This is a genomic window from Tahibacter harae, assembly GCF_024437735.1.
Classification (GTDB): Bacteria; Pseudomonadota; Gammaproteobacteria; order Xanthomonadales; family Rhodanobacteraceae; genus Tahibacter; species Tahibacter harae.
Genome location: NZ_JANFQO010000019.1, coordinates 56,153 through 104,432 on the forward strand (window position 1 = coordinate 56,153; position 48,280 = coordinate 104,432).

The 48,280-nt window shown below is 66.1% G+C and carries 39 protein-coding genes and 1 pseudogene (1 of these 40 only partly in view); 14 read left to right on the plus strand and 26 right to left on the minus strand.

The window, feature by feature from the left end:
• From NM961_RS18175 to NM961_RS18210, 8 genes are all read right to left on the minus strand, one after another.
• A protein-coding gene (locus tag NM961_RS18175) for a 4Fe-4S dicluster domain-containing protein (protein ID WP_255915832.1) crosses the window boundary here: on the minus strand, positions 1-26 show its start. Its footprint begins 1,537 nt before the window's first position; only the first 26 of its 1,563 coding nucleotides appear in the window; it begins with the start codon at positions 24-26; its stop codon lies off the left edge, out of view.
• Entirely contained in the window at positions 23-322 is a 300-nt protein-coding gene (locus NM961_RS18180; RefSeq protein ID WP_255915833.1) for a hypothetical protein, read from the minus strand. Before NM961_RS18180 ends, NM961_RS18175 begins: the two co-directional genes overlap by 4 nt.
• On the minus strand, positions 319-1,224 hold the full coding sequence (ccoP, locus tag NM961_RS18185; protein ID WP_255915834.1) for a cytochrome-c oxidase, cbb3-type subunit III: 906 nt from the start codon (positions 1,222-1,224) through the stop codon (positions 319-321). The genes NM961_RS18180 and ccoP overlap by 4 nt, the downstream gene beginning before the upstream one ends.
• A complete protein-coding gene (locus tag NM961_RS18190) occupies positions 1,221-1,376 on the minus strand; it encodes a cbb3-type cytochrome oxidase subunit 3 (protein WP_255915835.1) in 156 nt (51 codons plus the stop codon). The genes ccoP and NM961_RS18190 overlap by 4 nt, the downstream gene beginning before the upstream one ends.
• Positions 1,373-2,047: a cytochrome-c oxidase, cbb3-type subunit II gene (gene ccoO / locus NM961_RS18195; protein WP_255915836.1), complete on the minus strand. Its 675-nt coding sequence runs from the start codon at positions 2,045-2,047 to the stop codon at positions 1,373-1,375. Before ccoO ends, NM961_RS18190 begins: the two co-directional genes overlap by 4 nt.
• A gap of 10 nt (positions 2,048-2,057) precedes the next feature.
• Positions 2,058-3,497: a cytochrome-c oxidase, cbb3-type subunit I gene (gene ccoN, locus NM961_RS18200; RefSeq protein ID WP_255915837.1), complete on the minus strand. Its 1,440-nt coding sequence runs from the start codon at positions 3,495-3,497 to the stop codon at positions 2,058-2,060.
• Between the two features lie 73 nt (positions 3,498-3,570).
• The gene (gene azu, locus NM961_RS18205; protein WP_255915838.1) at positions 3,571-4,011 is read right to left on the minus strand and encodes an azurin; all 441 of its coding nucleotides are present in this window, start codon (positions 4,009-4,011) and stop codon (positions 3,571-3,573) included.
• 453 nt (positions 4,012-4,464) lie between these two features.
• Positions 4,465-4,857: a response regulator gene (locus NM961_RS18210; RefSeq protein WP_255915839.1), complete on the minus strand. Its 393-nt coding sequence runs from the start codon at positions 4,855-4,857 to the stop codon at positions 4,465-4,467.
• Between the two features lie 439 nt (positions 4,858-5,296).
• On the opposite strand from NM961_RS18210, the gene NM961_RS18215 reads away from it, so the two are divergent.
• Positions 5,297-5,572 carry a hypothetical protein gene (locus tag NM961_RS18215; protein WP_255915840.1) on the plus strand — a complete coding sequence of 92 codons (276 nt, stop codon included), beginning with the start codon at positions 5,297-5,299 and terminating at the stop codon, positions 5,570-5,572.
• Between the two features lie 696 nt (positions 5,573-6,268).
• Here the strand turns inward: NM961_RS18215 and NM961_RS18220 are convergent.
• The 4 genes and pseudogenes from NM961_RS18220 to NM961_RS18235 form a co-directional block, all read right to left on the minus strand.
• Positions 6,269-7,270 (minus strand): ribonuclease H-like domain-containing protein, encoded by a 1,002-nt coding sequence (locus NM961_RS18220; RefSeq protein ID WP_255915841.1) that lies wholly within the window; start codon positions 7,268-7,270, stop codon positions 6,269-6,271.
• Positions 7,267-9,606, minus strand: a pseudogene (locus tag NM961_RS18225) (DEAD/DEAH box helicase); the annotation flags it as partial. The gene NM961_RS18220 and the pseudogene NM961_RS18225, both read right to left, overlap by 4 nt.
• Before the next feature lie 123 nt (positions 9,607-9,729).
• Entirely contained in the window at positions 9,730-11,307 is a 1,578-nt protein-coding gene (locus NM961_RS18230) for a delta-60 repeat domain-containing protein (RefSeq protein WP_255915843.1), read from the minus strand.
• A gap of 142 nt (positions 11,308-11,449) precedes the next feature.
• Positions 11,450-13,882: a S8 family serine peptidase gene (locus NM961_RS18235; protein ID WP_305119243.1), complete on the minus strand. Its 2,433-nt coding sequence runs from the start codon at positions 13,880-13,882 to the stop codon at positions 11,450-11,452.
• A gap of 548 nt (positions 13,883-14,430) precedes the next feature.
• Between NM961_RS18235 and NM961_RS18245 the strand changes: the two genes are divergently transcribed.
• Genes NM961_RS18245 through NM961_RS18255 form a run of 3 tightly spaced genes read left to right on the plus strand, consistent with a single transcriptional unit; the run spans position 14,431 to position 18,015 of the window.
• Positions 14,431-16,053: a serine hydrolase domain-containing protein gene (locus tag NM961_RS18245; protein WP_255915844.1), complete on the plus strand. Its 1,623-nt coding sequence runs from the start codon at positions 14,431-14,433 to the stop codon at positions 16,051-16,053.
• Complete coding sequence (locus NM961_RS24205) at positions 16,037-17,257, plus strand: sensor histidine kinase (protein WP_255915845.1); 1,221 nt, start codon at positions 16,037-16,039, stop codon at positions 17,255-17,257. The genes NM961_RS18245 and NM961_RS24205 overlap by 17 nt, the downstream gene beginning before the upstream one ends.
• Entirely contained in the window at positions 17,254-18,015 is a 762-nt protein-coding gene (locus NM961_RS18255) for a LytR/AlgR family response regulator transcription factor (RefSeq protein ID WP_255915846.1), read from the plus strand. Before NM961_RS24205 ends, NM961_RS18255 begins: the two co-directional genes overlap by 4 nt.
• Positions 18,016-18,144: 129 nt before the next feature.
• Here the strand turns inward: NM961_RS18255 and NM961_RS18260 are convergent, their stop codons facing one another.
• The 5 genes from NM961_RS18260 to NM961_RS18280 all read right to left on the minus strand — a co-directional run bounded on the left by NM961_RS18260 (position 18,145) and on the right by NM961_RS18280 (position 26,595).
• Entirely contained in the window at positions 18,145-19,365 is a 1,221-nt protein-coding gene (locus NM961_RS18260) for an ankyrin repeat domain-containing protein (protein WP_255915847.1), read from the minus strand.
• A gap of 280 nt (positions 19,366-19,645) precedes the next feature.
• Positions 19,646-20,035, minus strand: a complete 390-nt coding sequence (locus tag NM961_RS18265) for a hypothetical protein (protein WP_255915848.1) — start codon at positions 20,033-20,035, stop codon at positions 19,646-19,648.
• On the minus strand, positions 20,032-20,253 hold the full coding sequence (locus tag NM961_RS18270; protein ID WP_255915849.1) for a hypothetical protein: 222 nt from the start codon (positions 20,251-20,253) through the stop codon (positions 20,032-20,034). The genes NM961_RS18265 and NM961_RS18270 overlap by 4 nt, the downstream gene beginning before the upstream one ends.
• A gap of 101 nt (positions 20,254-20,354) precedes the next feature.
• On the minus strand, positions 20,355-24,995 hold the full coding sequence (locus tag NM961_RS18275; protein ID WP_255915850.1) for an RHS repeat-associated core domain-containing protein: 4,641 nt from the start codon (positions 24,993-24,995) through the stop codon (positions 20,355-20,357).
• Positions 24,996-25,671: 676 nt separating this feature from the next.
• A complete protein-coding gene (locus NM961_RS18280; protein WP_255915851.1) occupies positions 25,672-26,595 on the minus strand; it encodes a LysR family transcriptional regulator in 924 nt (307 codons plus the stop codon).
• 254 nt (positions 26,596-26,849) lie between these two features.
• Here NM961_RS18280 and NM961_RS18285 point away from each other — a divergent pair, with 254 nt between their 5' ends.
• The 3 genes from NM961_RS18285 (at position 26,850) to NM961_RS18295 (ending at position 30,308) form a co-directional block, all read left to right on the plus strand.
• Positions 26,850-27,689 carry a type 1 glutamine amidotransferase domain-containing protein gene (locus NM961_RS18285; protein ID WP_255915852.1) on the plus strand — a complete coding sequence of 280 codons (840 nt, stop codon included), beginning with the start codon at positions 26,850-26,852 and terminating at the stop codon, positions 27,687-27,689.
• 449 nt (positions 27,690-28,138) lie between these two features.
• Complete coding sequence (locus NM961_RS18290; protein ID WP_255915853.1) at positions 28,139-29,557, plus strand: cation:proton antiporter domain-containing protein; 1,419 nt, start codon at positions 28,139-28,141, stop codon at positions 29,555-29,557.
• A gap of 106 nt (positions 29,558-29,663) precedes the next feature.
• Complete coding sequence (locus NM961_RS18295) at positions 29,664-30,308, plus strand: transposase (protein ID WP_255915854.1); 645 nt, start codon at positions 29,664-29,666, stop codon at positions 30,306-30,308.
• Between the two features lie 124 nt (positions 30,309-30,432).
• On the opposite strand, the gene NM961_RS18300 is transcribed toward NM961_RS18295, so the two are convergent.
• The 3 genes from NM961_RS18300 to NM961_RS18310 form a co-directional block, all read right to left on the minus strand.
• A complete protein-coding gene (locus NM961_RS18300) occupies positions 30,433-31,191 on the minus strand; it encodes a choice-of-anchor D domain-containing protein (RefSeq protein ID WP_255915855.1) in 759 nt (252 codons plus the stop codon).
• A 429-nt stretch (positions 31,192-31,620) separates the two neighbouring features.
• Positions 31,621-33,195: a sulfotransferase family protein gene (locus NM961_RS18305; RefSeq protein ID WP_255915856.1), complete on the minus strand. Its 1,575-nt coding sequence runs from the start codon at positions 33,193-33,195 to the stop codon at positions 31,621-31,623.
• A gap of 20 nt (positions 33,196-33,215) precedes the next feature.
• Positions 33,216-34,889, minus strand: coding sequence for a choice-of-anchor J domain-containing protein (locus NM961_RS18310; RefSeq protein WP_255915857.1), 1,674 nt, complete (start codon positions 34,887-34,889; stop codon positions 33,216-33,218).
• Positions 34,890-35,516: 627 nt separating this feature from the next.
• On the opposite strand from NM961_RS18310, the gene NM961_RS18315 reads away from it, so the two are divergent.
• Together NM961_RS18315 and NM961_RS18320 are read left to right on the plus strand one after the other, a co-directional pair.
• Positions 35,517-36,266 carry an SDR family oxidoreductase gene (locus NM961_RS18315; RefSeq protein ID WP_255915858.1) on the plus strand — a complete coding sequence of 250 codons (750 nt, stop codon included), beginning with the start codon at positions 35,517-35,519 and terminating at the stop codon, positions 36,264-36,266.
• A 341-nt stretch (positions 36,267-36,607) separates the two neighbouring features.
• Positions 36,608-39,751, plus strand: coding sequence for a hypothetical protein (locus NM961_RS18320; RefSeq protein ID WP_255915859.1), 3,144 nt, complete (start codon positions 36,608-36,610; stop codon positions 39,749-39,751).
• A 196-nt stretch (positions 39,752-39,947) separates the two neighbouring features.
• Here the strand turns inward: NM961_RS18320 and NM961_RS18325 are convergent, their stop codons facing one another.
• Positions 39,948-40,853, minus strand: a complete 906-nt coding sequence (locus tag NM961_RS18325) for a LysR family transcriptional regulator (RefSeq protein WP_255915860.1) — start codon at positions 40,851-40,853, stop codon at positions 39,948-39,950.
• Between the two features lie 98 nt (positions 40,854-40,951).
• Between NM961_RS18325 and NM961_RS18330 the strand changes: the two genes are divergently transcribed.
• On the plus strand, positions 40,952-41,281 hold the full coding sequence (locus NM961_RS18330) for a nuclear transport factor 2 family protein (RefSeq protein ID WP_255915861.1): 330 nt from the start codon (positions 40,952-40,954) through the stop codon (positions 41,279-41,281).
• The gene (locus NM961_RS18335; protein WP_255915862.1) at positions 41,278-42,060 is read left to right on the plus strand and encodes an SDR family oxidoreductase; all 783 of its coding nucleotides are present in this window, start codon (positions 41,278-41,280) and stop codon (positions 42,058-42,060) included. The genes NM961_RS18330 and NM961_RS18335 overlap by 4 nt, the downstream gene beginning before the upstream one ends.
• An 84-nt stretch (positions 42,061-42,144) precedes the next feature.
• Here the strand turns inward: NM961_RS18335 and NM961_RS18340 are convergent, their stop codons facing one another.
• The 3 genes from NM961_RS18340 to NM961_RS18350 all read right to left on the minus strand — a co-directional run bounded on the left by NM961_RS18340 (position 42,145) and on the right by NM961_RS18350 (position 43,912).
• Positions 42,145-42,489 (minus strand): hypothetical protein, encoded by a 345-nt coding sequence (locus NM961_RS18340; RefSeq protein ID WP_255915863.1) that lies wholly within the window; start codon positions 42,487-42,489, stop codon positions 42,145-42,147.
• A 158-nt stretch (positions 42,490-42,647) separates the two neighbouring features.
• The gene (locus NM961_RS18345; protein WP_255915864.1) at positions 42,648-42,917 is read right to left on the minus strand and encodes a hypothetical protein; all 270 of its coding nucleotides are present in this window, start codon (positions 42,915-42,917) and stop codon (positions 42,648-42,650) included.
• 143 nt (positions 42,918-43,060) lie between these two features.
• A complete protein-coding gene (locus NM961_RS18350) occupies positions 43,061-43,912 on the minus strand; it encodes a LysR family transcriptional regulator (protein ID WP_255915865.1) in 852 nt (283 codons plus the stop codon).
• A gap of 176 nt (positions 43,913-44,088) precedes the next feature.
• On the opposite strand from NM961_RS18350, the gene NM961_RS18355 reads away from it, so the two are divergent.
• Positions 44,089-45,000 carry a CPBP family intramembrane glutamic endopeptidase gene (locus NM961_RS18355; RefSeq protein ID WP_255915866.1) on the plus strand — a complete coding sequence of 304 codons (912 nt, stop codon included), beginning with the start codon at positions 44,089-44,091 and terminating at the stop codon, positions 44,998-45,000.
• A 666-nt stretch (positions 45,001-45,666) separates the two neighbouring features.
• Here the strand turns inward: NM961_RS18355 and NM961_RS18360 are convergent.
• A complete protein-coding gene (locus tag NM961_RS18360; RefSeq protein ID WP_255915867.1) occupies positions 45,667-47,127 on the minus strand; it encodes a delta-60 repeat domain-containing protein in 1,461 nt (486 codons plus the stop codon).
• On the opposite strand from NM961_RS18360, the gene NM961_RS18365 reads away from it, so the two are divergent.
• Together NM961_RS18365 and NM961_RS18370 are read left to right on the plus strand one after the other, a co-directional pair.
• Positions 47,126-47,356 carry a hypothetical protein gene (locus tag NM961_RS18365; RefSeq protein ID WP_255915868.1) on the plus strand — a complete coding sequence of 77 codons (231 nt, stop codon included), beginning with the start codon at positions 47,126-47,128 and terminating at the stop codon, positions 47,354-47,356. The two genes, NM961_RS18360 and NM961_RS18365, sit on opposite strands and share 2 nt — an antisense overlap.
• Positions 47,353-48,162, plus strand: a complete 810-nt coding sequence (locus NM961_RS18370; RefSeq protein WP_255915869.1) for a hypothetical protein — start codon at positions 47,353-47,355, stop codon at positions 48,160-48,162. Before NM961_RS18365 ends, NM961_RS18370 begins: the two co-directional genes overlap by 4 nt.
• Before the next feature lie 23 nt (positions 48,163-48,185).
• On the opposite strand, the gene NM961_RS18375 is transcribed toward NM961_RS18370, so the two are convergent.
• A complete protein-coding gene (locus NM961_RS18375) occupies positions 48,186-48,278 on the minus strand; it encodes an integrase core domain-containing protein (RefSeq protein WP_255910650.1) in 93 nt (30 codons plus the stop codon).
• Positions 48,279-48,280 lie beyond the last annotated feature (2 nt).

A 48,280-nucleotide genomic window follows, 5' to 3' on the forward strand; every position in this document is an offset into this window, starting at 1 on the left:
AGCACCACGGGAATGCGGCGGCTCATGGCGAGTTCCGGTTGATCGCCAGCGGCGGCCGCAGCAGCAGCCAGGTGAACCAGCTGGAGCTGGCGGTCGCCGCCCAGAATGCAAAGAAGCCCACGGTATACGTCCACTCCCGGCCGAGACTTGCGCCGAACCAGACCAGGCCGTCCCAGTCCAGCGGATCGACCAGGGCGAATAGCACCGTGGTGCAGACGCCGGCGGCGAAGAAGCTGGGCCATAGCACGGCGCCCCAGCGCTGCAGCCGGGAATACTCCGGCGGCGGCGCGGGATGTCCGGGCGGGAAGCCGCGCACGGTCATTGCGGCTTGGCCTCGCCGTGCGAACGGCTGTACACCCACGCTGCGACCACGCGCGCGCGCGCCGGGCCAAGCAGGGCGGCATGCGCCGGCATGTTGCCGTTGCGGCCCAGCACCAGGGTTTCGCGGATGGAATCCGGATCGCTGCCGTAGAGCCAATACTTGTCGGTCAGATCCGGCGCGCCCATCAGCGCATTGCCCTTGCCTTCGGGGCCATGGCAGGCCGTGCACAGGCCGGCGAAATGCGCCGCGCCCGCCGCCGCCTGCTGCGAATCCACCGGCAGGCCGGAGAGCGAACGCACATAGGCGATGGTCTGGTCGATCTTGGCCGCGCTGCCCAGTGCGCCGGCCAGCGGCGGCATGGCGGCCTGGCGGCCGTCCATCACCGAGGTCAGCACGTCCTGCGGCTGTCCGCCCCAGTGCCAGATATCGTCGCTGAGATCGGGGAAGCCGCGCGCGCCGCGCGCATCCGCACCGTGGCAGGCCGCGCAGTGATTGGCGAAGATGGCCTGGCCGTGGCGCAGCGCCACCGGATCCCTGGCCAGTTCCTCGACCGGTTTGTCCGCATACGGCGCGAAGGCGGCGGCGATGCGCTGGTCGGCCTCGGCCTTGTCCGCATCATGTTCGCGCGCGGAGGTCCAGGCCGACGTGCCGGCCCAGGCGCCCATGCCGGGGTAATAAATCAGATAACCGACCGCGAACACCACGGTGATGTAGAACAGGCCCAGCCACCAGCGCGGCATGGGCTTGTTGTATTCGGTGATGTCGCCGTCCCACCAGTGGCTGGTGTCTTCCGGCTTGGGATCGCCGGGCCGGCGCTTGCCGGTCCAGCGCAGCAGCCAGACGCAACCGGCCAGGTTGAGCACGACGAGGACAATCACATACCACGACCAGGCGCTGCTCATGCTCGACGCTCCTGTCCCTCATCGGCCAGCGGCAGTCGCGCCGCGGCCTCGAAATCACTGCGCCGCCGGTCGCTCCAGGCCCAGGCCCAGCCGAACAGGAACAGCACCAGCAACACGCCGGTGACGGCACCGGACACCACGCCTGCGCTCATGGCCGGCCTCCCGCATCATTGGTTTCATTTTTCACATTGGCCGCATTCGCCACCGCCGGCGCCTTGGGCGCGTGCCGGCCCAGGCCCTGCAGATAGGCGATCACGGCGTCCAGCTCGGTCTTGCCGGTGACCGCGGCCGCGGCGCCGGCGATTTCCTCGTCGCTGTAGGGATCGCCCAGCGCGCGCAGCGCCTGCATCTTCTGCGTGGTCAGCGCGCCGTCGACCAGCTTGTCGCCAAGCCAGGAATACGACGGCATGTTGGATTCCGGCACCACGCTGCGCGGGTCCAGCAGATGGGCGCGGTGCCAGTCGTCGGAATAGCGTCCGCCGACGCGGGCCAGGTCCGGCCCGGTGCGCTTGCTGCCCCACTGGAACGGCCGGTCATAGACCGATTCGCCGGCGACGGAATAGTGGCCGTAGCGTTCGGTCTCGAAACGCAGGGTGCGGATCATCTGCGAATGGCAGTTGTAGCAGCCTTCGCGTATGTACACATCGCGGCCGGCCAGCTGCAGCGGCGGATACGGCTTCACCCCGGGCAGCGGCTGTATGGTCTCGGCCTGGTACATCAGCGGCACGATCTCGGCCAGTCCGCCGAAGCTGATCGCCACCGCGATCAGCACGGCCATGACGGCGACGTTCTTCTCTACCTTGGCATGGGCATGTTCGTTCATGGCGCAGTCCTCATGCGTGGGCGGTGGCGGCCGGCGGCAGTACCGCCGTCTCGGGCACGGGTTCGGCCAGGCGCCAGGTGCGCCAGACGTTCAAGGCCATCAGGCCCATGCCGGCCAGCACCAGCAGGCCGCCGATCAGACGGATCAGGTAATAGGGATAGGTGGCCGCCAGCGACTCGACGAAGCTGTAGGTCAAGGTGCCGTCGGCATTCGCCGCGCGCCACATCAGGCCCTGCATCACGCCGGCAATCCACATCGAGGCGATGTAGAGCACCACGCCCAGCGTATGCACCCAGAAATGCGTGTCGATCAGCCGCACCGACCACATCTGCTGCAGGCCCAGCAGGCGCGGCAGCATGGCGTAGACCGAACCGAGCGTGATCATCGCCACCCAGCCCAGCGCGCCGGCGTGGACATGGCCCACGGTCCAGTCGGTGTAGTGGCTCAGCGAGTTCACCGTCTTTATCGACATCATCGGCCCCTCGAAGGTGGCGATCATGTAGAACGACAGCGCGACGATGAGGAATTTGATGATGGGATCGGTGCGCAGCTTGTGCCAGGCGCCGGACAGCGTCATCACGCCGTTGATCGCGCCGCCCCAGGACGGCGCCAGCAGCACCAGCGAGAACACCATGCCCAGCGACTGCGCCCAGTCCGGCAGCGCGGTGTACTGCAGGTGATGCGGGCCGGCCCACATGTAGATCGCGATCAGCGCCCAGAAGTGGACGATGGAAAGCCGGTAGGAATATACCGGCCGCCCGGCCTGCTTGGGCACGAAGTAATACATCATGCCGAGGAAGCCCGCGGTGAGAAAAAAGCCGACCGCGTTATGGCCGTACCACCACTGCGCCATCGCATCGACCGCGCCGGTATAGAGCGAATACGACTTCAGCCAGCCCACCGGAATGGCCAGGTTGTTGACGATGTGCAGCAACGCGACGGCAACGATGAAGCTGGCGTAGAACCAGTTCGCCACGTAGATATGCGGCACGCGGCGGCGCGCGATGGTGCCGAAGAAGACCACGCCGTAGGCCACCCAGACCAGGGTAATCAGGATGTCGATGGGCCATTCCAGCTCGGCGTATTCCTTGCCCTGGCTCAGGCCCAGCGGCAGGGTGACCGCGGCGGCCACGATCACCGCCTGCCAGCCCCAGAACACGAAGGCGGCGAGGCGGTCGGAGAACAACCGCGCATGGCAGGTGCGCTGCACCACGTAGAAACTGGTACCCATCAGCGCACAGCCGCCGAAGGCGAAGATCACGGCATTGGTATGCAGCGGGCGCAGCCGGCCGTAGGACAGCCAGGGTATGCCCTCGGCCAGGGTGGGCCAGTACAGCTGGGCGGCGATCAGCACGCCGACGGCCATGCCGACCACGCCCCAGACCACGGTCATCAAGGTGAATTGGCGCACTACTTTGTCGTTGTAGCGTGCCGTCGTCGAAGCGCTCATGGAATTCCTCGCGGCGCGTTGCGAATGAAAGACGCCGCCGTCGCCGGCGGCGCCATCGGTGGCTGCGGCCGGCTCACTTCACGCTGAGCTTGCCCTTCATGATGGCCCAGTGGCCCGGGAACGAGCAGAAGAAGCTGTAGTCGCCGCCGGCCTTGAGCGCGCTGCCCGGGAAGCTGGCCGTGGTCGATTCGCCGCCGCCGACCAGCGGCGTGTGCGCGATCACGCGCTTGTCGTCGGCCGCGACATAGGCCGCCGCGGCGCCGGCCTTCTGGCCGTCCATGCCCACGGCCTGGATATCGCCGGTGGCCGCGATCACCACGTTATGGCCCATGGCCGCCACCGGCAGCTTGCCGGTGTGGGCGAGCTTGATCTGTACCGTCTTGCAGGTGGGCGAGACCGTCACTTCGGCCTGGTCGAACTTCATCTGGTCATCGGCCTTCAGGTCGATCACACAGTTTTCGGCCTGGGCGCTGAAGGCAACGCCGAGCAGGGCAAGACAGAGCAAGGTGCGCATCGCGGGAATCTCATGCTGGGAACGTATGCGCGAACCTTAGGAGCGGCTGTGGCGGCCTATCTTGATCGAGATCAATAGCGCGGCGGACGCCGCGCCGCGGCGCGGCTTTGCGCAGGCGATGCGGCAATACGCCACAGGCACCGGAGCGGCGCTGGCGGCCAGCGGGAAGGCGGCGGGATTGCGGTCGCGCCCACCGGCGGGAAGCGGCGCGGCCCGCACCGGACGGCGGGCGAGCGGGCACTGCCGGTTCGGCCCGGCGAGGCAGAGGGCGATGACTACGCCGGGCTTGCCGGCCTGCAGGATGGCCGCGAGCGCGGCCGGCGCGCCGACGATGCGACGATGGCGACGATCAGGCGCGGCCTGTAGCGATCCGACGCGAGCGTACGCATGCTTTCAACGCAGCCGGCATGGCGCACCGGCACGGCTGGCCGGCTCGGCGCCGCCGCCGCCGCACTAGGCCCGCCGCGGCGGCGCGGCCATGAACCGCTCGATCCGCTCCACATCCAGCGGCTTGGTCCAGTGCTCGTCGAAACCGGCCCGGCGCGAACGCTCGAAATCATCCGGGTCGCCGAAACCGGTAATCGCGATCAGGTGCGAAGTACAGCCCCGCGCGCGCAGCAGCCCGGCGATCTCGCAGCCGTCCAGCCCGGCCAGGCTGATGTCCAGAAAGGCGACGTCCGGCGCGCGCCGCAGGATGTTCGCGGCGATGTCCTGCACGCTGGTCACCGGAAGAACCTCGGAATCATGGCCGATCAGACGCAGAAAATCGGCCAGCATGGTCGCCGCCGTCATGTTGTCGTCGACAATGACAGTACGACCGCCCTGCCAGGGAACGGAGCCGCCCATAACCCTTCCTCGCTGAACGTCGGAAGCGAACCCGACAACTTCCCCTGAAACGTGAACCATGCGCAAAACCCTACGCATCCGTCAATCGGGGATGGCGCCTGGCGCCGGGGAGCGGCGATATGGTTGCCGGTGCGGAGGGCTTGAATCCGCCTGTGGACGGAGGGAGTGAAGGCTCCCGGCGTGGGCAGTGGTCGGGGACATTCCATGGCCTGGGGCATCCACATTCCGCGCGCAGCGCGCCCTTCCGCCCCGCCCCGCTCCGGCGAATACCGCGCGCAATTCCCGCGCGACACCCGCGCCCCGCACCCCGCGCCTTCCCGCCCATCCCCGCAATTTCTAGGCTTATTCCCTCGCCGCCGCTGGTGGAAACCCCGTACGGACAAGAACGTGCAAATTGATACATTGCAGTCAACCAAGGGCTCTGCACGAGGGAAGAGCCATGAGTCTCAGCTGGACCAATACGCACTCGGTCGCGATCAACCAGGAACCGGAAGTCGCCCGCGAAACCCTGCTCAACATCCTTTTTGAAGCGATGCCGCAGGGCCACTACCGGGTCCGTCAGGTTCCCACCCCGCGCGACGGCTGGCCCACGTTCGCGATTGAACTGGATACGGACCTGTACCGCGGCGACCTGAACCCGATGCGGACCTGGCAGCACATCGCCGATGCGCTGCACGAGGACCAGCTGTGCGGATTGCAGTGCCGCATTCTCTGAATTCCCGGCGGCCGCGCCGGATCACGTTGCGGATTCGCGGCCAGCAGGAGCAGCGGGCAGGGACGCCCCACCGTTGACCAGCCTGGATGAGGTTTCGGCGCAGCCGCACGGACGCTCCGCCACCTCCCGCAATCTCATCCGGGCTATTTATGCAGCAGGTTCCGCCAGTTCGACGGGGCCTGGATGGCACCGACCGGCAGAGCCAGGAAGCCTGCCGACCTGCCTCGGCGCCATCCAGGCAATTTCACCGGATGCCAGGCACGGCAGCGGCGGAGCCCCGGGAACTGAAAATGCAACCGGGATTTCAATTGAGGACATGCAGCCGCCGCCGGCACTGAACACAGCGGCACAGGAACAGATCCGGCCCGCGGCCCCCGATGCCGCAGCCGCCACAGTACACAGGACAGCGGTCGTTTCGAGCAGAGCTTGAGTGTGGAGGAGCGATAGCAAAGCCAATGCCCGGGCCAGCTATTTCCCCAACCTCCTCCGCACTCACTCTTTTTTGCCGCATCCCTCCAGCCGCATCACGGGCAGCAGCGCCGCACGCATGGGCCCGCTTCCCCGCCGGCAGCCACGGCGTTGGATCCATCGCCCGCGGACACCCGCGCCACAGCGCCCCGCACCCGCCCGTCCGCACCGTCCCATCCGGCTCCCTGCGCGATGTTCGGCACCGGTCCCGCGAATACCGCCAAGCGCTCACCCCTGCATCCACCCATCCGGGCTCGCCGCCTGATCCATATGCCGCAGCAGCCGCGCCAGGGTAATCACGTCCTGGCGGTTGTGCTCCAGCACGCGCAGCAAATTGGTGCTGAAGCCCTGGCGCAGCCAGCTGCGCCAGGCGGCAGGGGCTTCCGAGCCGGGCAGGTCGTCCTCGCGCACGATCTGCAGCAGGCGCCGTTCTATCGTGGCCAGACGGCAGTTCTCCCAGCGCCCGCGGTAGGCGCGGCGCACCGGGTGCAGCAAGTCCACATGCGCGCAGGGCTTGATTGGATCGGGCAGGCGCTGCAGGCGGTAGCGCGCGGCCAACAGCGGTGCGTCGTAGCTGCGGCCGTTGTAGCTGACCAGCACGCTGTCGGGCTGTATCCAGCGCGCGAACTCGGCCAGCATCGCGGCTTCGCCGGACAGGGCGCTGAGATACAGCTGACGCACCCGCAGTCCGCCCTCGCGCCAGTCCGCAGCCCCCAGCATGAAAGCGCGCGTGCCGGAGCCGCCGGCCAGCCCGGTGGTCTCGCTGTCGAAGCAGAGGAAGCGCTCGCAGGGGACCGGCTCGGCCTGGGGCCAGCGCGGCGGCAGCAGCGCGGCCGGCCCCGGATCGGGAAAATGCTGCTCGACGAAGTAGAGGCCGGGCGCGATCTCCTCGCCGCGCAGCGGCGCGGCCGACGGCGCACGGCGCGGCGGCGGCAGTTCGGACGCCGGACGCAGATCGAGCAGACGGCGCAGCCGCTGCAGCTCCGCCGCGACCGGTGCCCCTGATCGCGCCGGCAGGCCCGGCGCCGGCTTCGCTGGAGATAGCGGCGAAGCCGCAGATGACGATTCCGCCGCAACGCGCGGCACCGCTTCCGCACCTTCGCCCGCGAGCGATTCAACGGCCGCGTTTGCCGGCGTTTGCGCCGCTGTCGCCGCGCTCCTGGAACCCGCCGCGGAAACCGCCCCCGCCTGCCGCCGCAGCCGCTGCAATTTCTCCAGCAGCGCGCTCATGCCGCATCCAGCATTGCCAGCACGCGCGCCGCCTGCTGCCTGGGCGTGGCCGCGCCGGTCTCGGCCGCGGCCAGCACCGGGCCTACGCAGGCGGGGCAGCCGGCGCGGCAGGCGCAGGACTGGATCAGCTCGCGTGCCGCGCGCACCAGCTCGGCCTGCACGCGGAACAGCGGATCGCTCAGGCCCACGCCGCCGGGATAGTTGTCATACAAATACACCGTCGGCGTGAAGCGCTCGCCGTCCGCCGCAGCGTCGATGCCGGCCTGCCAGCGCCCGCGGCCCTGGCGGTCATGCTCGACGAAGGCGTTGCCGTCGCCGCTGCCCACCGATTTCATCAGGTCGCGCGCCTCGGCCATCACGCGCACGCTGGCGACGGTATGCAGCACCGCGGCGGCACCGAGGAAACCGTCCAGCGCGTCCTGGCGCGAGGCAAATTCGGTCTCCAGCGCCTCCTGCGGCAGCTGCCACCACAGCGCGGTGGTATGCAGTTCCTGGTCGGGCAGGCTGACCGGGCCGTAGCCGATGTTCTCGTGGGTGTAGTAGCGGATCTTCTTGTAGCCGGCGACGCGGCGCACCACATGCACCTCGCCCAGGTACGCCCCGCCCTGCCCCGCGCGCACGCCGTCGAAGCGCTCCAGCACCTTGAGCCGGGTGTAGTCGATGGCGTCGGTGTAGTAGTCCGCATGGGTGCGCGTGACATAGGCCTTGCGCCCTTCCCAGTCCAGCCGTTCCACCTGATACGGCACGGACTGCACCATGTGGATGGCGCCTTCGTACAAGGTCAGCGCGGCGCTGGAATAATCCACTTCGGCAATGATGGACTGGCGCCCTTCGCTGCGGTCGATCACGACGAAATTGCCGTCGGCGACCGAGCGCAGGTTCACCGCGATGGCCGGATATGCGTCGGCGATCCATTCCCAGCGCGTTCCCTCATGGTGGATGACCTCGGATTCGGCCAGCACCTGCAGATAAGCCTCCGGCTGCACCGGACCGAAGCTGTCGCCGTCGACGAAGGGCAGCTCGAACGCGGCGCAGCGGATATGGTCGAGCAGGATCAGCGGCTGGTCCGGTGCGATGCGCGCCTGCTCCGGCGGCGCGCTGCGGAAGAATTCGGGATGGCGCACGATGTACTGGTCCAGCGCCTGGCTGGAGGCGACCAGCACGCCTATCGCCGCCTGCTGGCGCCGGCCGGCGCGGCCGAAACGCTGCCAGGTCGCCGCGACCGAACCGGGATAGCCCTGCAGCAGCACCACGTCCAGCGCGCCGATGTCCACGCCCAGTTCCAGCGCCGAGGTGCTGACCAGGCCGGCGATATCGCCGCTGCGCATCAGCTGCTCGGTGCGGCGGCGTTCGGTCGGCAGGTAGCCGCCGCGGTAGGCGTGGATGCGCGCCGGCTTGCGCGGGTCGTTGTCGAACACATCCTTGAGGTATTTGGTCAGCACTTCCACCATCAGCCGCGACGGCGCGAACACCAGGGTCTTGAGCTTGGCGCGTATCGCCGCGCGCGCGATGCGCGTGACCTGCGAGCGCGCCGAGGCGCGCAGGCCCAGGTCCGGGTTCACCACCGGCGGGTTCCACAGCAGCACATGCTTCTCGCCGGCCGGCGCGCCGCTTTCCTCGATCGCATGGACCGGGCGCCCGATCAGGTTCTCCGCGTGCTCGCGCGGATTGCCTATCGTCGCCGAGCACAGGATGAACACCGGCTCGGCGCCATAGAACGCGCAGATTCGCGCCAGCCGGCGCAGCACATTGGCCAGGTGCGAGCCGAACACGCCGCGGTAGCTGTGGATCTCGTCGATGACGACGTAGCGCAGGTTCTCGAAGAACTGCGCCCACTTGGTGTGATGGGGCAGCATGCCCTGGTGCAGCATGTCCGGGTTGCTGACCACGATATCGCCGTGCAGCCGCACTGCCTGGCGCGCATCGCCCGGCGTATCGCCGTCGAAGGTGCAGGCGCGCAGGCCGAGATTCCCGGCGCGGTTGAGTTCCAGCAGCTCGGCGACCTGGTCCTGGGCCAGGGCCTTGGTCGGAAACAGGTACAGCGCCTTGGCCCGCTGCTGCATGGCCGCGTGCACCACGGGCAAGGTATAGCACAGCGTCTTGCCCGAAGCCGTCGGCGTGACGACGACGGTATGCCGCCCCTGCTGCACGCTGGCCCAGGCCTCGGCCTGATGGCTGTACAGCCGCTCCACGCCGCGCGCGAGCAGGGCGCGGCGCAGATCCGGATGCAGCTCCGCCGGCAGCTCGGCGTAGCGCCCTTCCCGCGCCGGCACCGTGAACTGGCCGGTGATGCGGTCGGCATAGCGCTCGGCCAGGCGCGCCAGCAGGCGGCCGGGGTTCGGCGGCGCGGGCAAGTTGTCGGCGATCAGGCGGGCGAGGTTGGTGGACATGGGCTGGTTCCGGCCGGGACAAGGGCGCGGCTATAGCCTGCTGAGGTCTCATCGCCTGAGACGCCGCGCTCAAGGCAGTCCGTCGACCCCGTTCGCGAAAATCCTGTCGCCCTCCACCCGCACCCGCATCACCGACCCATAACGCGAATTGCCGTCATTGCTCGCATAGGCATAACCGGCAAACAGCAGCTTGCCGTCCGGCGTCAGCGCCATGGCGTTGGCGCGGTTGTCGCGGTCGCTGCCGGCGATGGAGTAGCCGTAGATCTGCCGCCCCGGCAGGCTGGCGCTGAGGTTGCCGAAGGAAGCATCGGGCGTGAGATCGGCGTTCAGCCGCATCAGCAGCGCGTCGCCGAAGGTCCAGCTGGACAAGGCCATGCCGCCGCCGAGGATCAGCTTGCCGTCCGGCTGGCGCAGCAGCGTATCGGCGTAGGCGCCGGGACTGAGCCAGGAATCGCCCGGCGGATCGGCGTCGTAGGTGACCGCGGTGAAGGAACTGCGGCTCAGCCGCGCGGCCAGCATCAGCGGCTGACTGCGGTCGGGCTGGGCGCGGAAACCGGCGATCACCAGGGATTCATTGCCCAGCGGCACATCGGGCAGCGGCGCATGCACAAGGGCGTTGCCGTCCACCATGAAACCCGGGCCGAAGCTCACCAGCGAGCGGCCGTTGTTGGCATAGGCGCTATTGGTCATCCAGCGCCAGGTGCCGGCGCCGCTGTTGCCGATCACCGTGTGCTTGACCACGGCGGTATCGCCGCAGCCGCGGATCAGCACCGGAATCGCATCGCCGACGCCGGCGTCGAACTTGGTCACGTCGGCCACATCCATGTCCGCGCCGTTGGGGCATAGCTGGGTACCGATGCGCAGCAGGGACCATTCCGTGGACTGGCCCACGTCGCCGCCGATCTCGTTGCCGCAGGCCGGCACGGACGAGGAACAGATTGCGCCGTTCAAGCCCAGGATGGCCAGCCCCAGGCCATGCGGCCCGCTCAGCCCGTCGCGCACGTTACCCGCAACGATCAGCAGGTTCGGGACAGGCAGGCCGTTGCCGATGAGGTCGAGATCGGCCAGCTGCAGCGCTTTGCCCGCGTCCGAAGGCAGTCCGCCGCGGCGCAGACGGCGCAGGCCGCCCGTGCCGAAACTGCTGTCCGCCTGCCCGTTGGCCTTGAACTTCCACACCGCCATGTCGCTGCTGCCGTCGGGGTTGTCGATGGTGCCGACCACCGCCGAGCCGCCGTCCGGCGTGGCCACCGCATCGTTGCCGCGCCAGGCGTAGTCCTCGCCGACGTAGATCACGGTGCGGCCGCCACCGCTGGCGCCCCAGGCCGGATCCCAGGTGCCGTCGGCGAGTATGCGTACCGCCACCGGCACCGAGGGCGCGCTGATCGGCAGATCGTACGGCGTCGCCGCATTCGACCAGACGATGGCCGAGCCGTCGCCGCGCGGCAGTACCTTGAACGGCGTGACCTGAGCCCAGCCCAGCGCGCCCGGCGTCTCCGCCGGATCGCGCGAGAGGATGGCGAAGGCCATGCGGCCGCCGCCGCTTGGATTGAACGTGGTGTCGAGGCTGCCGTCGATCTGCGCAGCCGCGGGCAACGGCAGCAGCGAAACAAGGCTGAAGGCGGCGGCAAGCCGGGCGGAATGGGTCATGGCACGAAGCGGCATCAGCGCGGAAGGGCGCGTGTTCGTTCCGGCTTACGACATTGCGCGGGAAAGCTGACAGGGGCACGGCCGCACAACGAAAAAGCCCGGGCTCGCGCCCGGGCTTTTCGTCGGCGTCACATCGGCAGCGTCAGTTCGCGACCTTGATCGCCACCGTCATCGTCAGCGGCGGCGAGAGGTTGTTGGCTTCGGTGAAGGTCACCTTGCCGTACCACCAGGTCGTGGTCGAGACCGGCGCGCCGGCACCGGGCTGGGCGGTGATGGTCAGCGACTGGGTCGAAGCGCCGGTGTTGGTCGACGGCGAGGACTGGAAGCCGTTGGCGAAGATGCTTTCGTTGCTCAGCGCGAAGGTCGACGGCGCCACCGACAGGGTGATGTCGGGGGAAGGATTGGTCACCGTCGCCGTCCAGTTGCCGGCCGGCAGCACGCCGCGGACGATGCGCGTCCAGTTGCAGCCGGTCGCCTTGGAGCAGACCGTGTTGCGCATGCTGGGGAAATTCATCGCGCGCTGGTCGGCGACGCTGGGGCGCGTGGTGTTGGACGGGAAGTAGTTCGCCACGTCCATCACGAAGCCCGCGCGCGCGGCCTTGGACAGATCGATGCGGCCGCTGCCGACGTCATCCGGCGTCCACGGCGTGGTGCCGTTTTCGCGGAAGCCCGACACCGCGGTCAGCATCATCGCCGACTTGATCTCCGCCGGCGACCAGCTCGGATGCAGCGACTTCATCAGCATGCCGGCGCCGGCGATGTGCGGGCTGGACATGGAGGTACCGCTCATCAGGCCGTAGTTGTCGTTGGCCGGATCCTTGGCGGCGAGGATGTCCGTGCCCGGCGCAGTGATATCCGGCTTGGTCAGGTCAGTGACGCCGGCGCTGGGGCCGCGCAGGCTGCCGCTGTTGAGCACGTCGCCCTGGCGCAGGCCGTAGGAGACCGGATCGATCTTGCCCGGCACCGCGTTCGGCGCACTGGAGGCGATGAAGTTCTTCAGCGCGAGCCCGGACGGACCTTCGATGAACCACGCCTTGGCATTCGCCGAGGTCACGGCACTCATGTCCATGGACACGGTGCCGAAGTTGACGATGTTGTTGTAGATCACCACGCCGATGGCACCGGCGCCGATGGCGTTGTCGATCTTGACCGAGAAGTTGCAGTCGCCGCGCTGGATCAGCGCGATCTTGCCGGTGAAGGTGCCGGCCGGGAAACCGCCGCCCGGCGTGCCGCTGTCGGAGACGGCCGGATTGGGCGCCACCGCGTCGGTACAGCCTTCGATGTTGGGCAGGTACATCGCGATATCGCCGGTGATCTGCGCGGTGAGCGGCGCCGTGGTGCTGCCCGGCACCAGGTAGATGCCCTGCGTATTGGCCGGCGGCGTGCCCGGACCGGTGGCGCTGATGCCCGCGGACATCACTTCGTCCTGGGTCGAATTGGCCACGGTCATGATCCACGGGCCCTGGTGGGCGACGCGGCCGCCCGGCGTGGTCAGGGTGGCACTGGTATTGCCGGCCGAGGCGGCGACGAAAATGCCGGACTGCACGGCGGCAAGGAATTCCTTGTCCGAACCGTTGCTCCACGGATTGGTGCTGGACGTGCCGCCGGCGGTGGGACCGATCGAATAGTTCACCGCGGTGACGTCGCCGGCCGCCATGAAATTGTTGATCGCCGCCAGCGTCGCGTTGCCGCCGCAGGTGGTGTCGTCGCACATCTTGTAGGCGCGGATCGCCGCGCAGGGCGCGACGCCGGAAATGGAGTTGTACGGCGCGACGACGGGCAGGGTCGGATCGATCGTCGTCGTCACCACGTTGCCTGCGGCGGTGCTCGACGTGTGCACGCCGTGACCGCCTTCGACATCCTCCGGATTCGGGCCGTTGCAGGCGCCGGTCGGGGTGGACGCGGTGGTGCAGTCCAGCGCGCTCTTGAGCTTCGGCGTCGCGATGGAGAAGCCGCAGCTCGCGTCATTGGCGAAGGACGGATGCGTGGAATTGGTGCCGCCGTCGAGCGAAGCCAGCGTCTGGCCCTGGCCGCGCGTACCCAGGCCGCTGGGCACGGCCGAGCCGTTCCAGATCGCCGGTGCGCCGATGAAGGTCGGGCCGCGGAAGGTATCGCGCTTGAGCTGCGGGGTTTCGTAGATGGCCTTGACGCCCGCCACCTGGGCGACGGCTTCGGCTTCGGCCTCGGTCAGATCGGCCGAGATGCCGCTGAGCGTGATGTTGTAGTAGTGCGTGACGTTCAGATTGCTGCGGCCGATCGCGCTGCGGATCTGCGCCAGGTGCGCCTGCTGCTGCATCTGCACCTGCAGGATGTAGTCGCGCGCTTCGCGCGTGTTGACGTCGATGCGGCCGGCATCGGTCGCGCTCGCGGCCTCCGCCCGGTCCAGCGGCACCTTGCGCTGGCGCATGCCGACGTCGGAATAGAACAGGCCGGCTTCGTCGAATTCGATGATGTACGACTTCGTCGCCGCGGCCGTTGCGCTTTGCGGCGCCTGCGCCGTCGCCGGCTGGATCGTCAGGCCGCAGACGCTGGCGCCGATGACGGCGGCCAGCAGGTTCATTCGGAAATTGCGCATTACCAAACCCCCAGGAATCAGCGTGATGTGCGTGGCCGCGCAACGATCCTGTGGCGGGCAGCGCATGGAACGTGAGGTGAACGGAACCGTTCAGCAGGCAGTTATAGCAACATCCGATTCGGCAGGTAAGGCGCGCTGCAATAAAACGCCTGAACATTTGCATCGGTTTGTTCTTACCCCGCGCAGCGGCCGCCGCCTGCCGCCGCCGCGTCGACAGCGCTGCCGCGCCGTCGATGGGCAGCAGACCGGCCCATACCCGGGCGTCTTTTCATCCGCCGCACGGCCGATCAACCGCTAGATCCACAGCCCCGGCCAATGCCGCGCAACCGGCCGGTACGCAGCACACAGCCGCGCCAGGAACCGCGGGCCTGCCTATTCGCGCCCCTCGCCGGGTTGCCTGCACCGCGCAACGAAAAACGCAGTCCGCCCTCGGTTCCGTCGCCCATTTTCCCGCCGCCGTCGCGCCTGTGGCTGTCTTTGTCGCAAACCCCGGCCGCCTTCGCCGCGGCCGCCTAGCCTGCGCGGACCTCCCCCACAGGAACCGCGCAATGACACCGAAGAAATGGGCAATGGCACTGCTGGCCCTGCTGCCGCTGGGCGCCGGCGCCGCCATGCCGACGCAACTGGCCGGCGTGCTGCAGCGCCGCCTGCAGGGCGACCGCAGCGGTGCCTGCATCGCCGCGGCCGTGATCGACGGCGGAGTGACCCAGGCTTACGTCTGCGCCGGCGGCGGGCGGCCGCGCATCCACGCACGCAGCGCGTTCGAGATCGGCTCGATCAGCAAAACCATGAACGCCTTCCTGCTGGCGCAGTTCATCGGCGAAGGCCGCGTCACGCTGGATACGCCGCTGGCGCAGCTGCTGCCGCCCGGCGCGCAGGTGCCGCAGTTCCAGGGCCAGCCCATCCTGCTGCGCCATGTGGTGACGCACCGCTCCGGCCTGCCGGCCCTGCCGCCGGGCTTCGCCCCGCCGGACATGGACGATCCCTATGCCTATCTCGACGAGAACCTGCTGCTGGCCGCGCTGGCGCAGACGACGCTGACCCAGGCGCCCGGTAAACATTTTGAATATTCCAATTTCGCCAGCATGCTGTTGTCCGCCGGCCTGGCGCGGTTGGGCGGCGAGGACTATGAAACGCTGCTGCGCGAACGGCTGTTCCTGCCGCTGGGCATGCGCTCCAGCTTCATCAGCGCACCCGCCGCCGGCCTGGCGCCGGTGCCCGGCCATATGAGCAACGGCCGCGTCACACCGCCGTGGACCTTCGGTCCCAACCTTGCCGGCGTCGGCGGCGTGCGCGCCACGCTGGGTGACATGGTCGCCTACGTGCAGGCGCAGCTGGGCCTGCGCAATTCCAGCGCGGCCGAAGCTATCGCGCTGACGCAGCAGGATGTGCCCACGGACGGCGAGCCGGCCATGGGCATGAACTGGATCAAGCTGCCCTTGGGCAGCGGCACGGTGCTGCTGCACGACGGCGGCACCGGCGGCTTCGCCGCATTCGCCGGCTTCGACCGCGCGCGCGGCCGCGGCGTGGTGCTGCTCAGCGACACGGCCATTCCCGACATCGTGGAAATCGGCGCGCATCTGTTCGACCCCACGCTGCCGCTGCCGCCGCCGCGGCGCCTGGCGCGGCCGCCAGCGGTACTTGTCGACGCGCTGGTCGGCGACTATCGCATCGACGACGGCCAGCGCCTGCGCCTGCTCCGCCGCGGCAGTGCGCTGGCGGCCCAGGTCGACGGCCAGCCGCGTCTCGCCCTGGGCTATGACAGCGGCGGCGATTTCTTCGCTGCCACGGTCGATGTGCTGCTGCGCCCGCAGCGCGAGGCCGACGGCAGCTACAGCCTGCAACTCCACCAGCTCGGCGGCGTGCGGATCGCACGCCGGGTCGGTGCGGTAGCCGCACCGGCGCCGCTGCAGCTGGAACCGCAGGCGCTGGCCGGGTACGCCGGCGACTATGCGCTGCTGCCGGAGTTCACCCTGCGCGTCTATGCCGAAGGCGCGACGCTGTACGTACAGGGCAGCGGCCAGCCGGCGCTTGCCGTCACCGCGGTGGAAGCGGACGTGTTCGTGGCCGCGGAAGCCGCCGCGCAGTTGCGCTTCGAACGGCGCGACGGCAGGGTTGTCGCCCTGGTGCTGAAACAGAACGGGCAGGAGCTGCGTGGAGAACGCCGGTAAATTTGCGCTGGACCTTCCCTTGCCCGCCGATGTCGTCGTGGCGGGCAATCCGCTGTGGTCGCGCTATCGCCGCTATCCGGTATTCAGCCGGGCCTGGCTGACGGGACGCACACGTGTATTCGCCATCGTCATCGCCGCCATCGCCCTGCTGGTCGGCGGCGGCAACGGCCTGCAGTACGGCGACTACGCGCTGGGCCTGCTGGGCAGCGTGTATCTGTTCGCCAGCCTGATGGCCATGACCGGCACGGGCCCGGCGCTGGCGACCTGGGTGCGGCACCGCGGCTGGGCTGCGCAGCGCGAGCGCCGCGGCGTGGTGGTCGCGATTGTCGTCGGCATGGCGCTGAGCGCGGGCGTGGACGCCTGGGCATCGAACCGGCTGGAAGATCTGTTCGAGGTATCGGTGCGCTACGGCCAGGCGCCGCCGCCGGTGCCGCCCGGCGCACTGGAAAACGCCCTGGCGCTGACCCTCAACGCCATCGTGCTGCTCATCGTCTACGGCATGCTGGGCGGCGCGCTGGCCCTGCGCGGCTATTTCGACGAACAGCGCCGCCTGCAGGCCAGTCTGCAGCGCCAGGAACTGGCCGCGCTGCGCCTGAGCGAGCGCGAGACCGGGCAACGTCTTGCCCTGTTGCAGGCCCAGGTCGAACCGCATTTCCTGTTCAACAGCCTGGCCTCCATCCGCGCCCTGGTGGCGGCCTCGCCGGCACGCGCCGAGGCGGCGCTGGACGCCCTCGTCGCCTATCTGCGCAGCACCATCCCGCAGCTGCGCGACGGCCAGGCCGTGGCGGCGTCCACGCTGGGCCAGCAGCTGGATATCTGCGCGGCCTATCTCGAACTGATGCAGGCACGCATGGGCGAGCGGCTGAGCTTCGCCATCGCCGCCACGGCGGAACTGCGCGCGCTGCCGTTTCCGCCGCTGCTGCTGATCGGCCTGGTCGAGAACGCGATCAAGCACGGCGTGGAACCGCAGTCGGGACCCGGCCATGTGCGCGTGGAGGCGTCGCGCCAGGACGGCGAGCTGCGGGTCCGCGTCAGCGACGACGGCCTGGGTCTGCGCGCCGGCCTTGGCGCCGGCCTGGGCCTGGCCAATCTGCGTGAGCAGCTGCGGCTGCGCTACGGCGGCAGGGCCGCTTTCAGCCTGGCCGGCGGACGTGAACGCGGCGCCGTCGCGGAGATCCGCCTGCCCCTGGCGTTGCCCGCATGACGCCGCTGCACCTGCTCGTCGCCGAAGACGAAGCGCCGCAGCGCGAAGCCCTGTGCCGGCTGCTGCGCGAACTCTGGCCGCAGCTCGACCGCATCACCGCCTGCGAGGATGGCATTGCCGCGCTGGAAGCCGTCGCGGAAAACGCGCCGGCCGCGGCCTTCCTCGATATCCGCATGCCCGGCCTGGGCGGCCTGGACGTGGCGCGCGCGGTGATCGAACGCGGCGGGCTGGTCGTGTTCACCACCGCCTACGACGCCCATGCCGTCGCCGCCTTTGAAGCCGGCGCAGTCGATTACCTGCTCAAGCCCGTGCGCAGCGAACGCCTGGTGCAGGCAATCACGCGCCTGCGCGAACGCCTGGCAGCGCGGCAGCGCCCGCCGCTCACCGCTGTGCTGGATGATCTGGCCCGGCGCCTGGCGCCGCCGCCCAGCCAGCGCATCCGCTGGATCACCGCGGCAATCGGTGACCAGGTACGCATGATAGGCCTGGACGAAATCGTCTATTTCCAGGCCGAAGACAAGTACGTGCGCGTCGCCACCAGCGGCGAGGATGCGCTGATCCGCCTGTCGTTGAAGGAACTGCTCGCCGGGCTGGACCCGGAGCAGTTCTGGCAGGTACATCGCAGCGTCGTCGTACGTGTGGCCGCGATAGACCGGCTGCGCAAAGACGAACTCGGGAAATTCTGGCTGAGCCTGCGCGGCAGGACGGATCGGGTACCGGCGAGTCCGAGTCTGCAGCGGAGGTTGCGCGGGATGTAAGCGCGGAGCCGCGGATGCAGCAGCTGCCTCGCCGCGCGGAAAACATCGGACGCGGCGGGTCTACTGCAAAGGCTTCACTACGAGTGCGAACCTGGCACCCTGGCAGCACTCCTGACGACGGCTGACACGCTACTGCAGCGGCAGTGTCCGATCTGCCCGGCCACATGCCGCCGGCGAAACCGGCCCGGCTTTCGCATCGAGCGCGGCAACGATATCGGCATGGCCGCCACGCTGCGCCAGCGACCGCGCAGTCTGTCCGCTCACCTCGCAGTCGACGCCGCCTCTTTGCACAAGCAGCTGTGCCAGATCGAACAGGCCCAGATCTGCAGCCCGGTGCAATGCGGTGAAGCCGCGGCGGTCGCGCGCATTCACATCCGCGCCGTGATCCAGCAACAAGACAGCTTTCTCCAGGCTGCGCGACTGCACCGCATTCATCAGCGGCGTCGCGCCCTGCACGGAACGCCCATCGACCGCTGCGCCCTTGCCGAGCAGGAACTTCAGCATGTCCGACTGGCCGGACGCCATGGCCCAATGCAGCGCGCCCAGGCCGTCGCCGGCCAGCAGATCGACCGGCACACCGGCCGCCAGCTGGCGCTCGACTTCCGCCGTATCGTTGCGCGCCACTGCAATGTGAAACAGCGAATGCGTACGCAGCGGCTGTTCCGGATCACGCCGCGCAAACGGATGCGGCGTTGCGACGGAGGCCTTGTTGCCCAGCAGCGACATGCACCACAAGGCGACGGAATCCGGATCTGCCGTCATACCGGCCGGCAGCGGAATCGGGCAGACCGTATCCAGCGCATGGGTATGCATGAGGCAGTCGAACAGGCGCCGGGTGAATTCCGCATCCTCGTCCTCGCCGCCGAACGCACCCTGTATCTGGGTCACTTCGACATGAGTACCGTGCGACACCACGCTGGCTAGCAGCCGCACGCTGCGCAGCCAGCTGCGCACGCAGATGATCTTGCCGCCGTGGTAGAACAGCGCCCACTTGTGCTCCATCGCCTGCGGAATGAACAGCACGCCGTCGGCCAGGAAGCCGTCGATGGGGAAGCGCAGGGAAGCGTCTATCGTGCGCTGTACCGGCGGCACCTGGCCGACGAAGCAAAGGCCATCCTCTCCCGCAAACGAAACCGCATTCGCCGCACAGTTCGGATCGGCGGAGGTGGACGTCATCGTATGCGTGACCGGGCGCACATCGAGTACACGCACGTCCCAGGGATTGTCGGCGGCCTCTATCCACGAGCAGCGCGGTGGCTCGGGTGCATCTTCGGTGCTGCGGACGTCTTCCGGCTTGCGGGCCGCCTCGGGCCTGACTCCGAACAGACGCTGGAGCTTGTCCCAGACCATGTTCGACCTCCCTTCCGAAATGCCGAGGAATCCGCGCCTGCTTCCGATCCTGCCAGCGCTGTGCGCCGATGGGCTTGCTGGCTCTGCAGCTGCGGAAGCCCTGGGATTATCAGCGCCGGGGCCTGGCGACGAAAGTCCGGCTGCATCAGCGATGGCTGGTTGACATGCACGCGCTGCTGCGCGCGGTCATTGCGTTTGCCTCGGGGAACCAGGCGCTGCCGCCAGCCGCCCCACGTTGCAAAATGCGGCCCGGCATTGCGCCGGGCCGCGGAATGCCCGATCAACTTTTGCCGCTGTTCGGGTTGTCGGCATCCTTGTCGGAAACGCGATTGCGCGAATGGATGCGATTCTGCGCATCCGTAGTGCTGCGCTGCGCCTGCGCGGCCTTGCGCTGCGCCTCTTGCGCCAGCTCGCGCTGGTGCTGTCCGGGTTTTGCGGATTGCGGGGCCTTCTTGCTCACTTCGGCTTCGCCGCGAGCGGGTTTGCTGGTATCGGGCATGACGCTACTCCAGGGGCTTTCCACGCGGATGCGCCCCCGGTGCAACGCAAGTTCCGCACCATGCCCGCGCGGCATCAGAAGCATTTGCCCTTTCGACGACATGCTTCTGGTGTATTTGCTGTCGTCAAAAGAAGCCCCGCAATGCGGGGCTTCAGGTGCTTCAGGTGTCACTTTGCACTTTCGTCGAAATACGGATCCCCGTTCTCCCAGAAGAAGTCGTACTTCCGGCTTAAGCCGCGCAGATAAGGATCAATGTCAACTGCGAATTCCAGCGCCTGAATCTTGTCTGCTCCGTATACGACAATTTCCTTTTCCGGCAAGCCAGAGAATCCGATCGTGCAACCGGCGGTCCCCTCGCTGAAATCGAATGGGACTGATCCCTCAGTCAAGAGAAAAGGCTCCGATATGAGTATCGAGAACTCATGCCGCCCTGACTCTCCAGAAACCGAGTACAGCAATTTTCTCGTGGCTATGACCGGGCCAACCCGCATTATTCGTATCCCATGCATTGTCTATAGGACGTATTCGCGGCCTCGAAGCAAGCGAATTTCTTCCTGCCTTTCAGGCTGGCGCATGTGTTCAGAATACTGTTCTTCAGCGCCCGGCAACTCCTTTCCTTAGCTTCTTCCTCCTCTGCGCAGGAGGCGGCCATCGTATTGTTGAGAGCCTCTGCAAATATCTCGAATGGATTCAGTTTCGATAACTGGCGAAGCAAAAAATCCCCGACCCTTTGATCCATTGGTTCAGTAACCAGAGGCGTCGGTTCTTTTGTCGCTACCGGCCAGGTCCAGCTATTCACGCCTGATGGATCTCCATTGCCAACGAAGCCTGGGTTGATGGGCCTGGTTGTGCCCGCCGCCGTGCGCACAGCGGCTGACTGTAGTCCGAGAGGATCAATGAAGTTGACCGGGTTCCCGCCCACATAGGCATAGGTGTTCAATCCACCTTTCAGCCCAATCGGATCACTCTGCACATAGCGCCCGGTTTCCGCCTCATAATCGCGGAAGTAGTTGTAGTTCAGCCCGCTGCCGGCGTCATGGCGCTGCCCCGGGAAGCGCATGTCGAACACGAACCCGTTGCCGTCGGCATCGGGATCCTGCTCCGGGGCATCGACGCCGAACGGCTCGCCGGCCAGATCCCAGCGCCATACCGCAACGCCCTGCGCGCCGCGCGTGGGATCGATGACTACGCGCGGCGTGCCCAGCGCGTCGGGCTGCACGTAGTAGAGACGGCCCAGTCCGCCGTCGGGCCGCAGCACACCGACCGGCAATTCGCCCAGCCAGATGATTTCCTGCTGCGCCTGGCCGCTGCTGCCGTACTCGGCCAGCCATTCGCCATCTTCGCCATGGAGGAAAAACGTGGCACTGGCCAGGCTGCGCATCACCTGCTCGCCCAGGCCGTTGTAGAAGTAGCCCGCAGCCCCGGCGTGGCCGGAAGCCCCCTGCAGGCGGCCTGCATCGTCATGCACGTACAGCCAGCGCGGACCGCCGGGCTGGCCCGTGCCTATGCTGTCGAGATTGCCGGCGGCATCGTAGCTGCGCGCTTCGCTGCCCACCGATGCCAGCCGGCCGCCGGCATAGCCGTAGCTGGTGGTGGTGAACACTGGCGTCGTGGTGCAGCTGCCGGGATCGCCGGGAATGCTGCAATTGCTGTAGGACACCCACTGGCCCTTGCTCTCGCGATTGCCGTTGGGATCGTAGCTGTAGCTGTACTGCGTCACGTTGGCCGCATCCTTCGCCGCGGTGAGCCGCCCCAGGCTGTCATGCACATAGCGGCGCAGCGGCGGATCGGCCGGGTTGGCACCGCCCAGTTCGCGCAGGTTGCCGGCCTCGTCGTAGCCATAGCGGTAGGCGATGCCGCCCGGCGCCGCATCGCTGACCAGCTGCGGGCGATAGTTCAGATCGGCGTCGCGCTGCATGAGGCGGCCGTTGCCGTAGCGCCACTGCGCCACCGGGCCGAAGGGATGATAGGCCGCGTCGTAGATCAGCCGTTCCCGCGGCACGCCTTCGCGCAGTACGCCGATCTCGCGCACGCGGCCCTGGCTGTCGTAGACGTAGTCCAGTTCCATGCCCGAGGGATACGTCATGCCGGTGAGCCGGCCGCTGCTGCCGTAGTGCCACCGCAGCACGAAGGTGCGGCCATTGGTCTGCTGGATCTTGCGTACCAGATCGCCATAGCGGTTGTAGCAGAAGTCGGTGCTGCCGCTGGGATCCACCAGCCGGGTCAGGCGTCCCACGACGAAGTTTTCGCCGGCCGGGCAGGCGGCGTTGCTGTCGTAGCTGCGTGTGACGGTCAGGCTGGTATCGAAATAGCTGGTCACCAGCGGACGATTCAGGGCGTCGTAACTGTGGAACGCCGGCAGTTCGCGCGCATCGACCTGGCTGCTCAGGTTGCCGGCGCTGTCATACGTGTACTGGGTGATCCCGCTGTCGGGACTGAAGCGCGTCAGCAGGCTGCCGAATCCGTCGTAGACATAGCTGGTCGGCTCTCCGTTGGCATCGGTCACTTCGATGGGGCGGTCCATCAGGTCGTACTGTATGCCGCTGGTCTGGTTGATCCCCGCGGTATCGCGCGCGATCTGCTGCAGCCGTCCCAGCGCATCGAACACCTGGCTGGAAGCATAGTCGCGCGCATCGACCTGCCCCGTGTTGTTGCCGGCTGCGTCGTAGCTGAAGCTCACCGCGTTGGCATAGGCATCCGTCTGCGCCTGCAGCTGGCCCAGGGTGTTGTAGCTGCGCGTCAGGCTGCGGCGCAGCGTGCCGGCGCTGTCGCGGGTGGCTTCGCCAATCTGCTGGCCCGCCGCATTGAGCGTGAACTCGATGTAGCTGCCGGTGCTGTCGGTAATGCGCGTCAGCCGCCGCGCCGCATCGTAGCTGTACTGCGTGAATGCGCCGTCGGCCTCGATCAGGCGCGCCAGTTGTCCGCCTGGCGTGTAGTCGAGGCGCGTGACGCGGTCGTCGCTCTCGCTGCCGTTGTCGGTGCCGCGCTGCTTGCGCGCCACCAGCCAGCCGCGGGCGTTGTATTCCATGTCCGTCACCACGCCGTTCGCATCCCGCAGGGACAGCGGCCGGCCGGCACCGTCGCTGCGCAGCAGCTCGCCGACCTGGCCCAGGGCGTTGGTGACTTTCCAGAGATCGCCTTTGCGATAGGCACAGGTGGCCGGCGTCGCGGCGCAGGCCGGATCGTCGGCCATGCGATAGGTGTACGTAGTGATATCGGCCACCGGCAGTGCGCGCGGTCCGTCGACCGCGGTCACCAGGCCCACCAGCGGACAACTGCCGGCGCTCACGTCGGCTGCTTCGCAATAGTGGGTCGTGGTGGTGCGCGAGATTGACGTGGATACATCGTCCACGCTGGCCGTGAGCACCTGGCCGCGGCTGTTGTAGGTCCATTGCTCCTGCGACTTCACGTTGCCGGCCTGGTCCAGCACGCGGCGCCGGAGCAGGCGCTGGGTGCCGGCGTCGCGCAGGAATTCCGTACGCCGCTGCTCGGCCTGTCCCACCGCCTCGATCACCGCCGAGAGATAGGCAGGCTGGTACTCGAACTGACTGACATAGCCGCGGCGGTCGGTCAGCTGCTGCAGGCGGCCGGTGCTGTCGTAGCTGCGGCTCTCGCTGCCGCCGCCGTCGCTGCGTCCCAGCAGGCGGCGATAGATGCCGGGCTCGTAGCTGTAGCCGTCGGTACCGCCGTCGGCATTCGCCACGCTGGCCTGGTCGGCGCCGGTATAGCTGACCGTGGTCAGCTCGTTGGGCGTACCGAATACGCGGCTGGTGGTCACACGGCCATTCGCATCGTAGCTGAAGGAAGCGAAGCGCTGTCCGTCCTCGGCGGTGATGCCGGTCAGGTAGTGCACCTGGTCGGCGCTGCCGGCCAGGCCGGCTTCGTTGTAGTGGTACTGGCGCACCGCACCGCCGCCGTAATCCACGGCGACAAGATTGCGCGCGCTGTCGTAGCTGTAGCCGACCTGCCCGCCATCGGGCAGCTCGATGCGCTGCAGCAGGTTGGCACGGTATACAAAGCGCAATTGCCGCCCGCCGGCGGTCGTCAGCGACGTCAGCAGGCTGCCCTCGCGTCCCACCGTTACATCGTTGCGCGGATCGGCCGGGTCGCGCACATGCAGCAGCCGGCCATCGCTGTCGTACTCGCGCAGGCGCCCGTCGGGCTCGCGCAGGCGCCAGCCTATGCCGCCGGCGTTGACGCGCTCGATGATGCGGTCCTGGGAGTTCTCGCCGCGAAACCGGCCGGTCTGGTACTGCACGAAACCTTCGAGATAGCCTTCCTCGCTGACCAGGTTGACCGTGTCGCCGTCGGCGCTGACCGAATCGGCATAGCTGTGGCTCCAGCCCTCGGCAAAGCGGCTGTTGGGGCGGAACTGGCGCAGCGAATGGTAGTAGCGCGTGAACGTGCGCCCGGCAAAAGTGAAATCCGGCTCCGTGCGCGCCTTCTCGCCGGTGGCGGGATAGACCGGGTTGGCACTGGCCGCGCAGCTGCTGCACTGCTGCAGCGGACCATTGATCAGCACCGGCAGTTCGTTGCCCGGCGGACCGCAATGGTTGAGGTCCGCCAGGGTTGCCTCCGGTGCGGCACCGGCGATGGGCTCGAAATCGGCGGGGCAGTGCAAGGTCTGGCGCTTGGCCACGCTCCAGGTGTGGCTGCGCGTGGTGCCGCCGCTGCAGCTCGCGCGCGTGGTCAGACGCAGCGACGACTCCACCGCGCCGGTGTGCCGCAGCTGCGGCGTACCGTAGGGCGTGGCAACCGTGGTACCGGTCAGCGTGCAGCCCGCCCAGCGCGACACGATTTCCTGTTCCGCCGCGGCGATCAGATTGGATTCGCTGCCGCACAGGCTGGGATAGGCCGGATCCGACGACAGCGGCGTGCAGCCGAAGATGCCGCTGCCCATGCTGCCCATGTCCGCGCGATAGCTGGAACCGACGATGGACTGCGCAGGCCGCGAACGTACCGTGTACTGGAACATCACCCGGATCGCGCTGGTGCGCACCGTGGCCACGTGTTCCAGATGCGGCCCGCGGCCGGCATTGTCCGGATCGCTGCGCATCGCCGCTTCCGCCTGCGCGCGGGTGGCATATACGCCAAGCTTGTAGATATACGGATCGGCCGAACTCTGCGCCATCGCGCCGCCGGCTGACAGCGCAGCGGCCGCGCACAACCAGCCGCCGGCCCGGCGCAGGGACGGCAATAAACGAAATCGCAGCTTTCCGATGCAAGCGTTGCGTATTCCTGACATGACTTCCTCCAAGTTCCCACGCTGCCGGCCGCGCCTGGGCGCAGCCGGTTTTTCCGCCTGGGCGCGCAGCGGCAAGGCCGCGACGGCGAGAACCAGCGGACGCGCGCATGCTCGGCCCTGCGGCAGAGCCCTACAACGCCGCTGGGACGAATCGCACCGGCCAATGTCTGGACGGCACAGCTCACCCAGCGCAGGCGTGAGCCGGAACGAGCGCGGCGGAACGCACGGGGCTGGCGTGACCACCGCCAGTCACACCGACGCGGGAGGCCTGTTGCCAGGCCGTTGCAAGGCAGCGGCGGGCGCTCGCGGCCCGGCCGTTGCGCATGCGCAACTTCATGCAGCCGCGGAAACCGCCCTAGATGCAGCCACTGACCGGGAACACCCCGGCGCCTCCGGCGCAAGCGGGCCGATCCCGCCGCGGCGCCACGAACGTTGCCCTGTAGCCAGCCGGCTGCCGGCGCTGACAGACATTCGACGGCGTGGATTGGCCAGAGTGCGCAGACCGTGGCCTACACTCAGTGCTTCTGAACCCGGGACCACCGCAGGCCGCAGAAACACGCCCTCACGCAACGCCGCCCGGCCCGGCCATCGCTTCCGAAACCAGCACCTCGATCATGGCCCGCGCCGCCGCAGACTGCCGCCGGTGCGGCGCATACACGACGGAAAACGGCCGCGAGCGCCCGCGCAACTGCGGCAGCAGTTCCACCAGCCGGCCGCGCTCCAGGCGTTCGCGCACGATGAACTCATAGCTCTGGCATATGCCGACACCGTGCTCGGCCAGCGACACCACGCCGAGCACATCGTCCGAAATCTCGATGCACGAGCTGGGCAGCCAGTCGATATCGCGTTCGTGCTCGCGGAACGCCCACGGCGCCAGACGGCCGGTACGCGGCATCACGAAAGGCAGGCAGACGTGCCAGCGCAATTCCTCCAGCGTCTGCGGCGCGCCGGAGCGCGCGATGTAGTCGGGTGAAGCCACCAGCAGCAGCGCCGCGTCTTCGAGCTTACGCGCGACCAGACCGCTGTCCGGCAGATGGCCCAGACGGATGGCGAGATCAAACCCTTCCGCCACCAGATCCACAGTGCGGTTAGTGATATTCAGATCCACCTGCACGCGCGGATGGAGCCGGGCGAAACGCGCCAGCAGCCGCGGCAGCCGGTAGTGCCCGTAGGTAGTCGGCACGCTGAGCCGCACTCGTCCGGCCAGCTCGCCCTCCTGCCCCTGCACTTCCCGCCCGGCGTCGTCGAGCAGGGAAAAGGCCGACCGTGCCTGCTCCAGATACTGCCGGCCCGCATCTGTCAGCCCCAGCCGGCGCGTGGTCCGCTGCAACAGCTGCCGCCCCAGCCGGGTTTCCAGCCGCGCAACGGCACGGCTCAAGACCGAGGGCGTGGTCGACAACGCCACGGCACCCGCGGTGAAGGAGCCGTGCTCGACCACAGCGATGAAGGCCTCGACATCGGCCAGATAGTCAAATTTCCGCCCCATCTTGTCCCTGAAAGAACAAATGTTTTGCCAGAACCTGAATTTATCGCCCCAAAAGTGCGGAATAAAGTGGCGCCGCTCCACACCGCAGGATTAGCCGCCCAACCCGTGCGGTTCACGCCGGCCAGCCACGCCGTCCAGGGCAGCACCGGCAAGCCCACAATCGGCGGCGCCGGGCGCGGCGACGCGCGATGGGCTGCCCGGCGGCTGAAACGAAGTCCTGATCGATCGAACCCATTCCTCAAAGGAAACCCTTCATGAAACTGCTGCACAAACTCGTGATCGCAACGGCACTGACCCTGACGGCGGCAGCGGCCCAGGCCGGCAACGTGCTGGTCGTACTGTCCGATGCCGGTCACCTGGACCTGAAAGACGGCAAGGTCTTCCCGACCGGCTTCTACCTCAACGAACTGATGCAGCCAGTCAAGCTGCTGCGTGACGCCGGCCACCAGCTCACCTTCGCCACACCGAACGGCCAGGCGCCGACCGTCGACGCCAAATCCGCAGACCCCGCCTACTTCGGCAACGACGCCGCCAACCTGCGCGCGCATCAGGAACTGCTGGACCAGCTGGCCCTGACGTCGAAAGAAAAATCGCCTGTCCTGAGCCTGGCCCGCATCGAGCAGATCGGCTACGGCCGCTTCGATGCGGTCTATATCCCCGGCGGACATGCGCCCATGCAGGACCTGCTGAAAAGCCCGGCACTGGGCCGGCTGCTCGCCGACTTCCATGCGCGCGGCAAGATCACCGCGCTGGTGTGCCATGGACCGATCGCGCTGCTTTCGACGCTGCCGGATGCCGCGGGATTCGCCGCCGCGATGGAAAGCGGCAAGACGGCGCGCGCCCCACAGTGGATCTACAGCGGGTACAAGGTCACCGTCATCAGCAACGCAGAGGAAGAACAGGCCAAGCCGCAGCTCGGCGGCGGGGAAATGAAGTTCTATCCGCAGGCGGCGCTGGAACAGGCCGGCGTGCAGTATGTGAGCAATACGGCGCCGTGGGCGGCGAACGTGGTTGTGGACAGGGAGCTGATTACGGGACAGAACCCGGCTTCGGCGACAGGGGTTGCGCGGGAGATGCTCAAGCGGCTGAAGTGATGCGCGCCGGACAGGCGCATACCTCTGCGGCTGGACCGGCGGCGGCGGGTCGCCGGCCATCCGCAAAAAATCTGTAACAACAATGCGCAGCGGGAAGACATGTCTTGAGTGCGATAGCCGAAGTGGAAAATCGCACTTTGCCGACATATCTCCCGCTCATCATCCAGGATCAACCAGGACTGGTCGCAAGGTGCCTCGGTGGCTGGCATGCCTGCCTCAAAAGGCGAGGCGCCAGGAAATCCTGCCGGCGGGAGCGGCCCCAACCTCGCCGGCGGTTATGGAGGAAGGGAGACCCGAGCTGAAGGAGCTTTTCCAAGCTCCTGATTTTCCGTGAAACCCAAAATTCTCCACCTGTGCGGCCATTTCAATTTGTTCGCCCCCTTGCACAAGTGCTGTACGGCGAGAGGGACGCTCGGCAAAATTGCCCTCCCACTCCCCGGCCCCGCCCCATGAAGAAGTCACTGCTCTCGTTCTACCTCATCACGACGATTGCATGCCTGGCCATATGCGTGCTGGCGCTGCACCTGGGGCAAGGCCTGGTGCCGGGGGCTGAGGCTGTGGCCGCCAAGAGCAGCGCGCATGCAGGCTCAGGTGTGTTTACAGCGCTGGTCGGCAATCTCCGGCACCCGCTCGCGATTCTGCTGCTGCAACTCGTGGTGGTGATTGGCGCCGCCAAGCTCCTGGGCGCGCTGTTCCAGCGGCTCAAGCAGCCCGCGGTCATCGGCGAGATGATCGCCGGGATCCTGCTCGGTCCTTCGTTGCTCGGTGCGACATTGCCCGGGGTGAAAGACTTCCTGTTCCCCGCGACATCGATGGGCGGCCTGCAGCTGTTCGCCCAGATCGGCGTCATTCTTTTCATGTTCTGTATCGGCATCGAACTCGACCTGGCCGCCATGCGCAAACGGGCACAGGCGGCGGTCGCGGTGAGTCACGTCAGCATCGTGGCTCCGTTCGCGCTGGGCTGCCTGCTTGCGCTGGGCGTGTATTCCACGCTGGCACCGCAGGGCGTGGCGTTCGCACCGTTCGCGCTGTTCATGGGCATCGCCATGAGCATCACCGCATTCCCGGTGCTGGCACGCATCCTCAAGGAACGCGGCCTGAGCAATACGCCGCTGGGAAATATCGCCATCGCCTGCGCGGCGGTCGACGATGTGACTGCGTGGTGCATCCTGGCTGTGGTGGTGGCGATCGGCAAGGCCAACGGCTTCGGCGGTGCTGCGGTGACAATCGTCTTGTCGGCCGGCTTCACGCTGGCAATGCTCATGCTGGCGCGCCCGCGCCTGGAGCTGCTGTCGGTCCGTGAAGCCGATGACGAGAGTGGCCGGGCCCGTATCGTGGTCGGCGCTGTCGTGTTCGCCTTCCTGGCCGCCCTGTGCACCGAAACCATCGGCATCCATGCATTGTTCGGCGCCTTCCTGGCCGGCGCGCTGATCCCGGCGGAATCGCCGGTGGCGAAGCTGCTGCGGGAGCGGATCGAGACGTTCTCGGGCGCATTCCTGCTGCCGCTGTTCTTCGCCTTCACCGGACTGCGCACCCAGATTGGCATGCTCGACAGCCGCTGGGACTGGCTGATCTGCGCCGGCATCATTGCGCTGGCCATCGCCGGCAAGTTCGGCGGCAGCCTGCTGGCCGCGCGCTTCACCGGCATGAACTGGCGCGACGCCGCTTCGCTGGGCGCACTGATGAACACGCGCGGCCTGATGGAGCTGATCGTGCTGAATATCGGCTACGACATGGGCATCCTGTCGCCGCGCCTGTTCGCGATGATGGTGATTATGGCGCTGGTAACGACCATGATGACCGGCCCGCTGCTGACGCTGATCGAGCGCTGGCGGCCGCTCAATGCGCGGATGACGTCATCGACCTGAGCATAACGGGGTCAGGTTAACTTCCACCAACCCCGCCAGCTATTTCTGACCGAAAAACCAGCGAGTGCTGCTGTTCACTGGCCAGGCCGGGCGATGAACTCTATTCATGGCCCGCCTGCCCCGACTCGACCTACCCGGCATACCCCAGCACGTTATCCAGCGCGGCAACAATCCCTTGCCGTGCTTTCCCGATAGCGCCGACCGGCAGCGCTACCTGCACATCCTGCATGGCGCCCTGCCAGATACCGGCATGGCGCTGCATGCCTATGTGCTGATGAGCAACCGCGTTCATCTGCTGCTTGCGCCGCCGCGACTTGGTGCCGTGTCGTGTCTTATGCAGGCGCTTGGTCGCCGGTACGTTCGCGCGTTCAATTCCCGACGCGGACGGACGGGCACACTGTGGGAAGGCCGCTACGAGCCACGTCCGCGCGCGACGGACGCCCCTGCCCAATTCCCTTGCTCCAGCTGTGCATCACTGTGTGGCCAGCGTGACGATGTGCTTCCGTCACCCCATCCGGCCTACACTGCCCTGAGCACATCACGGACGGAGCGCGCAACGGCGTACCGGGCGCTGTTGGCGACGATCTTGCCGGACGACGAGTTGCAAGCCATCCGCAGCTATCTGCAACAACAACGCGCGCTGGGAAGAGATAGCTTCCGTGCAATGGTGGAGGCAAAAACTCGCCGCCTTGCCGGCATATGCTCCGCTCATCGTCCGGCATTGCGCAGGGGTAGTTGCAGGTCAACCTGACGCCGTTACGCGGTTACGTTTACAGATCGCCGTCGGCGAACGGCTTTTGCTCCAGCCATCGCACCGCGTCCTGCGTCAATCAGGGTCCAGGTGCAAGTTAACCTGACCCCGTTAGCGCACAGGCTCACGGGACCGGTGCGGGCGCGGCAGCTTCGAATCCGTCGCCGAACAGCGGGAGTTCCGGCAAGCCTTCGCCGGCGAGCGCCAGGACGAACGAGCCGGACGAACCCATGATGTCCAGTGTCATCGACGCGAGTCCGACTGCGGTGGGCCTGAAGGTGTAGGCCAGCGTGCAGCCGCCGAAGGCGCTGACCTCAAAGGGCGGTTCGGGACAGGTTCCGCCCGTGCGCACGAATGCGTTGACTACCGGCGATGGCAGGAATTGCAGGACGTGCATCGGAACAACCCGATTGTTGAACAGGCTGGCCGTCAGCTCGGGACTGCTCGAACCCACTGGCACCGGCAGGTACCAGATCGATGGCGGTGTGATTTCCAGGTAGCCCAACGCGCCCTCCCCTGCCAGCCCGAAATTGACGCTGCTTCCTCCCGACAGGGTGACGGTGAGGGTTTGGTAGAACAGCTTGGCGGAGGTTGGCGTGAAGGTGTGTCCGATGGTGCAGCTGGCCTGCGGGGCCAGGCTGAAGGGCGCCGCGCCGCAGGTTCCGCCGGCGCGCGCGTAGACGCCGCTGGCCGGCGTCACCGCGACGATGTTCAACGACTGGCTACCCGTGTTTATGAGCGTCGTCGCCTTCGGCTCGCTGGTGGTGCCTACGGCCTGATACCTGAAATCCAGTTGGCCCGGCGACGGAACAAGATCGGCCCTGGCACCAGCGGCCCCGCTCAACAACAAAATGCCCGGCAACAGACGAATGGCGCAATGCATGCAGGATTTCCTCGGAAATAGCCAGGGACCGGCGCACGGCCGCCGCATCGATTCGCAGTACGCGCAACGAGGTTTCCGGAACTCGCGGGAAATCGACCAGCACGCCCCCCACTTGAAGGAAATGCGGCGGGCAGATCGCTGCGCGGTTCCAGGCGGCCGGCACCTATCTCATTCAACGACAGATGCAGGCGAATACTGCCATTTGGTGAGGCTGCCCGGGCTCTTCGCGGGCGGAACACGCAGCGGCGGTTGCACCGGGCGCTCTTGGCCGACACCTTGCCGGACGAGACACAAGCCATCCGCAGCCGCGCAAACGGGGCCAGGTTAACTTACAGCGACGCCAAGCTGGCGCCGGACCATGTGCAGATCGGACGTGGCGAAGCGGCTTTCGTTCCGACTGTCGCGGCGCAGGAAGTCAACCTGACCCCGTTAATCTACACCGAGCCCTTGCCGCAACGGCTCAAGGCAGCGCGCATAGGCTTGCCAGCGGCCGACACTCGCGCGATTCACGGTGCCGCGCGCCTGCACGGAACTCAGCGTCCTGATCGACCGTCCGCGCCAGCGCGCGGGATCGATGACGCCGTCGTCCCACGCCAGTCCGCAGAAGTCAAACACACGGCGCGAGGTTTCGCGCGGATCGGCGACGAGGTCTTCGTAGTCGACGTCAAGCACGAAGCCTGGAAACGCGGCATGCCAGTGCGCCATGAGATCGCGGTAGAGGCCGTGGTAATGGGCGAGGTCGTCCATGCCGTTGGCGTGGGCGATGGCTTCCGGAAACGTTTCGCGCAGGTTGGCGAAGCAGACATCCAGGGGGTTGCGGCGCAGGTGCAGCACCTTGGCGTCGGGGAAGGCGCGCCGAATGGCACCGACGAGCTGAAAGTTGTCCGGCCGTTTCTCGGTGACGTGGGTGGCGGTGCCGATGGCGTGGTGGCCTTCGGCCATGAACGATTCCCGTACGCGCGCGTAATCGAGCTGCGGCAGGCGCTGCGCGAGAACCTCGTCGATGAGGACGGGGCAGTAGTAGTCGGCGGCATGGCGCAGCGCGGCGGTGAGGCGCGGCGATTCGCCGTAGGTATGCACGCCGGCATGCGCGCCGAGCATGCTTTCAAGCAGGGTGGTACCGGAGCGGTGCAGGCCGACGATGAAGATCGGGAGGTGATCGGTACGTTGGGGGCCGGACGCAGCCATGGCCGGCGTCTGCGGGGCTGCGGCGGAAGCATTGATCGGCTGCTTGAGCAGCGCGAACAGGCGCTCGTGCCGTGCACGATCGTAGGGTGCGCGGGCACGGGCGGAAGCGCAGGCGGCGGACAGGGCCTGCCACGCGGCGTCGGTGTCGCCGAGGTCGTCCAATTCCTTGAACAGCGCGTACAGCAGCAGTTCGCGGTCGCGCGGATCGAGCGGGCGCTGCAGGCGCTCGCGCAGCACGGCGACATGGTTGGCGTCCGCGGTCTGCCGGCGCAGGCGCGCTTGCAGCCAGTAGCCCATCGCCGACTCCTGCGGTGTGCCGAGGACCTGATCGAGGTCGGCGCGGGCGTCGTCGAAAGCACCGGCGTACTGGCGGATCAGTGCGCGGTTGACGCGGCATACGCCGTCGCCGGGCGCGGCGGCGACGGCGGCATCGGCCCAGTCGCGGGCGAGGCCATCCGCGCCGATCGCGCTGAGCGCGGCGGCCGTGCGTGCCTGGTCTGCGGGTGCGAGCAGGGCGCGATGCGGATAGGTCCGCGCCCAGTCCGCAAGTGCATCGTGCGCGGCGAACAGGCGCAAGCCTTCGACGACATCCGGAGCCAGCGCCGCCGGCGCGATGCGATCGCGCACAGCCGCCAGGAAACGCGCGCGCGCCGCCACGTAGCGGCCGCTCAGCAGCTCGACGCGCGCGCGCAGCAGTTCCGGTTCGATGTCGCGCGGGGATTCGGCCTGCCAGCTGTCGAGAATGACCAGGGCCGCATCGAAGCGGCCCTGGCCGACATGGCCGTCAATGCGACGGCGGCGTCGTTCGTCGCGCATGGCCGGCTAGCGCGGCGTGCTCATCGTTTTGGCGGCACCGCGAGCGCGGCGCGTTCGCCCGGGTTGCGCATCGTCGGCGATGGCGCCGAGCGGGACGTCCGGAACGCCGGCACATCGGCATGCTGCTCGAAGTCGTCCTTGAATAGCGACACTTCGCTCAGCAGCGACACATGCGGCACGCGCTGGAAACTGGCACCGAAGGTCGAGAGGTTTGCCCAGTCGCCGCCGGGGATGGTCGGCCAGTTCACCCAGTTCGCGGTATCGACGTAGCGGCCCAGGCTGAGCTGCAGGGGCATCGCGCCGCCACCGGTCGGTTCGACCACGCTGACAAAATACGTGCCCGGTGCGAGCGTCTGCGGCCCGCCGACGAATTTCACATCGTAGATGCCGCCGATATAGGTGCTGACGATGGCCTGCGTCGTGGCGATCACTGCCGCCGGCTTGCCGTTGGCGTCGGTCGCGCGAAGGTTGGCGACCACGTTCTGGCCCGGCCAGGGGTTCGGCGGATCGGGCGGTGCCGGATCGGTCACGGAGCCCATGGCAAAGCGGATGCCCTCGAACGTGGCGGTCTGGGTCAGGGTGTAGGAGGTGCCCAGTTCGCCGCCGTTGCCCGCTCCGATGCCCAGCGTGCCGGACACGGCGCCTTCGTGGCGGCTCCAGACGTTGTCGCCGATCGTGGTCACGGCCGTTGCCACCACGTTGTTGCCCGGATCCGCGTCCTGCGCGTTCTGGTCCGACGTGGCGGTATACGTCACGCCCCAGGTGCCCGGCGTGGACAGCACCACCGGCGGCGTGAAGGCGATGGTCTGCGTGGCGTTGCCCGCGAAGGTAGGGATGCTCGCGGCGGTCAGCGGCGCACCCGACGGCGCACTGTCGAGCGTGGGCTGCGCCGTGGCGGCGACATTGGTCAACGGCGTACCGCCGACATTGCGGACCGTGACCTTGTAGTTCGCATCGACGCTGATGCCTGCGGGCACGCGGGGATATTCCACCGCGAACGGCGGGGTGGCGGCCACAGCCGCGAGATCGACCGTGCTGGTGGTGACTGCGATGTCGTCTACGACCAGAAGGAACTTGTCGGTCGACGTGAGGCGGAAGCCGACGTAGATCGTCTGGTTGGCGTACGGCGCCAGGTCCACGGAACGGCTGGCCCAGGCGGTCGCTTCGGCGGCATTGCTGTACACGACAGTGCTGTTGGTGATCTGATTGCCGATCACGCCCGTGCCGCCCGTGGGGACGGTCGGTGCCGTCATGACGCGCACTTCGTAACCGTCGAGATAGTCCGGGTCGTAATTTCTGGCGCGCCAGGACAGCAAGCTGCCGGGCGGTAGCGGGCCGATGGCCGGCGTCCACATCCAGTCGTTCGCCGTACCTGCCGGGGAGTACCAGGAGGTGGCGAAGGCGACGCAATTGGTGACGTCGAGCTGAAAATCCTCGCGCACTTCCCAGGCTTCGTTGACGTAGGCGACAGCGCTCGCGGGCGTACGGTTGTCCACGTTGCGCAGCAGCCATCCGCTTGGGAAGGGATAGGTGCCTGCGCCGCCGGTACCGCTGCAGCGCAGCACGGGCTGCTGGGTATCAGGATCGATACGGGTCTGGAAGTCTTCCAGGAACAGCGTAGCTGCCATCGACGATGACGAGAACGCGAGAGCGACGGCGGTCGCCAAGGCATGGCGACGCAACAAGTAAGACATAGGCATCCCCTAGAAATGGACGGTCGAACACGCGGCGCCCCGCCTCTGGCGGCCGGCTTCGATGGCTGTCCACGCACACGGGCCAAAGGCTCGAAATGGACGCTCCGGCGCGTTCCGCCCGGACGCTACCAGAAAAAAATCCCGAAACGTATGGGACCAAGGGTGGGTAGGGATTTGCGGCCTTCGACAGTCGCGCGCTGGGCGCTGGTCACGACAGGCGGCGCGCTTTTGCGCCTGGGCACGCTGCAGCCGAAATGGGCGCTCAACTTGCGTGCGGCACTATCGCAGCCGGTCTACAGCCGCAAAACCTCCGCCACTGCGGAGGTTCACGCCGTGGTCGCGGTCATCTGTACCGCACGTCGCGTAGGGGCCGCGCAGGCGCGCGCGAAGCTGTGACAAATGGGTCAGATCAACTTGCGGCGAGGCCAGGTTGTCCCCGGACGAACCGCAGATCGTACGTCGGCGAAGCGGCGTTTACTCCGGCCGTTGCACCGTAAGAAGTTACCTCACTCCGTTAATCGAAACGCCACTCCGCAGTCAGACGATTCCGACCGCAAGAAACAGAGTGCCCGATGCAATCCGCGCAGCTACCTTGCGGCGGAGAACGAACGCAGAAGGGTTCCCCCTATGAGCATGCTTTCCGGCAAGGTTGCCCTTGTCACCGGCGCATCGTCGGGTATCGGACGGGCAGTAGCACTGCTGTTCGCGGCGCAGGGTGCGGCCGTGGTATTGACGGCCCGACGCGAAGCTCAGCTTGACGCAGTCGCCTCGGCAATCCGCAACGCGGGCGGCCGCGCCCATGTATCTGCCGGCGACATCAGCCGGGCAGAAACCCATGAAAGGCTGGTGGCGGTGGCCCTGCGCGAATTCGGCGGCCTGGACATCGCCGTCAATAACGCCGGCACCGTGGGGCCGCTCAAGCCGCTCGCGGAAATCACACCGGAAGACTGGCAGCAAACGCTGGCCACCAACCTGACCGCCGCCTTCCTCGGCGCCCGCAGCCAGATACCCGCTCTGCTGCAACGCGGCGGCGGCGCGCTCGTATTCACCTCCAGCTTCGTCGGCACCAGCGTGGGCCTGCCCGGCATGGCGGCCTATGGCGCGTCGAAAGCCGGCCTTATGGGCTTGGTGAAAGGCATTACCGCCGATTACGCCGCGCGAAACATCAGGGCCAATGCTTTGCTGCCCGGCGGCGTGGATACCGCGATGGCAGGTGACCAGAGCACGAAGGACTGGGCCGCCGGATTGCACGCCCTGAAGCGGATCGCACAGCCTGAGGAAATCGCGTCGGCCGCGCTTTTCCTGGCCGGGCCGATGGCGAGCTTTGTGGCGGGATCGGCGCTTTTTGTGGATGGGGGGAATGCGGCGGTGAAATGAGGCACAACCGGCCCGCTGTGCTGCTGCGACACCGGCCTGCCAAGTTCGACACGAACACGAACAAACGGGGCCAGGTTAACTTACAGCTAAGCCAAACTGACGTCAGGCCATGCCCAGAGCAGGCGCCGGCGAAGCGGCATTGCGTCGGCTGTCGCGGCGCAGGAAGTTAACCTGACCCCGCTAACGCCCTTGGGGGGTGGCGGCGCCAAATACGTCTTCGGCGGTGAGGCCGCTTTCGTCGCGGCAACCCTTGCCGGAGTAAGACACCCATGCGCCGCTTTCACCAGACCGCAGATCCATGCTCGGCTTCGCGCCGCACATCAGCACTGATCCTGCTTTTCATGGCAACCGCCCTGCCGGCCCAGGCAGACTGGCGCGCGCTGGCGCCGCAACCCCAGCAGAAACCGCTCAGCCCGAACAACTACCTCGTCGGCGCGGGCGGCAGCCTGTGGAGTTTCAGCAATGACGGCGTCCGCCTCACCCAGGCCGACGGCAGCACCCGCGTGGTCACGCGTGAAAATTACGTACGCGGCCAACGGCTGGCCGATGGCGGCGCGCTGCTCTACTCCACCTGCCATCTGCAGCGCGTCGATGCGCAGGGACGAGTGGGCTGGCGCACCCCCGTCGCGTCGCCGCCGGAAACGTCCTGCTACGGCTTTGCCGCACTCGCCAGCGGCGCCGCCTGGCTCAATCGCGGCTTGCAGCTGAACGCGTTCGACGCGCACGGCCTGCAGACCGCAACCGTTACTCCCCGCAACAACACGTTCTTCGCCTCGATCGCGATGCTGCCCGGCAGCGGCGACGTGGTCGCCGCGCTGAATCCGCAGCCCATGGTGGGTACGGGCCCCGCCGTGCTGACGCGCTACAACCAGCGCGGCGTAGCAATCTGGAGCTGGAGCAGCGCCGTCCCCGCCAGGCTGGATCACGTCACGCTCAGCAAAGACGGCGCCATCCTTGCTGCACTGCATAACTACACTGAACCCGGCCTTTCACGGCTGCAACGCTGGAGCGGCGATGGCACGCTGAGCTGGAGTCAGCTGCTGCCCGCGCAGGATGCCGACGTACACGCCATTCTCCCCGCTGCCGGCGGCGAGTCCTACGTGTTCACCGGTGGGCCACGGGACTCACCACCGACTGCCACGCGCAATCTGCTGCGCGTGGCCCGTGACGGCAGCATCCGCTGGCGCCAGTCCATTAGCTGCACGCCATTCTCATATGACCGGGTGCAGCCCGATGCCGACGATGGACTGGATGTGCTTTGCCCGGGCGCACCTTTGCAGCTTTCGCAACTGTTGCACTGGACCGCCAACGGCAGCAGCACACCACTGGATCTGCAACGGGACACGACGCCGAGATCGCTGCACAGGCTGGATGACGGCAGCCTGCTTGCGCTGGGCTCTGACGGCTATCGGAACCGCAGCTTCGTGATACGCAACGGCCAGATCAGCGCGCATGCGGTGGACAGCGCCCAGGTGGCCGCTCCCGTCGTGCTGTTTGCACAGCATATCGCCGCTGACGGCAGCAGCTATATCGCTACGCGGCCCGACCCGACCCAACGCAACGAGTACGCGCTGAGCAAGTTCAGCGCATCCGGCGCACTGCTGTGGACACGCTCGCGGCCGAACAGCCCCCGCTCTACGGCGCATAGCGTGCTCACGGCCGGTTCCGGCAAAGTCTGCATTGCCGAAGGCAGGAAGGACACATGGCGCGAGGCGCAAGAGCTCGCCTGTTTCAACGATGCAGACGGCAGCCCGGCCTGGACGGCAGCACTGACACCGGAGTGCGACGCGCTATCACTGCGCATACTGGCCGACGGCCGCGTGATAGCGGTCACCAGCAACTTCGCCAGCTACTTATTCGGCTCAATGCTGCACCGCTACAACGCAGACGGACAGCCGCTGGCCATCATCAGCGATGATGCCGCAAGCCAAGCGAGCACGGATTCCGCCGGCCGCACTACCATTGTCACGAAAAAATCTATTGTCCAATATGCGTTCGACGGCACGATCAATTACCGGATTGATCATCCTATCTATTATCCCGAGTCCTTCCCCCAAATGGTCACTGCAGCCGATGGCAGCGCCTGGCTCATCGAAGACTGGAATCGCCAGGGCCCCCGGCTCCGGGCCCTGCGCCCCGATGGCAGCACACGTTGGGTGGCAGATACGGGCGTCGCCGCTCCATCCGAACAGCACACACTGGTCGCGGCCGGCGATGCGGTCTATCTGATGCTGCAGGCGCGCTACACCCCTGACGCGCTGAACGAAAGCCATCTCATCAAATTCTCCGCAGCCGACGGCACGGAGCAGTGGCGTCAGATTTCGCGCAATCCACGCAGGAGTAACAGCGGCGACGGCCGCTTCGCGCTTTCTCCCGATGGCAACCACGTCCTTCGCATCCATGCCTGGTGGCACGACCGCCTGCGCCTGGAACGCCTGCGCAGCAGCGACGGGCAGCTTGAGCAGGAACGCTTCGTCGCCTGCGATACGCGCTGCCTGGATCCAATCGAACTGCTGGCCGTAGATGCCAATGGCACGGCGCGTGCCGCACTGCATCTGCTCGACGCCAACGCCGGGGCTACGGCGGCGGTACTCGCCGTCGATCACGCCGGCGCCCCCGGCGCACCGACACGCCTGGACCAACCCGGCATCGCCGGTGCCTGGTATTCGCCCTATGCCAACGGCGAAGGCATCGCGCTGGACTGGCTGGCGGCGCAACGCACCCTGTTCGGTGCGTGGTTCACCTACACCACCCGCGGCGGCAACGATCCGGCCCAGCTGCGCTGGTACACGATACAGGCCGGCGATATTCCGGCGAATGCGGCTTCCGTGCAGTTGCCTATCCTGGAAACTACCGGTGGCAATTTCGACGCCGGCCCGCCCGCATCGCCGATCCGCGTAGGCACTGCCGAGCTGAGTTTCGACGATTGCGACACGGCGACCTTGCGCTATGACTTCGATGCGGGCCACAACGACGGTGTCGACGGCAGCATCACCCTGTCACGCCTCGTCGCCGCCACCGCCGACTGCATCCAGGCCGATGGCAGCACGCGCCCTGGCACCGGCATACGGCCGCCCCAAGGCGGCTTCGAGGCACGCATGAGCGGCACCTGGTTCGAAGAAGCCACCAGCGGCCAGGGCCTGCAGTTCACGATCCAGCCCGGCGGCAGCTTCTTCGCCCCCTGGTTCACCTACGATCCGCAAGGCCAGGGCAACGATCCCAATCGCGAACACTGGTTCACGCTGCAGGGCAATCTCGCCACCGCACAGAACGGCCGTGCCGAAGTGCTGATCGCGCAAAGCCTGGGCGGCGCCTTCGATCGCGTGCCCACCTACAACGGCTTCGCCGTCGGCAAGGCCACGGTGACCATGACTGCCTGCGACAAGTCCCGCGTGGACTATCGCTTCGATGACAACGAACTGGCCGGCGCCTACCGCGGCAAGCGCGGGACGCTGGAGCTGACAAAGATCGGCGGCTGCCAGTAATCGGCGGGCACGCGCGAGGGAGCGGGTAACGGGCAGATCGACGTTTTGTCGTCTGCCCGTTTCTCGACAAACGAGCGGGACAAACGGGGTCAGGTTAACTTACAGCGACGCCAACTTGGCACCGACTGTGTGCAGATCGGACGTGGCGAAACGGCTTTTGCTCCGGCTGTCGCGGTGCAGGAAGTAACCTGCCCCGTTAATCGAACGGTTTTCGATCCAGCAGACAGTCGATGAACGCACCGAGGAGGGCCGGCCGATGCTGCCTGCTCGGGTAGTAGAGGAACAATCCTGGGCGCGAAATCGACCAATCCGCCAGGACTTGGACCAGCCGTCCCTGGGCCAGAAGCTCACCCACGCCATCTCGCTCAAAGTGATAGGCAATGCCGAGCCCGTTCAGCGCAGCAGCAATGCCGACGTCCGCGTGATTGGTGACGACGGGGCCGTCCACTGCCACTTCGAATCGGTGCCCGCGTTTCTTGAACTCCCAGCGATAATGCCTGCCGTCCATCTGGAGCCGCCAGTTGATGCATGCATGGCCATGCAACTCGGCAGGCGACCTGGGCGTTCCTCGACGCGCGAGGTAATCCGGGGACGCCACGGCAACCATGTCGAGATCCGGCGTGAGGCGGACGGCAATCATGTCTTTCTCCAGCCGTCCTCCCACGCGGATGCCTGCGTCAAAGCGGCCAGCGACAATATCGGCCAGCGCGTCGTCGACCACGATGTCGAGAATCACGTCCGGGTGCGCCCGATGGAAGCGTGCAAGCCGGGGCGCAATGATGGTTCTCGCTGCAATCCCCAGCGTGTTGATGCGAAGCGTGCCGCGCATCTGTCCTGTCGCCTCGCTGGCTTCAGCGACGGCAACAGCCATCTCCCGAAACAACGGCGCTATGCGCCTGTACAGCATCTCGCCACTTGCCGATGGTGCGACGCTTCGCGTAGTGCGGTTCAAGAGACGTGCACCGATGCGGCCTTCAAGCTGTCGGATGATCTGGCTGAGTGCCGAAGGCGACAGGCCCAGATGCTCGGCCGCCCGGGCAAAGCTCTGACGCTCCACGACGGCGATGAAGGCTTTTAGCTCGGCAAAGTCGGATCCACGCATTATGCATCCTCCTCTACATACGCCATTCCGATCCTATGGCATTCACTAAAGAACCGCCAGCGCGCAATCTGTGAGCCATCCCAGCCACGGAGTGCCTCATGTCCGCTCTAACCCTTCCCGATCCCATCGCCGCGTACTTCGCGGCTGACACGCAAGGTCCCGACGACGTCGCCCGCTGTTTCACACCGCACGGCGTCGTCAAGGACAAACGCCAGACACATGCCGGCCGCGACGCGATCAGGGCATGGAAAGCCCATTCCTCGACCCTGTACACCTACACCAACGATCCGTTCTCGCTGGAACGGGTTGACGGTATCCATGTGGTCCACAGCCATACGGCCGGCACCTTTCCCGGCAGCCCGATCGACCTGAAGCTGGCTTTCCGCCTTGAGCGCGGCCTGATCGCAAGCCTGGAGATCACGGCATGAGCTTCGACCTTCATCTGAATGGCCTGCGGGCAGTGGTAACCGGCGGCACGCTGGGCCTTGGCGCTGCCGTCGTGAAAACCCTGGCGGAGGCCGGCGCTCGTGTTGCGACATCCGCCCGCAGTGTGCCGGCGCAGCCGGTGACAGGGGTCACCTATATCGCTGCCGACCTGTCGACAGCGGAAGGCGCGAGTCAGCTTGCCCGGACCGTCCTGCAGGCGTGGGACGGCGTCGACATCCTGATCAACGTGCTCGGCGGCTCAAAAACTCCCGGCGGCGGTTTCGCTGCGATCACTGATGAGCACTGGTTCGCCGAGTTGAACCTCAACCTGATGCCTGCCGTACGCCTGGATCGCGCGCTGCTGCCGACGATGCTGGCTCAAGGCTCAGGTGTCATCATCCACGTCAGCTCCATCCAGCGCGTGCTGCCGCTGCCCGAGTCCACTACCGCCTACGCCGCGGCCAAAGGGGCCCTCACCACCTACAGCAAGTCGCTGGCAAGAGAGGTGACGCCAAAGGGCGTTCGCGTGCTGAGCGTTGCGCCGGGCTGGATCGAGACCGAGGCTTCCGTAGCGTTTGCGGAACGGATGGCTGCAGATGCCGGAACGGACTACGAGGGCGGCAAAAAAATCATCATGGATTGGCTGGGAGGAATTCCCGTGGGCCGACCCGCCAAGCCACACGAAGTTGCCGATCTGATCGCCTTCCTGGCATCCCCACGATCCGCTTCGATCGCTGGGTCCGAGTACCGGATTGATGGCGGCACTGTTCCAACCCTGTAGCAGCCGCAAGCGGCCGAGCGACGGCAAGCCCGCTGGGGCTTGCCGCTGTGCAGGCTTACAGAGACCGGTCATTACGACGCCACATCAACGTCCATCAGCACGCTTCAGACATTCCTGACTGAAAAGCCAGCGCTCGCGGTTCACTGCATAGATCTTCCCAAGGCAAGGCGGGAAGGACCGCGATATCACGCCGGCTCGGACCATCCTGATCCTTACCCCAATCCTTCTGTGCAGGGCGCCTGCGACTGCCGCATCCAAGAAAGAAGAAATGCTCCCGCTCTGCCATCCATTGGCGCGACCCATGCTGTACCTACCCGGATTGGCCTGCTCCACCTCTTCGGCGTGTTGGCGATCGTCGATCAGCGCCTCAACGAAGCGAATGAAACCGGCCTTGTCATGAACTGCGCCGGGATCGTTGAATGGCGGCATTTCAGGCGCCTAACACAGGCGGGTTCCGGTTGATTTGCGGCGAGGCCAAGTCGCTCCGGAAAAAGCGCAGGTCGAACGTCGGCGAAGCCACTTTTGCCGGCTGTCGCGGCGCAGGAAGTTAACCTGACCCCGTTAATCGCGCACCGGCCCGGCTGTCATCATGTTTCGGACACCACCGTGACGACGACGCTCTCCTCCAGCCGCTCCGTATGCCAATGGCCACTGCCGAACGCGCGCGCCGTGATGCGCACGGTCGTGCGATGGCGGTCGGCCCAGTCCAGCGTCGTCTGGATTTCCAATGGCTGGTCCTGTACCAGCAAGGTCCTGGACTGCGCCACACCGACGCGCGCAATCAGCAGGTCCGGCGGAAGTCCGCGCAGCGTATTGAGTTCGGCGAACAGCAGGATGTAGGCAGTGTGTTTGTCCATCCGGACCTCGGCTCCCGAGCCGTGGAGGAAGATAGCAGCTCACGGGGGTTTTCCGAAGTTGCGCGGCGTGCCAATCGTGAGGACCACTGCACGGGACGCTACTGGGCAAAGCAGACGTGCGCGGCTCTCTACCTGCCCGATGATCAGTTCGCAAGCCGCGCGATCACCAGCTCAAGCAATGCCCGAAGGCGAGGCAGTCGACGCAAATCCCGGTGATAGCCGACCCAAGTATCACGGCCTGGCGGCTCGGTGCCCAAGTCGATCTGTTCGATGCCAGCGGTGGCATCAGCCAACGGAATTGGCAGTACCGCAATACCTAAACCGTGAGCGCACATCCTGGCCTGCACGTCGCGGCTATTGCTGCGGAACACCGTGCGCGCTTTCGGCAACATCGTTTGCAGCCAGCTGTCGTCCGGTACCCCTGCGAACGCGGAGTCCAGCGCCAGCAACGCACTGCCGGTGCCGTCGCCTGCCATTGGGTGGGCGATTCCCCGGCGCAGGTAGGCGCCATAGCGCATGTGCAACAACTTTCGTGAGACGACGTCGGGCTCATCGAACGGCCTGATGCGGAACGCCACATCGGCCTCGCGACGGGAAAGGCTCAGGAAGCGCGCATCCGTCAGCAACTCGATCGCGACCTGAGGGTGCAGGATAGAAAACTCCGCAAGCACCGGCGTGAGGATATGTGCGCCGAACCAATCCGACGAGGTGATTCGCAGCAGGCCTTCGAGTTGCTGCGTTTGCCCCGCAAGCCGACGCTCAATTGCAAGCGCCTCCCCTTCCATGCGTTCGGCATGCCCCAGCAGGGTAGTGCCTTCGTCGGTCAGGACGAAACCGTCCTTGGTCCGCTGGAAAAGCTTGTGTCCGAGCGCGTCTTCCAAGACGCGCAGCCGTCGCCCCATGGTTGGCTGCGTCTGCGCCAGCTTCCGGGCGGCAGCACCCAGCGTTCCTTCCCGGGCAATGGCCAGAAAGATGCGCAAATCGTTCCATTCCATGCGAAATCGGCTGCCGACGCGGTGTGATTGTTCGCATGCAATTATGCATGACCGTCATGCCGACATGTCCATGTGCGTGCATCATTGACTGACCTAGAATGCGGCACACGGGTTGCGACTCGGGCTATCTCGCTTCGCGATACCCCGTCATTTATGGACAGACGCAGGAGCTCACCGTGCACCATTTCCGGCGCGTGATAGCCGTTACCAAGAAACTGCTCTTGGCGTTCGCCGCGCTGTTCGGTGCCGTGCTGTTTTTCCGCATGCTGTTGCTGCCGGGGCTACAGGCCATATTCCATCCCGACGACTCCGTCACGAGCCTGCTGCGGCGGACCGGCATTATTGTCTCCGCCGTGCTGGCTTACTGGGCCTACGTCCGTATTGTCGAAGACCGCAATGCCAGTGAACTGCGCCCCGCGACGCTCGCGATCATACTCGGTGGCGCATCCGGCAGCCTGCTGATGGCGATTTCTATGCTGTTGGTGCTTGCGCTCGGGGCGTATGAGATCACCGCCTACCATGGACTGCAGCACGGCCTGCTCGGCGTCGCCGGCCTGATCGTGATTGCCGCGGCCCTGGAAGAAATCGCCTACCGTTGCATCCTTTTCCGCATCCTGGAAACCGCCTGGGGCACCGTCCCGGCGTTGTGTCTGCAGTCAGTGATTTTCGCGCTCGGTCATCTCGAAAATATCGAGGGCCGCGCCAGCATGCAGGAACTGGTCACGATGATCGTGTCGGTAACCTTGACCGGCGCACTCTGGACCCTCGTGTTCGTGCTTTCGCGTAACCTCTGGGTCGCAACAGCGAATCACGCTGCGTGGAACTTCACGATCATCCTCTCCGGATTGCCGCTGTCAGGCATTGAAGACTGGCGTCGCATGGCACCCATGGTTGGCGAGTATCGCGGCCCGGCCTGGCTGACGGGAGGTTTGTTCGGTCCAGAAAGCTCCATCGTCACGATCGTCATGCTCGCGGTCACCGTCGCTGCCATGCTGTACTGGGCCAAGCGAAAGAATCGTCTCATCGGCGGCGCGACACGGCGTGTCGATGCGCTGAAGCCACTGCAACCGGAAGCCCGTCATGCCTGAAGCCTTATTGCCACACGGCATCGCCACATCACTGACCGAACATTGATCGCCGCACGTCATTTCCGAACTCGTACATACCAGTGCCAGCGAGCGGATTGAACACGTGCGTCATGGATTGTCGCCAGCCGAGCTCCTGTGTCCCGTTGCCGGAACATTGCCGGCCTCTTTGTCCATCGATACAGCCGACTATCTGCAGATCCTTGACTCGGCTGGCAGAGCGCTGGCGCCCGGCAGGCGTGGCAGGATCGCTGAAGGCGCTCCTGCAGTCCTCGCTGTCATCGACAGGGATGCCCCGCGGTGGGCGATGCGAGTAAGCGGCTACGGCGGCGGCTGGGCACGCGCCGCAGGCCGTGCCCAGGACTCGATTGACCTCGCCGCGCGAATCGGCCAGCGCTGGTTGCAGGGCGTCCGGCTGGCTTGGTGGCTGAGTTAGGCGGGTGAGACGCTTTGGCCATGCAATCCGGCGTTCCGCCGGAGTAGAAGCCGTAGGCAGGTTGTCTTCGGTGCTTGTCGGACACGAGAGTTTGATGCCACATTTTGTGGCGCCCTGATTTTGTTTCCGGCTCGTTCTGTTTTCGCGCTGAATTTCAGGTCTACCGCGACAGAAAATCAGCGGAAAGCAGTCGGATGATTCAGGACTGTGGGTGTCCCAGATGTTACAGCCTGCTAAGGCTCAAAGTCTGCGCGGAACAGATACTCCGGTGACTCAGCATCAGCAACACTGGACGAGCCATTTCCTGAGCTCGACGCAACCCTCGCAGCGACCATATAGCGATAGGCACCCTGGGCCCGGGGAATATTTCGAATTGTCCACGCTCCATTGTCCCAGGTGAAGCGTCCGATACGCGTTGGCGGCCCACCGCTTACCGACACACTTAAGACCGGCGGCGCTGCTAGAGCAGCCGCATTGGCTCCTCTTCGCCAAGTGATCGTAGACCCACGAAGCAGCAAAGAGTCGGCTGTGGCAATCGTTTCGTATAACCGAACGAGTTTAGATCTGGATTGCCCCCCATAGGAATCAAAACTTCCACCAATAAGCAACCGGCTTGGGTCTTGGTAGGACATTGCAAATGGCGCCTCCTCGCTACCAAGGTTGAACGTGTCATCCAACGATCCGTTCGCCAAGTATCGCGCTGTACGCCGTCGCCCAATCAATCCAGATGGGGTATCAGCGGCAACGAAAGTAAACATCCCGATTATCCACACCGATCCGTCCGGAGCTATCGTGGCCCCAACAACACTACCATTCGGGTTCGGATTAAACGTCAAATCAAGACTGCCATCCGCGTTAAGTCGAGCTACGCCGTCACGGAATACTCCGTTCACTGACAAGAAGCTGCCGTACAAGATTAGGCGACCGTCTTCGTACATAGCAGCTCCGTAGACCTCGCCATTGACTCTTGGATTGAAAGCCGTGTTGAGGATTCCATTGGGTTCGAGAAGCGCAACCCCGTCACGGACCACCCCCGCCACCCGTTGAAAGTAGCCAGCGATAAGAATGCGTCCATCGGTCCGTATGTTGATCGACGACACATAGGCAGCGGGCGCAGCGCCTTGAACTCCTTGAAAACTCGAATCTAGGGTTCCGTCAGAGTTCAACCTGGCTAGTGTTCCAGTGTAAGAACCATTCACCGAACTGAAGTACCCGCCAATCAGTATGCGGTCCTGGGAATCGACAGCAATCGTATTGACTGTACCGTTCAAATTCGTCGTGAAACTTTCATCCACAGAGCCATCAACGTTGAGCCGCGCGATGCGCCGGTGCGTTACCCCATTAAGCGCCTGAAACGCCCCACCGAGCAGCACCTTTCCATCGGATTGAATAGCAAAGCAGTTAAGATCGGCGTTGAGGTAGTAGTAGATGCTGTCTAGAGCACCACTGGGCAACAATCGAGCTAGACGCCCGCGCCCCTCGCCGTTGATTGCCAAAAAATCTCCACCGAGGAATATTCGACCACTACTATCTGGTGCAATCGCATGGACACGTGCGCTGATGTATCCGTTTGCGGCGAAGTCATCAACAACTGGACCTCCAAATGTCACTGGCCCCATGAAAATATGTAACAGGAGAAGGACGAGAGCCCACCTATGCGTCCTTCTGCTCTTGCATTGGAAACGTGCGTGCATGGATAAGTCCTTGAGCAACAAACGGAAAAGCATCTGGGACACCCACACTCCAGAATTTTCCGCTGGCTTTCCCGCGGAGTTTCTGTCGCTGCCGGCCTGCAAGTCGGCCATGCTGGTCCCATGGCTCGCCCACGCGCTCAAATCGTCTCGCCGGAAGGTGCTGAGGGATGCTATCACTGCGTCCAGCGGTGTGTCCGCCGCGCATTTCTATGCGGAAGCGACGCGTTGACAGGGCGCGATTTCGAGCACCGAAAAAACTGGATTCGCGAACGGCTGCATCTGCTAGGCGAGTGCTATGCCGTTGCGATTCACGCCTACGCCGTCATGAGCAATCATCTGCACATTGTCCTGCAGTTCAATGCCGCTGCTTCAGCGACGTGGAGTGACGAGGAAACGGCGTCGCGCTGGATCCGGTTGTTTCCTCCAGGCGAGGATTCGGACAGTGCAAGAGAGTTGAAGTGCCAAGCCCTGCTCGCCGATCCAGAGCGGCTGGCCCTGGTACGTGTCCGGCTAGGCAGCCTGTCCTGGTTCATGCGTTGCCTGGCCGAGCCGATTGCGCGACGTGCTAATCGTGAAGACCACTGTACGGGACGCTTCTGGGAGGGGCGTTTCCGATGCCAGCTCCTCTGTGACGAACGGGCTGTGCTCGCCGCCATGGCGTACGTTGACCTGAACCCAATCCGTGCCGGTGTCGTGGACGCGCTGGATGCAACCGTACATACCAGCGCCAGCGAACGGATTGATCTGGTGCGTCATGGATTGCCGCCGGCCGAACTCCTGCGTCCCGTTGCGGGAACATTGCCGGTCTCTTTGTCCATCGGTACAGCCGACTATCTGCAGATCCTCGACTGGACCGGCAGAGCGCTGGCGCCCGGCAAGCGTGGCAGGATTGCTGAAAGCGCTCCTGCAATCCTCGCTGTCATCGACAGGGATGCCCGGCGCTGGGCGATGCGAGTAAGCGGCTACAGCGGCGGCTGGGCACGCGCCGCAGGCTGTGCCCAGGACTTGATTGACCTCGCCGCGCGAATTGTGTAATGACCCAGCGGTTTCTGCACAGGTCACGCCGCTAATCGATACGCCTCGGCGGGTGTCTTCATGCCCAGCGCCTGATGCGGTCGCCGGGTGTTATAGAACTGGATCCAATCGCTGATCA

Excerpts from the sequence above, each read along its gene's own strand:
- NM961_RS18180 (WP_255915833.1), bottom strand. The coding sequence starts at position 322 with ATGACCGTGCGCGGCTTCCCGCCCGGACATCCCGCGCCGCCGCCGGAG.
- ccoP (WP_255915834.1), bottom strand. The coding sequence starts at position 1,224 with ATGAGCAGCGCCTGGTCGTGGTATGTGATTGTCCTCGTCGTGCTCAAC.
- NM961_RS18190 (WP_255915835.1), bottom strand. The coding sequence starts at position 1,376 with ATGAGCGCAGGCGTGGTGTCCGGTGCCGTCACCGGCGTGTTGCTGGTG.
- ccoO (WP_255915836.1), bottom strand. The coding sequence starts at position 2,047 with ATGAACGAACATGCCCATGCCAAGGTAGAGAAGAACGTCGCCGTCATG.
- ccoN (WP_255915837.1), bottom strand. The coding sequence starts at position 3,497 with ATGAGCGCTTCGACGACGGCACGCTACAACGACAAAGTAGTGCGCCAA.
- azu (WP_255915838.1), bottom strand. The coding sequence starts at position 4,011 with ATGCGCACCTTGCTCTGTCTTGCCCTGCTCGGCGTTGCCTTCAGCGCC.
- NM961_RS18210 (WP_255915839.1), bottom strand. The coding sequence starts at position 4,857 with ATGGGCGGCTCCGTTCCCTGGCAGGGCGGTCGTACTGTCATTGTCGAC.
- NM961_RS18215 (WP_255915840.1), top strand. The coding sequence starts at position 5,297 with ATGAGTCTCAGCTGGACCAATACGCACTCGGTCGCGATCAACCAGGAA.
- NM961_RS18220 (WP_255915841.1), bottom strand. The coding sequence starts at position 7,270 with ATGAGCGCGCTGCTGGAGAAATTGCAGCGGCTGCGGCGGCAGGCGGGG.
- NM961_RS18230 (WP_255915843.1), bottom strand. The coding sequence starts at position 11,307 with ATGACCCATTCCGCCCGGCTTGCCGCCGCCTTCAGCCTTGTTTCGCTG.
- NM961_RS18235 (WP_305119243.1), bottom strand. The coding sequence starts at position 13,882 with ATGCGCAATTTCCGAATGAACCTGCTGGCCGCCGTCATCGGCGCCAGC.
- NM961_RS18245 (WP_255915844.1), top strand. The coding sequence starts at position 14,431 with ATGACACCGAAGAAATGGGCAATGGCACTGCTGGCCCTGCTGCCGCTG.
- NM961_RS18255 (WP_255915846.1), top strand. The coding sequence starts at position 17,254 with ATGACGCCGCTGCACCTGCTCGTCGCCGAAGACGAAGCGCCGCAGCGC.
- NM961_RS18260 (WP_255915847.1), bottom strand. The coding sequence starts at position 19,365 with ATGGTCTGGGACAAGCTCCAGCGTCTGTTCGGAGTCAGGCCCGAGGCG.
- NM961_RS18275 (WP_255915850.1), bottom strand. The coding sequence starts at position 24,995 with ATGGCGCAGAGTTCGGCCGATCCGTATATCTACAAGCTTGGCGTATAT.
- NM961_RS18280 (WP_255915851.1), bottom strand. The coding sequence starts at position 26,595 with ATGGGGCGGAAATTTGACTATCTGGCCGATGTCGAGGCCTTCATCGCT.
- NM961_RS18285 (WP_255915852.1), top strand. The coding sequence starts at position 26,850 with ATGAAACTGCTGCACAAACTCGTGATCGCAACGGCACTGACCCTGACG.
- NM961_RS18290 (WP_255915853.1), top strand. The coding sequence starts at position 28,139 with ATGAAGAAGTCACTGCTCTCGTTCTACCTCATCACGACGATTGCATGC.
- NM961_RS18295 (WP_255915854.1), top strand. The coding sequence starts at position 29,664 with ATGGCCCGCCTGCCCCGACTCGACCTACCCGGCATACCCCAGCACGTT.
- NM961_RS18300 (WP_255915855.1), bottom strand. The coding sequence starts at position 31,191 with ATGCATTGCGCCATTCGTCTGTTGCCGGGCATTTTGTTGTTGAGCGGG.
- NM961_RS18305 (WP_255915856.1), bottom strand. The coding sequence starts at position 33,195 with ATGCGCGACGAACGACGCCGCCGTCGCATTGACGGCCATGTCGGCCAG.
- NM961_RS18310 (WP_255915857.1), bottom strand. The coding sequence starts at position 34,889 with ATGTCTTACTTGTTGCGTCGCCATGCCTTGGCGACCGCCGTCGCTCTC.
- NM961_RS18315 (WP_255915858.1), top strand. The coding sequence starts at position 35,517 with ATGAGCATGCTTTCCGGCAAGGTTGCCCTTGTCACCGGCGCATCGTCG.
- NM961_RS18320 (WP_255915859.1), top strand. The coding sequence starts at position 36,608 with ATGGCAACCGCCCTGCCGGCCCAGGCAGACTGGCGCGCGCTGGCGCCG.
- NM961_RS18325 (WP_255915860.1), bottom strand. The coding sequence starts at position 40,853 with ATGCGTGGATCCGACTTTGCCGAGCTAAAAGCCTTCATCGCCGTCGTG.
- NM961_RS18330 (WP_255915861.1), top strand. The coding sequence starts at position 40,952 with ATGTCCGCTCTAACCCTTCCCGATCCCATCGCCGCGTACTTCGCGGCT.
- NM961_RS18335 (WP_255915862.1), top strand. The coding sequence starts at position 41,278 with ATGAGCTTCGACCTTCATCTGAATGGCCTGCGGGCAGTGGTAACCGGC.
- NM961_RS18340 (WP_255915863.1), bottom strand. The coding sequence starts at position 42,489 with ATGCCGCCATTCAACGATCCCGGCGCAGTTCATGACAAGGCCGGTTTC.
- NM961_RS18345 (WP_255915864.1), bottom strand. The coding sequence starts at position 42,917 with ATGGACAAACACACTGCCTACATCCTGCTGTTCGCCGAACTCAATACG.
- NM961_RS18350 (WP_255915865.1), bottom strand. The coding sequence starts at position 43,912 with ATGGAATGGAACGATTTGCGCATCTTTCTGGCCATTGCCCGGGAAGGA.
- NM961_RS18365 (WP_255915868.1), top strand. The coding sequence starts at position 47,126 with ATGGATAAGTCCTTGAGCAACAAACGGAAAAGCATCTGGGACACCCAC.
- NM961_RS18360 (WP_255915867.1), bottom strand. The coding sequence starts at position 47,127 with ATGCACGCACGTTTCCAATGCAAGAGCAGAAGGACGCATAGGTGGGCT.